At 70.7% G+C, this 43,433-nt stretch carries 35 protein-coding genes and 1 pseudogene; 21 read left to right on the top strand and 15 right to left on the bottom strand.

Features of this window, described 5'->3' with window-relative positions:
• Nucleotides 1–242: 242 nt before the first annotated feature.
• Genes ACFYPN_RS08110 through ACFYPN_RS08095 form a run of 4 tightly spaced genes read left to right on the top strand, consistent with a single transcriptional unit; the run spans nt 243 to nt 4,746 of the window.
• Nucleotides 243–1,505: a sugar ABC transporter substrate-binding protein gene (locus ACFYPN_RS08110; protein ID WP_358763378.1), complete on the top strand. Its 1,263-nt coding sequence runs from the start codon at nt 243–245 to the stop codon at nt 1,503–1,505.
• Nucleotides 1,506–1,516: 11 nt separating this feature from the next.
• A complete protein-coding gene (locus tag ACFYPN_RS08105; RefSeq protein ID WP_358763376.1) occupies nt 1,517–2,488 on the top strand; it encodes a sugar ABC transporter permease in 972 nt (323 codons plus the stop codon).
• Between the two features lie 5 nt (nt 2,489–2,493).
• Nucleotides 2,494–3,357, top strand: a complete 864-nt coding sequence (locus ACFYPN_RS08100; RefSeq protein ID WP_389297311.1) for a carbohydrate ABC transporter permease — start codon at nt 2,494–2,496, stop codon at nt 3,355–3,357.
• A gap of 9 nt (nt 3,358–3,366) precedes the next feature.
• Nucleotides 3,367–4,746, top strand: a complete 1,380-nt coding sequence (locus ACFYPN_RS08095; protein ID WP_389297309.1) for a GH1 family beta-glucosidase — start codon at nt 3,367–3,369, stop codon at nt 4,744–4,746.
• A 419-nt stretch (nt 4,747–5,165) separates the two neighbouring features.
• On the opposite strand, the gene ACFYPN_RS08090 is transcribed toward ACFYPN_RS08095, so the two are convergent.
• The 10 genes from ACFYPN_RS08090 to ACFYPN_RS08045 all read right to left on the bottom strand — a co-directional run bounded on the left by ACFYPN_RS08090 (nt 5,166) and on the right by ACFYPN_RS08045 (nt 20,030).
• Nucleotides 5,166–5,528, bottom strand: coding sequence for a helix-turn-helix domain-containing protein (locus ACFYPN_RS08090; protein ID WP_358763370.1), 363 nt, complete (start codon nt 5,526–5,528; stop codon nt 5,166–5,168).
• Nucleotides 5,529–5,565: 37 nt separating this feature from the next.
• Entirely contained in the window at nt 5,566–6,396 is an 831-nt protein-coding gene (locus ACFYPN_RS08085; RefSeq protein ID WP_389297307.1) for an alpha/beta fold hydrolase, read from the bottom strand.
• Nucleotides 6,397–6,496: 100 nt separating this feature from the next.
• Nucleotides 6,497–7,930, bottom strand: a complete 1,434-nt coding sequence (locus ACFYPN_RS08080; RefSeq protein WP_389297305.1) for an MFS transporter — start codon at nt 7,928–7,930, stop codon at nt 6,497–6,499.
• Between the two features lie 257 nt (nt 7,931–8,187).
• Nucleotides 8,188–9,396: a cytochrome P450 gene (locus tag ACFYPN_RS08075; RefSeq protein WP_358763364.1), complete on the bottom strand. Its 1,209-nt coding sequence runs from the start codon at nt 9,394–9,396 to the stop codon at nt 8,188–8,190.
• A 188-nt stretch (nt 9,397–9,584) separates the two neighbouring features.
• Nucleotides 9,585–10,274: a TetR-like C-terminal domain-containing protein gene (locus ACFYPN_RS08070; RefSeq protein WP_358763362.1), complete on the bottom strand. Its 690-nt coding sequence runs from the start codon at nt 10,272–10,274 to the stop codon at nt 9,585–9,587.
• Nucleotides 10,275–10,335: 61 nt separating this feature from the next.
• The gene (locus ACFYPN_RS08065; RefSeq protein WP_358763360.1) at nt 10,336–11,124 is read right to left on the bottom strand and encodes an alpha/beta fold hydrolase; all 789 of its coding nucleotides are present in this window, start codon (nt 11,122–11,124) and stop codon (nt 10,336–10,338) included.
• Nucleotides 11,125–11,203: 79 nt separating this feature from the next.
• Nucleotides 11,204–12,187 carry an LLM class flavin-dependent oxidoreductase gene (locus tag ACFYPN_RS08060; RefSeq protein WP_389297302.1) on the bottom strand — a complete coding sequence of 328 codons (984 nt, stop codon included), beginning with the start codon at nt 12,185–12,187 and terminating at the stop codon, nt 11,204–11,206.
• A gap of 32 nt (nt 12,188–12,219) precedes the next feature.
• Nucleotides 12,220–13,812, bottom strand: coding sequence for a long-chain-fatty-acid--CoA ligase (locus ACFYPN_RS08055; RefSeq protein ID WP_389297300.1), 1,593 nt, complete (start codon nt 13,810–13,812; stop codon nt 12,220–12,222).
• A gap of 15 nt (nt 13,813–13,827) precedes the next feature.
• On the bottom strand, nt 13,828–19,593 hold the full coding sequence (locus ACFYPN_RS08050; protein WP_389297298.1) for an SDR family NAD(P)-dependent oxidoreductase: 5,766 nt from the start codon (nt 19,591–19,593) through the stop codon (nt 13,828–13,830).
• 110 nt (nt 19,594–19,703) lie between these two features.
• A complete protein-coding gene (locus ACFYPN_RS08045; protein WP_389297296.1) occupies nt 19,704–20,030 on the bottom strand; it encodes an acyl carrier protein in 327 nt (108 codons plus the stop codon).
• A 295-nt stretch (nt 20,031–20,325) separates the two neighbouring features.
• Here ACFYPN_RS08045 and ACFYPN_RS08040 point away from each other — a divergent pair, with 295 nt between their 5' ends.
• The 3 genes from ACFYPN_RS08040 to ACFYPN_RS08030 all read left to right on the top strand — a co-directional run bounded on the left by ACFYPN_RS08040 (nt 20,326) and on the right by ACFYPN_RS08030 (nt 23,797).
• Nucleotides 20,326–21,285: a diacylglycerol kinase family protein gene (locus ACFYPN_RS08040; RefSeq protein WP_358763351.1), complete on the top strand. Its 960-nt coding sequence runs from the start codon at nt 20,326–20,328 to the stop codon at nt 21,283–21,285.
• A gap of 92 nt (nt 21,286–21,377) precedes the next feature.
• On the top strand, nt 21,378–22,853 hold the full coding sequence (locus ACFYPN_RS08035) for an MmgE/PrpD family protein (RefSeq protein WP_389297294.1): 1,476 nt from the start codon (nt 21,378–21,380) through the stop codon (nt 22,851–22,853).
• 125 nt (nt 22,854–22,978) lie between these two features.
• Nucleotides 22,979–23,797 (top strand): helix-turn-helix domain-containing protein, encoded by an 819-nt coding sequence (locus ACFYPN_RS08030; RefSeq protein WP_389297329.1) that lies wholly within the window; start codon nt 22,979–22,981, stop codon nt 23,795–23,797.
• Nucleotides 23,798–23,807: 10 nt separating this feature from the next.
• On the opposite strand, the gene ACFYPN_RS08025 is transcribed toward ACFYPN_RS08030, so the two are convergent.
• Both ACFYPN_RS08025 and ACFYPN_RS08020 read right to left on the bottom strand, forming a co-directional pair.
• On the bottom strand, nt 23,808–24,176 hold the full coding sequence (locus ACFYPN_RS08025) for a nuclear transport factor 2 family protein (protein ID WP_358763347.1): 369 nt from the start codon (nt 24,174–24,176) through the stop codon (nt 23,808–23,810).
• A gap of 271 nt (nt 24,177–24,447) precedes the next feature.
• On the bottom strand, nt 24,448–24,894 hold the full coding sequence (locus tag ACFYPN_RS08020) for a PaaI family thioesterase (protein WP_358763345.1): 447 nt from the start codon (nt 24,892–24,894) through the stop codon (nt 24,448–24,450).
• 261 nt (nt 24,895–25,155) lie between these two features.
• Here ACFYPN_RS08020 and ACFYPN_RS08015 point away from each other — a divergent pair, with 261 nt between their 5' ends.
• From ACFYPN_RS08015 to serS, 12 genes are all read left to right on the top strand, one after another.
• Entirely contained in the window at nt 25,156–26,841 is a 1,686-nt protein-coding gene (locus ACFYPN_RS08015; RefSeq protein ID WP_358763343.1) for an aldehyde dehydrogenase family protein, read from the top strand.
• 214 nt (nt 26,842–27,055) lie between these two features.
• Entirely contained in the window at nt 27,056–28,195 is a 1,140-nt protein-coding gene (locus ACFYPN_RS08010; protein ID WP_358763341.1) for an acyl-CoA dehydrogenase family protein, read from the top strand.
• Between the two features lie 55 nt (nt 28,196–28,250).
• Nucleotides 28,251–29,534 (top strand): aminotransferase class III-fold pyridoxal phosphate-dependent enzyme, encoded by a 1,284-nt coding sequence (locus tag ACFYPN_RS08005; RefSeq protein WP_358763339.1) that lies wholly within the window; start codon nt 28,251–28,253, stop codon nt 29,532–29,534.
• Between the two features lie 2 nt (nt 29,535–29,536).
• Nucleotides 29,537–30,025, top strand: coding sequence for an SRPBCC family protein (locus ACFYPN_RS08000; RefSeq protein ID WP_358763337.1), 489 nt, complete (start codon nt 29,537–29,539; stop codon nt 30,023–30,025).
• Between the two features lie 106 nt (nt 30,026–30,131).
• A complete protein-coding gene (locus tag ACFYPN_RS07995; protein ID WP_358763336.1) occupies nt 30,132–30,680 on the top strand; it encodes a hypothetical protein in 549 nt (182 codons plus the stop codon).
• Complete coding sequence (locus ACFYPN_RS07990; RefSeq protein ID WP_358763334.1) at nt 30,677–31,276, top strand: flavin reductase family protein; 600 nt, start codon at nt 30,677–30,679, stop codon at nt 31,274–31,276. Before ACFYPN_RS07995 ends, ACFYPN_RS07990 begins: the two co-directional genes overlap by 4 nt.
• On the top strand, nt 31,273–32,256 hold the full coding sequence (locus tag ACFYPN_RS07985; protein WP_358763332.1) for a VlmB-like protein: 984 nt from the start codon (nt 31,273–31,275) through the stop codon (nt 32,254–32,256). The genes ACFYPN_RS07990 and ACFYPN_RS07985 overlap by 4 nt, the downstream gene beginning before the upstream one ends.
• Nucleotides 32,253–33,266, top strand: a complete 1,014-nt coding sequence (locus ACFYPN_RS07980; protein WP_358763330.1) for a beta-ketoacyl-ACP synthase III — start codon at nt 32,253–32,255, stop codon at nt 33,264–33,266. Before ACFYPN_RS07985 ends, ACFYPN_RS07980 begins: the two co-directional genes overlap by 4 nt.
• Nucleotides 33,267–33,371: 105 nt before the next feature.
• The gene (locus ACFYPN_RS07975; RefSeq protein ID WP_358763329.1) at nt 33,372–33,602 is read left to right on the top strand and encodes a phosphopantetheine-binding protein; all 231 of its coding nucleotides are present in this window, start codon (nt 33,372–33,374) and stop codon (nt 33,600–33,602) included.
• A complete protein-coding gene (locus tag ACFYPN_RS07970) occupies nt 33,602–34,855 on the top strand; it encodes a beta-ketoacyl-[acyl-carrier-protein] synthase family protein (RefSeq protein ID WP_358763327.1) in 1,254 nt (417 codons plus the stop codon). Before ACFYPN_RS07975 ends, ACFYPN_RS07970 begins: the two co-directional genes overlap by 1 nt.
• Nucleotides 34,856–34,947: 92 nt before the next feature.
• The gene (locus ACFYPN_RS07965) at nt 34,948–36,489 is read left to right on the top strand and encodes an APC family permease (protein WP_358763325.1); all 1,542 of its coding nucleotides are present in this window, start codon (nt 34,948–34,950) and stop codon (nt 36,487–36,489) included.
• 17 nt (nt 36,490–36,506) lie between these two features.
• On the top strand, nt 36,507–37,799 hold the full coding sequence (serS, locus tag ACFYPN_RS07960; RefSeq protein ID WP_358763323.1) for a serine--tRNA ligase: 1,293 nt from the start codon (nt 36,507–36,509) through the stop codon (nt 37,797–37,799).
• Nucleotides 37,800–38,111: 312 nt separating this feature from the next.
• On the opposite strand, the gene ACFYPN_RS07955 is transcribed toward serS, so the two are convergent.
• Together ACFYPN_RS07955 and ACFYPN_RS07950 are read right to left on the bottom strand one after the other, a co-directional pair.
• On the bottom strand, nt 38,112–38,909 hold the full coding sequence (locus ACFYPN_RS07955) for an AfsR/SARP family transcriptional regulator (RefSeq protein ID WP_358763321.1): 798 nt from the start codon (nt 38,907–38,909) through the stop codon (nt 38,112–38,114).
• Between the two features lie 486 nt (nt 38,910–39,395).
• On the bottom strand, nt 39,396–39,773 hold the full coding sequence (locus ACFYPN_RS07950) for a hypothetical protein (protein ID WP_358763319.1): 378 nt from the start codon (nt 39,771–39,773) through the stop codon (nt 39,396–39,398).
• An 878-nt stretch (nt 39,774–40,651) separates the two neighbouring features.
• Here ACFYPN_RS07950 and ACFYPN_RS07945 point away from each other — a divergent pair.
• Nucleotides 40,652–41,227, top strand: a pseudogene (locus ACFYPN_RS07945) (hypothetical protein); the annotation flags it as partial.
• A gap of 26 nt (nt 41,228–41,253) precedes the next feature.
• On the opposite strand, the gene ACFYPN_RS07940 reads toward ACFYPN_RS07945, so the two are convergent.
• On the bottom strand, nt 41,254–41,493 hold the full coding sequence (locus ACFYPN_RS07940) for a hypothetical protein (RefSeq protein WP_358763317.1): 240 nt from the start codon (nt 41,491–41,493) through the stop codon (nt 41,254–41,256).
• Between the two features lie 1,149 nt (nt 41,494–42,642).
• On the opposite strand from ACFYPN_RS07940, the gene ACFYPN_RS07935 reads away from it, so the two are divergent.
• Nucleotides 42,643–43,320, top strand: coding sequence for a TetR/AcrR family transcriptional regulator (locus ACFYPN_RS07935; protein ID WP_358763315.1), 678 nt, complete (start codon nt 42,643–42,645; stop codon nt 43,318–43,320).
• Nucleotides 43,321–43,433: the final 113 nt, after the last annotated feature.

The raw sequence follows: 43,433 nt of genomic DNA, 5'->3' as shown, positions 1-43,433 counted from the left end.
CTTCGACGTCGACGCCGCCGCCCAGCGCTCCATGGCCTTCGAAGCCCTCGACCAGCTCGCCCTGGACCACCTCCTCGGCGTCCGCTGACCCCCAGCGGTCAGGGGTGCCCCCGCGCACGTTCGCGCGGGGGCACCCCCGCCGGGTACGGAACCAGCCGGACCCGTACCCGGGGCACGACCCCCACTCCGTGAGACACCGGTGTCTTCCGGAGCCCGGCCCACTCCCCACGCAAGGGCACCCCGTGACAGCACATATAACGGACGGATCGCGCCAGCGGCGCCGCCGTCTCGACCGGCGGGTCGTCGTCCCGCTCACCGTTGTCTCCGCGCTCGTCGGCGCCGTCGCCCTCTCGGGCTGCGGACAGCAGCGTGACGAGAGCGTGTTCACCGTCCTGAACTCCTCGACGGACGACTCGTACCACGGCTGGGACGCCGCGACGCTGAAGCGCTGCAGCAAGCAGCTGGGCGTCACCATCGAGCAGCAGTCCGTCCCGGCCGCGCAGGTCATGACGAAGTCGCTGCGGATGGCTTCCTCGAAGTCGCTGCCCGACATCATCCAGTTCGACGGCTCCGAGATGCCGACGTTCGCCGAGACCGGCGGTCTGCTGGACCTGAAGAAGCTGGGCGTCTCCACCGCGGACATCCCCGAGGGCATCCTCGACTACGGCTCGTACAAGGGCACGTACTACGGAGCCGCGCGCACGGTGAACACCCTCGCGCTCTTCTACAACAAGGACATCCTCGACAAGGCCGGGCTGCCGGTGCCCACCACCTGGGCCGAGATGCAGGCGACCGCCAAGAAGCTCACCAAGAGCGGGAGTTACGGCGTCGCGCTCAGCGCGGGCGGCGCGGAGGACGGTGTCTACCAGTTCACGCCGTTCATGTGGTCCAACGGCGGCGACGAGACCGATCTCGACTCGCCGAAGGTGGTCGAGGCGCTGGACTACTGGAAGTCGCTCATCAAAGACGGCTCCCTCTCCAAGTCCACGGTCAACTGGACGCAGGCCGACGTCAACGACCAGTTCATGGCGGGCAACGCGGCCATGATGATCAACGGTCCGTGGCAGGTCGAGACGCTCAACACGAAGAAGAACCTGCACTGGGGCATCGCGCAGATCCCGGTCCCGAAGGCCGGCGACGATTCGGTGGGCCCGCTGGGCGGTGGGATGCTGACCATCCCGGACGTCGACGACACCGCGCGGGAGAAGACCTCCGCGAAGATCGTCAACTGCATGACCAGCGAGCAGGAGGAGGTCACCTACGCGCTGAACAGCTGGATGATCCCCGCCAACCAGAAGGCCGCGGCCGTGTGGCGCGAGAAGGTCCCCTCGCTGAGCTCGCTCGCCGACCAGGTCGCCACCGCCCGCTCGCGCACCGCGCAGCTCGGCTCCGGCTGGACCTCCGTGTCGCTGGCCCTGCAGAGCGCCTTCCAGTCGGCCCTCACCGGGCAGTCCAGTGAGTCGGCCCTCAAGCACGCCCAGCAGCGTGTCGAGAGCGGGAACTGAGGTATCTGAACATGTCATCCACCGCTGCTTCCGCACCCGCCTCCTCCGCGCCCGCGACCACCGCCCCCGGGGCGGTCCCCGCGGCGAAGAGCCCGAGGCCGGGCTCCCTGAAGCGCCGCCGCACGCTGGCCCAGTGGGGTTTCATCGCCCCGGCCGTGCTCTTCATGCTGCTGTTCTTCGGCTACCCGCTCATCCGCAACATCGTGATGAGCTTCCAGCACTACACGCCGTCCACCTTCTTCACGGGTGAGGCGCCCTTCAACGGGTTGGACAACTGGAGGAACGTCTTCCAGGACGACCTCTTCGGCAAGGCGCTCTGGCAGACCATCCTCTTCACGATCGGTTCGCTGATCGGACAGTTCGGCATCGGTCTGGCCCTCGCGGTCTTCTTCAACCGCCGCTTCCCCCTCAACGGGGTCCTGCGGTCGCTGATCCTGCTGCCGTGGCTCGTCCCGATGGTCGTCTCCGGTGTCGTCTGGCGCCGCATCCTCGACCAGGACACCGGGGTGCTCAACTCCTTCCTGGGCCTGTTCGGCGCCGGGGACACTCCCTGGCTGAGCAGCACCGGCATGGCGCTGATCTCCGTCATCATGGTGAACATCTGGATCGGTATCCCGTTCAACATGGTGATCCTCTACGGCGGCCTCCAGGAGGTCCCCAAGGAGATGTACGAGGCGGCCTCGCTCGACGGCGCCTCGGGCTGGCGCACCTTCCGCTCCATCACCCTGCCGCTGCTGAAGCCGGTCATCACCGTGGTGCTGGTGCTGGGCTTCATGTCGACCGTCAAGATCCTGGACCTGGTCCTGGCCCTGACGGACGGCGGTCCCGCCGACTCCACCCAGACCCTGGGCACCCTGACGTACCAGAACTCCTTCGCCCAGCTGGACTTCGGCGCGGGCGCGGTGGTCGGCAACATCCTGATCCTGATCTCCGCGGTCTTCGCGGTGTTCTACCTGCGGGCCAACCGCAACGAGGGGAAGTGAACGGCATGGCGACCACCACTCCCGCCGTTTCGGCCCATGCCGCGGGCAGGCCGGCCGAGAACAAGCCGAAGCGCCGCTGGGGCGCGATGATCATCGGGATCGTCATCCTCTGTGTGATGCTCTTCCCGCTCTACTGGATGGTCAACACGGCTCTCCAGCCGGAGTCGGGCCTCCTGGAGGTCTCCCCGGTCCCGCACAGCCTGGACTTCTCGGGCTTCGGCGACGCGTTCAAGGAGCAGGGCGGCCATCTGCTGACCTCGCTCGGCGTCGCGCTCGGCGCCGTGGTCATCTGCCTCGCGTTCTCGGCGCCGGCCGCCTACGGGCTCGCCCAGTTCAAGCTGCGCGGCACGAAGACCGTCGTGTTCGGCACCCTGATCACGCAGATGGTCCCCGGCATCGTCATCGCCAACGCCCTGTACAGCGCCTACGTGGACCTGGGCCTGGTCAACTCCTACGCCGGCCTGATGCTGGCGGACGCCTCGCTGGGCATCCCGTTCGCGATCGTGCTGATGCGCTCGTTCATGGTGGCGATCCCGCGCGAGGTCATCGAGGCGGCGGAGGTCGACGGCGCCGGCCGGTTCCGCACCTTTGTCCAGGTTGTGCTGCCGATGAGCCGCAACTCGCTGATCACGGCGGGGCTGTTCTCGTTCCTGTACGCCTGGAGCGATTTCATGTTTGCCCTCACACTGAACACTACGGACGACGTGAAGCCGATCACCCTCGGCATCTACCAGTACATCGGTGCGCACGTCGGAGACTGGGGCTCGGTCATGTCCGCGGCGGTTCTGTCGGCGATCCCGGCTGCCGTGCTGCTCGTCCTGTCCCAGAAGTACATCGCCGCCGGGATTACCGGCGGCTCGGTCAAGTAAGGGCTTTTCATGAGTGAGTTCCCTGTCTTCCCTCCGGGTTTCGTCTTCGGTGCGGCCACCGCGTCGTACCAGATCGAGGGTGCGGTGGCCGAGGACGGCCGCGGCCCCTCCATCTGGGACACCTACAGCCACACGCCGGGACGTACGGACGGCGGCGACACGGGTGACGTGGCCTGCGACCACTACCACCGCTACCCCGAGGACGTGGCGCTCCTGCGCGACCTGGGCGTGGACTCGTACCGTTTCTCCATAGCCTGGCCGCGCATCCAGCCGACCGGCAGCGGCCCGGCCAACGCCAAGGGCCTGGACTTCTACTCGCGCCTGGTCGACAACCTGCTCGAAGCGGGCATCGAGCCGGCCGCCACCCTCTACCACTGGGACCTGCCGCAGGCCCTGGAGGACAAGGGCGGCTGGCGGGTCCGTGAGACGGCCGAGCGCTTCGGCGAGTTCACCTCGATCGTGGCCGAGCACCTGGCCGACCGGGTGCCGCGCTGGATCACCCTCAACGAGCCCTGGTGCAGCGCCTTCCTCGGTTACTCCGTCGGCCGGCACGCCCCGGGCGCCAAGGAGGGCACCGGCGCGCTGGCCGCCGCCCACCACCTGCTGGTCGGTCACGGCCTGGCCATGAAGGCGCTGCGCGCCGCGGGCGTCCGCGACGCGGGCATCACCCTCAACCTGGACCGCAACCTCCCGGCGACCGACACCGACGCGGACCGCGGTGCGGTGCTCCGCGCGGACACCCAGCACAACCTGGTGTGGACCGAGCCGATCCTCGCGGGCCGTTACCCCGCGAGCGACGAGGAGACCTGGGGCGAGCTGATCACGGCGCAGGACTTCCGCCTCGACGGCGACCTGGAGCTGATCTCCCAGCCGATCGACTTCCTGGGCATCAACTACTACCGCCCGATCGTCGTCGCCGACGCCCCGTACCGCGAGGCCGACCCGGCGCTGCGGGTGGCGACCGACAACCGGCTCCGCGAGACGGAGTACCCGGACGTCCGCCGCACCGCGATGGGCTGGCCGGTCGTCCCGGAGACCTTCACCGATCTGCTGACGGATCTGAAGAAGACCTACGGCGAGGCCCTGCCGCCCATCCACATCACGGAGAACGGCTCGGCCGAGTACGACACGGTCGACGCGGACGGCGCCGTGCACGACACGGACCGCGTCGAGTACCTGCGCGACCACCTGACGGCCCTCAAGGCCGCCATGGACGCCGGTGTGGAGGTCCAGGGCTACTACGTCTGGTCGCTGCTGGACAACTTCGAGTGGGCCCTCGGGTACGCGAAGCGGTTCGGGATCATCCGGGTCGACTACGACACCCAGGAGCGCACCCCGAAGGACAGCTACCGCTGGTACCAGCAGCTGATCAAGGCTCACCGGTCCTGATCGGTACGGCTCCGGGGCGGAGGCTGCCCGCGCAGGCGGTGACCGTCCTGCGAGGAGTGGGACCGGAGCGGGGTCGGAGCGGGGCCGTACGGCATGGGGTGACCATGCGGTACGGCCCCGCTCCGCGTTCTCCGTACCCCGGCACGCCTGCGGCCCCTTCGCGTACCTGCGGATCGGGCTGCGGAGCACGTACCGCCGCTCGACCCCGTACGCACTTGTCATCAGCTGCAGCAGCGCAACGCGGGCGCAGGCGGTGACGTCGGCCGCGGGCAGGTGCGGGTTGGTTTCCAGGGGGCGGCGACCAGGTCCACGCCCGCCGCGATCCAGTCCTCGCCCAGCACGACCGTGCGCGGGCCGAACGCGGTCCGGCCCAGCTCGTGGGCGGCCAGGAACGGGTCCGGGGCAGGAAGTCCAGCACGCTACGGCGTGACCGGGTCGGCGCCGGGGAGGTGATGGCGGTCGGCGGCCCGCAGGATCTGGGGGATGAGGCCGGGGAAGAGCAGGCTGAGGTCGTCGGTGCGCAGTCGGTTGAGGCGGGCGGACCCCCGGTAGGTCTGGTGGATGAGACCGGCTTCCCGCAGGACCCGGAAATGGTGGGTCAGGGTGGACTTGGAGACGGGAAGGTCGAAGTCGGTGCACGCGCGCTCGCCGTCGTCCACGGCGAGCGCGCGGACGACGGCGAGACGGTGCAGGTCGGACAACGCGCGCAGGACCGCCTCCAGGCGGATCGCCTCACGTGGGGGGTGGACGATCGCTCGCCCGGTCGAAGCGGCTGTCGACACGACTGCTCCCTCTCTGCTCGACGTCGCCCGTACACCGTCAGCTGTTGGCGAAGGCCAGCAGGTCCTGGTTGAGCCGGCCGGCGTGAGTGGCGAACAGACCGTGCGCCGCGCCCTCGTAGGTGACCAGTTCGCTGCCCCGGATCAGGTCGTGGGTCCGGGGTGCGCACAGGGCGTAGGGCGCTCCCATGTCGGCGTCCCCGTGGATGATCAGCGTCGGGACGCCGATCTTCGCGGTCTCGTCGCGCTGGTCGGTGGTGAAGAGGGTCCGGTAGATCTCGATTCCGGCCCGGGGGGAAGCGTCGAGCGAGGTACGCACGAGCCAGTCGGCCAGTTCGGGAGAGATCGGCATGTCGGCCGGATCGACCCCGGGGCCGACGAAGAACGGGCCGCTGAGTTGGCTGAGCCACTGGGGCCGGTCGTCCCTGATGGCCTGGGCCATCGCCTCGAACAGTGCGATGTCGAGGCCGTCCGGGTTGTCCTCCGTGCGCAGCAGGAAGGGAGTGGTCGAGGCCACCAGCGCGAGTTTGCCCACCCGGTCGTCCCCGTGACGGCTCAGGTAGCGCACCGCTTCGCCGCCGCCGACGGCGTATCCGACGAGAACCACGTCCCGCAGGTCGAGCCCGTCCAGGAGATCGGCCAGATCGTCGGCGAGGGTGTCGTAGTCGTAGCCGTTCCACGGGGCGTCCGAACGTCCGCAGCCGCGCCGGTCGTAGCTGATGCAGCGCAGACCGTTACCGGCGAGGAAGGGTGCCTGGAACTCCCACATTCGGGTGTCCATCATGGCCGTACCGAGCAGAACGACCGGACGGCCGTCGCCCCAGTCGTTGTAGTGGAGCCGCGTGCCGTCCCTGGTCGTGAGGTGGGGCATGGTGGTGGACCTCCTGGAACTCCTGGAGCGACGGGTGGAAGACCTGTCCCCGAGGTGCCGGTGGAGTTCCTCCCCGGCCGGGGAGGAACTCCTCGGGCACTCAACCGCGCGCTGTGGCGCGCGAGGACGTGAGTAGGACGAAGGCGGTGGCCGCGACGCAGAAGGCCGCCAGCAGCATCAGGGTGACGTCGAGCGCGTGGGCGTAGTCGCCGTTGCTTCCCACCGCGGGGAAGAACAGGGTGCCCGCCAGGGCCACGCCGATCGCTGCGCCACCCTCCTGGGCCGTGTTGAGCAGACCGGACGCGGAGGCGGCGTGCTCGGGTGCAGCCGATCCGAGCACCAGGTTGGAGAGCGGGCCCGTGGTCAGTCCCATGCCGATGCCCGCGACGACGAGCGGGGGCACCAGCCACAGCACCGAGCCGCCCATGCCGATGCGGGAGACCACCAGCGCGAGCAGCACGTAGCCGGCACCGAGGGTGACCGGGCCCAGGGCCACGCGGCGGGCGACCGCGTCGGTGAACCGGGACGAGTAGATCGAGGAGGCGAAGTAGCCTCCGCCGACGGCGAGGAAGACGGTGCCGGAGCCCAACGCGGACAGCCCCCGGCCGAACTGGAGGTAGAGGGCGAGGATGAAGAAGAACGACCCCATGGCGAGGAAATAGCTGCCGGTCGCGGTCAGGCCGAGGGTGAAGGTACGGGACCGGAAGAGGGCGGGCTCGATCAGCGGGCCCCGGTCGGCCGCGGCGAGCCGGCGCAGGTGCCACACGGTGATCGCGATGAGGACGGCCGAGCCGGCCAAGCACTCCCAGCTCCACACCGGCCAGTCCCGCTCGCCGCCTTCGACGAGCGCGAACACCAGGAGGCCCAGGGCCGCCGAGACGAGGAGGGCACCGACGAGGTCCAGCCGACCGCCCGCCGCGTTCTTGGACTCGGGGATGGCGCGGCGGACGAAGGCCAGGGCCACCGCGCACAGGGGGAGGTTGATGAGGAAGATGGTGCGCCAGCTCAGTCCGGCGATGTCCAGCGTGATCAGCGCACCGCCGACCAGTTGCCCGAAAACTCCCGCCATGCCGATGACCAGGCCGTACAGGGCGAACGCCTTGGCCCGGTGGGCTCCTTCGTAAACAGCCCCGATGATGCCCAGTACCTGCGGCACCATCAGCGAGGCGGCGATGCCCTGAACGACTCGGGCGACGATCAGCATTTCGGCGCCGGAGGCAAAGCCACAGGCGGCGGAGCTGAGTGCGAAGCCCACCATGCCGAGTACGAACATCCGCCTACGGCCGTAGAGGTCGCCGATGCGTCCGCCGGTGATGAGACCCGCGGTGAAGGCGACGCCGTAGCCGACGACCACCATCTGGCCCTGCGTCGGACCGGCGTTCAGGTCGGCCTGGATGGAGGGGACGGCCACGTTGCCGATGAAGAAGTCGAGAACGGTGATGAACGTGCCGACCAGTACGACGATCAGGGCGGTGGACGCCGGCTTCCGGGAGTCGTCCTCCATGACCAGATGGGGACTTGTTTCGGAGGTCATACGGTGTGCGCTCCTGTCATAGGTTCCCGCGCCCCGGGGCGCGGGAGGTCGTACCCTCAAGCCTGTCGACTCCGCCCACGGGTGGCAATTACGTCCGAGGTAACGCCAATCCATCGCGACGGAAACACAACGTCCGCGCGCGCGGCGCGTGTTCGCGTCGTCGGACGCCCGGAGGGCCCCCGCTCGCGCCGTCCGCCGCCCGGAGGCGCGGCCCTCGTCCGGGCGGGGTGGCCGCGGCGGTGATCAGCGGCCGGCGATCACCAGGTCACCGGCAGCCGGGTCACTCCGTGGAACACCGTCCCCCGGCGGAAGACCTTCTGCGCGTCCTCGGCGAGGGCCAGCCGGGGGAAGCGCGTCATCAGCGAGCGCAACGAGATCTCCATCTCCAGCCGGGCGAGCGGCGCCCCCTGGCAGTAGTGCGGGCCGTAGCCCCACTGCAGGTGGGATCCCGCGTCACGGTCGACATCGATCATGTGCGGGCAGCCGAAGACCTTTTCGTCGTGGTTGGCGGCCGGGATCGAGATCACCACCGCGTCCCCGGCGGCGATCGACACCCCGCCCAGCTCCATGTCCTCGGTGGCCTGGCGCAGGATGGCGTCCTGCGAGATCGACCAGTAACGCATCGACTCCTCGACGTAGCGGGGGATGGCCGCCCCGTCGTCCGCGACGACCTTGGCCCGCAGGCCGTCGTCGAGCAGCAGGCTGAGGATGTTCAGCGCGATCTGGTTGGTGGTGGTCTCGTGGCCCGCGACGAGAACCAGGCGGGCGACCCCCACGAGTTCGTCGAGGGTGATGGCGCCGGGAGCGAGGTACTTCTCCGCGAGCCTGCTGATGAGGTCGTCGTCGGGGTGCTGCAGCTTGAACTCCGCCAGCCGGGCGAGGTACTCGCTCATCTCGACGAAAGCCTCGTACGCCTTCGCCGGGTCTTCCTGACTGATCGTGGTCCTGGTCTTCTCCACGAAGAAGCCGGAGTCCTCCGACGGGACTCCCAGCAGCCGGGCGATGACCAGTGTCGGCAGTTTCCGGGAGAACGCGTCGTGCAGGTCGGCGGGTTGCGGCAGATCGGACAGCTCGTCGAGGAGCTCGTCGGTGAGCCGCTGGATCGGCTCCTCCAGCCGCCGTATCCGGCGCAGGGTGAACTCGTTCTGGATCATGCCGCGCAACCGGGCGTGTTCGGGGTCGTCCAGGCGGAGGTAGGAGCTCGGGTTGCTCCCCGGCGGCAGCTGGATGCGCACCGGTGCGCCCGGCCGACGTTCGTCGGCGCTGAGCCGGGGGTCGGCGAGCGCCTGCTTGACGTCGGGGTACCGGGTCACCAGCCAGGCGAGCCGGGACTGCTCGGCGCCCTCGGGAAGGCGTACCACACACGGGGGCTGCTTCCTCAGCTCTTCGAGGATGAGGGGAGGTGCACCGTCCTCGGTGCGCGTGAAGGGCCAGTCCAGTACTTCCGGGGCCGTTTCGAGGGGCATGGGGGTACCTCTTCTCTTTCGGGTGGGCAGGGCCGGAACGGGCGGGCTTCGCGTACGACGTGCGACGCCGGTCCGGCGGAGCGGGCCGGCGGTGGATCGGCCGGGTGACGTATGCGCGTACGTCACCCGGCACGCGTGAAGTTGCCGGACACGGGCGGGAGCCCACCGGGCGGCCCCGGCCGTGTCACTCAGCGCGGCAGACCCACGTACGCCCCCATCCCGGCCGCCGCGTAGGTGAAGAACGCTTCGGGATCGGCGGCGACGCCCGCGATGTGGCCGTACACGTCGAAGGCGACCATGCCGTGCAGTTGGGTCCAGGCGACCAGCATCCGGGCGATGACCGGCTCGGGAAGCCCGTTGAGCAGGCCCTCGGCCAGCGCCGAGACGTTGGCGCGCATCCCTGCGGACAGGGCGGGGTCGTCGTCGTGGCTGTTCAGTCGTCCGTCTTCGCGCGCTTTGTGCAACACCCCGAGCAGGGCCAGCACGGTACGGGCGCCCGCCGCCATCGTCTCGGGCGGGGCGCTGTAACCGGGCACGGGCTGCCCCCAGATCAGGGCGTACTCGTCCGGGTGGTCCAGCGCCCAGCGACGGACCCCCAGACAGATGGCCGTCCAGTGTTCGATCGGGCTCGCGCCCTCGGCGACGGCCGCTGCGGACGCCGCCTCGGCGCTGTCGCTCATCGCGGAGTAGGCGTCGAGGACCAGAGCGGTCAGCAGGTCCCACTCGCCCGGGAAGGACTTCCCGGCGAGCTCGGGGTCGGTGCCCGACGCCGCCGCGATGTCGGCGAGGTCGAGAGCGACCGCACGTCGTCCGGCCAGACGGCGAACGGCCTCTCGGGTGATACGGGTTCGGATTTCGTCGGTGCGCAGATCTGTCATTCCACCAGCATCGTCACCGGTGGCTCCGGCGTCGATTACCACCGAGGTAAGCAACCGCGTCTCAGCCCGCGGCCGGCACAGCGCGCTCCAGGTGCCGGTTGAAGTCCGAGGTGACCGCCAGTGCGTGCTGGTCGATGAAGAAGTGGCCGCCGGAGAACTCGCTGTGCCCCAGGTGACGGGGGCTGATGGGGACCCATGACTCGAAGGCACCCTCCTTCTCCATCAGAGCGTCGTTCCGGCCTCCGTAGGTGACCAGCGGGCAGTCGACGGTGGCCGCCCGGTCGACGCGCCGGGAGCAGACCGCCAAGTCCGAGCGGAGTGCCGGGATGACCATCCTCAGGACCTCGGGGTTGTCGTAGATCTCCGAGGGGAACGAGCCGAGCCGCTTCATCCAGTCGATCAGCTCCCTCTCCGGCATGTCCACGTCCTTCTCCGTGGGATTGAAGAACCCTTCGGGCGCCCAGCCGGAGACACCGAGCAGCACCGGACCGGTGACTCCGTCCTCCTTCAGCCGGACGGTCAGGTGGTAGGCGAGCTGCGCGCCGAGGCAGTGGCCGAAGAAAGCGAAGGGCCGGTGGTCCAGTTCGGCCGTCACCGCTTCGTACAGGGCGTCCAGCAGAGGTTCCCACTCGGTGAACGCCTCCTCCGCCGAGCGTTCCTGCCTGCCCGGCAGAGTGAGGGCCTGGATACCGATCTCGCTCGGCAGCAGTCCGGCCCAGTCGCGGTAGATGATGGCGCCGCTCCCGGCGTGCGGGAAGAGGAACAGGCGGACCCGCGCCTCCGGTTCCACCTCGGCGGGCTGGAACCACTGGCCCGCCGTGGCCGTCCGGCCGGTGACAGTGTCGCTCATGGGGGTGTACCTCCAACGGGTTCGGGAAGTCGGTGCGACGCGGGCCCCTGCGGGGAAGCCGGCACGACGCGGACTTGGTTCAGGAAAGTCGGCGCAGCGCGGGCGCGATGGCGCGGGCGATCTGCTCCAGGTGCGGAGCGGGGGTCAGCGAGCCGACACGGAGCACGATGTGCCGGGCGCCGGCCCGCACGTACCCGGCCAGCCACTCGGCCACCTCCTCGGCTTCGCCCCAGGCGTACGCCTGGATCGAGGCCATGAAGTCGAGGGAGCGCCCGTAGTAGTGCTCGATGTAGTGCTCCAGCTCGCGCCGGGCAGCCGCCCGGTCGGGGCCGAGGGTGACGGTGGCGTACAGCCCGGGAGTGATCGCGTCGGAGGGGCGGCCGTGCTCGGCCGCGAGCCGCTGGATCTCCTGCCATGCCGTGCCGTATGCCTCGGCCGACGGGAGGAAGGGCAACCAGCCGTCGTAACGCCGGGCGACCCGGGACAGCACCCTCGGGGTGTCGCTGCCGGCGAGCCAGAGCGGAGGACCGCCCGGCCGGTTCGGCGGCGGCAGCCGGTCCAGGCCCTCTGCCTGCCAGTACTTTCCCTTGAAGGACGTCGGCGCGTCGGGGAGGGTGGCCTGCCACGCGGTGCGCCACAGGTCGGCGTTCTCGTCCAGGCGGCCGACCCGGCCGGTGAACGGTACGCCGACGGCGGCGAACTCCTCCTCCGTCTCGGGCAGGGGGAAGCCGGAGCCGAGGCCCAGGACCAACCGCGATCCGCACACGTGGTCGAGGCTGGCGAGCATGTTGGCGCCGATCAGCGGGTGCCTCAGGGCCGGGGTCAGGGCGGCGGTACCCAGGGTGATGCGGCTGGTGGCCGCCCCCGCCGCGGCGAGTACCACCAGGGGGTCGAGCCGGGGACGGGCCGTGAGGGAATCCCCGGTCCACAGGGAGTCGAATCCGTAGGACTCGGCCGCGCGGGCGAACTCCAGCAGCGGATTGGCGCCGAAGTCACCCGTCATGGCCTGTTCTCGAGTCGGCAACAGGACACCGATGCGGGTGGTCACCGAACTCACCTCCATTCTCTGTCGTGAAACTGCGGTCGGGTGGGCGGTCAGACGGACGGGCTGGGCGTGGGCGAGGCGGTGGCCGCGCGGAGTTGTTCCCGCACCTCGCGCCGGAGGATCTTGCCCGCGGGGTTGCGGGCAAGATCGTCGAGGACGTGGAAGGCGACCGGGACCTTGTAGCCGGCCAGCCGTCCGTGGAGGAAGAGCAGCAGTTCGCGCGGGGTGGCCCGGAGACCGGGGAGGAAGGTGACGCAGGCGTGGACGGCCTCTCCCCACTCCTCGTGGGGGACGCCCACCACCGCGGACTCGGCGACCGCCGGGTGTTCGGCGAGTGCGCGCTCGACCTCCGCGGGGTAGACGTTCTGTCCGGCCACGATGATGGTGTCGCTGAGCCGGTCGCACAGGTAGAGGTACCCGTCCGGGGCCAGGTAGCCGATGTCGCCCATCCGCACCCAGTCGTCGACGATGGTGCTCGACGTCGCCTCCGGAAGGTTCCAGTAGCCGAGCATGCGGGCCGGGGTGCGGACGCACACCTCACCGAGGGTGCCCGCGGGCACCGGACGGCCCGCGTCGTCGACGACCTTCACCCCGGTGCCCGGGCATGCCAGGCCCGCCGACCGCATCCGGGGGTCACCCACGACGTGGGCGCTCGGCGGCAGGCAGACGACCACCGTGCCGGTCTCGGTGCTGGCGTAGATCTGGGCGAGATCGCAGCCGAGCATCTCCATGCATCTCCCCAGCAGGGACTCCGAGATGGGTGCTCCGCCGTAGGCGACCTTGCGCAGGGACGCGAACGTCTCCTTCGTCACGCCCTGTTCGTCCAGCATCATCTGCAACTGGGCAGGCGCGGCATAGGTGATGGTCACGCCGAGCTCCGCGGTCAGCCGGACGGCCTCCTGCGCGATGTACACGCGCATCACGACGTTGGTGGCACCGGCGTTGATGCCGTGCATGAACCAGGCGAGCCCGGCGATGCCGAAACCCGGCAGGGAGATGAGGCTGACGTCCTCGGGCAGCCAGTCGATCCAGTCCACGCCCGCGTCCCTGGACGCGGCCGGCAGCGTGAAGAAGCTCCGGTGCGCCAGCACGACTCCCTTGGGGCGACCGGTCGTTCCGCTGGTGTAGATCTGCACCACGGCGTCGTCGGGCCGGGCGGCCGGGCCGGGCGGCTCCGTGCCGGGCGACCCGGCCCACCACGCCCGCATCCCGGCACCGGGGTCCGGATCACCCGGCCGGTCGGTGACCACCACGTGCCGCAGATCCGGCAGCCCGATGCCGACGCGATCGACGATGTGGCGGAACTCGGACTCCACGAAGAGGACTTCGGCGCCCGAGTCACCCAGGATGTGATCCACCTCGGCCGCCGTCAGGCGCCAGTTGACGGGGATGAGGACGGCTCCCACCTTGGCGCAGGCGAGGATCGCCGTGTAGAAGTACTCCGATTCGCGGCCGAGGAAGGCGACCCGGCTGCCCGGCCGGATGCCCACCGAACGCAGGGCGTGGGCGGCCCGGTTGGTGTCGCGGTGCAGGTCGGCGTAGCTCGTCCTGCGGTCCTCGCAGATGATCGCCGGGTGGTCCGGACGGTGGTGGGCCTGGGTGGCGGAGGTGGCGGTCAGTGTCCAGTGGCTGGGTGCTTCCACGGTTTCTCCCGGGTCTCAGGCGCTCTGCGCCGCGGTGAGCCGCGCGTGGAGGAATTCCGCCACGTGCTGCGGCGAAGGGTGGTCGAAGGTGAGGCTTGCGGGCAAGGGCACCCTCAGCAACTTCTCCAGGGCGGACCTGAGTTCCAGTGCCATCAGTGAATCGAGGCCGAGGCCCAGGAAGGGTGTGGCGAGGTCCAGTTGACCGGGGTCCTCGGCGTGCAGCACCGACGCGACACTGGTGAGCACCAGTGCGCCGATCTCGGCAAGCTGCTCCGGGGCCGGTTTCGCCAGCAGGGCCGCCAGGTCGTACCGGGACGGGGCGCCGTCCTCCTCACGGCGCACGACGCGCGAGTACAGGGCGTTGTCGAGCAGCTCCGGCGCCAGCGCGGACCAGTCCAATTCGCCGCCGATCCACTGTTCGTCGGCCGGGGAGGTGAGCAGCACGGTGAGTTCGCGAAGGGCCCGTGCGGGCGAGAAGAGGCGGATGCCGCTGCGCCGCAGTTCCTTGCCGAGGTTCTCGTCCAGCCGGGCGGACATGCCGACTCTCCCCCACGCGCCCCAGTTCACCGACAGGCCCGGCAGTCCCTGTCCGCGGCGCCAGGCCGTCAGGGTGTCGAGGAAGGCGAAGGACGCGGCGTAGTGCGCCTGGGTGGCTCCGCCGATGACGGCGGACAGGGAGGAGTGGACCACGAAGAAGTCCAGGTCGGGCAGGCCGAGGCTCGCCTCGTGCAGCAGCCAGCCGCCGTACGCCTGTGCGCCGAGCTGCGCGTCGATGTCCTCCCAGGTCATCTCGGATATCAGCGAGGTACCGTCGGTCCCTGCCGCGTGGACGATCCCGCCCACCGGAACGGGAGCCTCCCGGAGCCGGCGCGCGACCTCGGCCATGCCGTCGGGCGACGCGACGTCCGCCCGCACGACGGTCACCTCGGCCCGGGCCGACAGTCCGGCCAGGGCGTCTTCGGCCGCTCCGGGGGCGGGGTGCCCGCTGCGGCTGAGCAGGATCAGGTGCCGGGCGCCGAGGTCGGCGAGCTTCTGGGCGGTGACGAGCCCCAGTCCGCCGAGCCCGCCGCTGACCAGGTAGGTGCGGTCGGGGCGTACGGGGACGGGTGACGGGTCGGGGGCGGGGGCCGGCAGCCGTACCGCCACCGTGCGCCCGCCGTCGGCCTGTCGCAGCGCCTCGTCGAGTTCGTCCAGCGTGTACGTGTCGTGCGGCGGTGCCAGGCTCTCGCCGGTCGCGGCGGAGGTCACCTCCGAGGAGGACACGGTGACGGTGGTGCGCAGGGTGCCCGGCCCGGACACCCGGACCGTCGCGCCGACCCGGCAGGAGGTGCCGGGGCCGACGGCTTCGACCGTACCGACGGCCTCGGTGCCGCGCGGGGCCCCCGGTTCACCGGCGGCCAGGCGTACCGTCTCGATCCGTATCCGCGCCTCGCCGGCCCCGGGCGACGGGGCGTCGGTCCGGACCGCCCCGCCCGGACCGGTCGGCTCCTCGAACCCGTCGGGCAGCGGGCCGGCGGAACCGCTCAGGACGCGGCGTACGTACCGCCGGTCGCCCCGGTAGGCGATCTGGTACTCCCCCGTGTCGGGCGCCCGCAGTTCGGCGGCGAGCACGCCCGGGTCGGTGTCGGAGCCGAGGTCCACCAGGGTGGCCCGGTGCTGGGGCTGCTCGTTGAGCAGGGCGTGGACGAAGCCGGAGAGGGTGGCAGCCGCGAGGCGCCCGCCGGTGCCGGGTCGGTCGCCGGGCACCCACTGGGCCGCTTCCGAGACCACCCACAGCCGGGGCGGGCGGCCCGTCCCTGCGTTGGCCAACGCCTGCGTCACTGCCAGCAGTTCACGGTAGTTGTGCTCGCACTCGGCACGGAGCCGGGCGGCCGTCATCGGGGTGTCGGACGAGGTCCAGAACCAGCACACGTCGGTGGCCCCGGATCCGGCGAGCGCGGCGGTGAGTCCGTCCGCGCCGGACACCGGTACGACCTGTACGCCTTCGGCCGCCAGTCGCGCGGCGGCCGGCCCGGTGAGGCGACCGGCGTCGGACACGGCCAGCAGGATGCGCTCGGCGGCGTCCTGCCCCGGCTCCGGGCTCTGCCGCAGCCACCGTTGGCGGTGCAGGAACGCGGAACCCCGCCCGCTGACGGGCGGCATCAGTTCGACTCCGGTCAGCTCGATCACCGGTGATCCGTCCGCCAGCAGAAGCAGATCGGCGCGGCTGCCCCCGCCGTCCACCGGCAGGACACGGGCCACGAGCCGGAGCACGGAGCTGCGCGGCTTCTTGAACAGCCGGACCCGTCCGATGCGGGTGACGGTCAACGCCGGACCCCCCGGTTCGAAGGCCGCGACCGCGTGCAGCGCGCTCTCCAGCGTCTCGGGCGGCAGCTGCTCGACGGCAGAGGCGGGGCGGCAGATCAGCTCGGCCGTCACGAGGCCGTCGGCGTGCCGCGCCACCCAGGACAACTGCCGCATCCGGGGACCGAGGTCACGGTCCACCGAGGCGAGGTCGGTGTGGACGTCGAAGCCGTCGGCCCGGTCCTCGACGACCGGCTCGCGGTCTGCGAGCGCCAGCAGTTCCGCGATGCCGTCCCCGGGGCCGTCGCCCCCGGCCGGGGCGCGTCGGTCCAGCACGGCGGTGCAGAGCAGCCGTTCCTCTCCGCCGTCACCGGCGCCTCGGCCGACGACCTCCACCGACGCGGAGCCGCCGGTGTCCTCGACGGCACGGGTGCGCAGCACGGTCGCGGTGCCGGCGGGAAAGGCCGACGGTGCTGCCAGGACGATGTCGCGGAGGTCGCTGCGGGTGTGGCCGTCGACCGCGTCCGCCAGGGCGAGGAGCAGTTCCACGTACGAGGCGGCGGGCAGCACCGGCGTGCCGTCCGGCCCGGGGTTGCCGGCCGGCCACGCGGGCGAGCCGGGGGACAGCTCGGTGACGAACTCGTGGGGTACGGGTCGGGCGGCGCCGTCCGGTCCGGGGCCGTCCGCGGCCTCCCGGGGCATCGTCGCGGCACGGCCGAGCAGCGGGTGGACGGCGGGGCCGGAGCCGGTCGCGGCGGAGGGGCCGGTCGCCGGGAGCCAGTAGCGGCGGCGCTGGAACGCGTAGCCGGGCAGGGTGAGTTTGGGCCTTTCGCGCCCCAGGTGCACGCCGGGCCAGTGCACCGCGAGTCCGGTGGTGTAGAGGCTCGCGAGACCGTGCAGAAGGGTGGTCGCACCCGTGCCCGCGTCGCGGCGGCGGAGGCTGGTGAGCCAGACGTGATCCTCGGCGGCCAGGCACTGGCGGGCCAGGGCCGTCAGCGCGCCGGAGGGGCCTATCTCGACCATGACGTGCCGGCCGCGCTTGCCGACCGCCCGGATGCCGTCGAGGAACCGCACCGGTTCGCCGATGTGCCGCACCCAGTAGTCGGGGGTGGCGATCTCCTCGTAGCGGGCCGTCGCACCGGTGGTGTTGGACACCAGCGCGATGGTCGGGCGGTGGAAGGTGATACCGGCGACGGCCTCGCGGAACTCGTCGAAGACCTCACTCATCAGCGGGGAGTGGAACGCGTGGGACACGGCCAGCGCGTCCGCCCGCAAGCCGTCCTCGCGCAACCGCGCGGCCAGCTTCTCCAGCGGTTCGCGGGCACCGGACACCACGCACTGGGCCGGGGCGTTGACGGCCGCCAACGCCAGATCCTCGTACGCCGCCAGCAGCGGGACCACGTCCTCCGCCGCCGCGTTCACCGCGATCATGCCCCCGGGCCGGGTCACCGACTGCATCAGCCGGCCGCGTACGGCCACCAGGGTGACGGCGTCCTCGACGCTGAACAGCCCCGCGACCGCGGCGGCCGTCACCTCTCCGATGCTGTGCCCGATCAGCACGTTGGGCCGCACACCCCAGGACATCCAGAGCCGCGCGAGGGCGTACTCCAGCGTGAAGAGAACCGGTTGGGTGAACTCGGTCCGGTCGACGAGCGCGCGGCCGTCGGGGTCGCCGCCGGAGTGCGGCTCCGAGTCCAGCAGCAGGCTCTTCACGGAGACCTTCAGGTGGGCGGCGAACAGCCGGTCGCACTCGTCCACGTGCTCACGGAACACCGGGAAGGTGCGGTAGAGGTCCGCGCCCATCCCCGGGTATTGGCTGCCCTGGCCACTGAACAGAAAACTCACCTTGCGTACGCGGGAGTTCGCGCCCGCCTCCCGGCCCTGCCCGGCGTCCAGCAGCCGCAGCAGCGCCTTCCGGTCCGCCACCGGGCCGGCCAGACGGTGCGCGAAGTGGGACCGTCCGACGTTGGTGGTGTAGCAGAGCCGGCCGATGTCGGCGTCGGGGTGTTCGTCCAGATAGCTGCGGAACGACTCGATCTGGGCGTTCAGGGCCTGCTCGCTCTTGCCGGAGAGGGTGAACACGTTGATCTCCGGACCGTGTTCTCTCTCCTCGGGAGCCACCTGCGGCTCGGCTGCCTGCTCCAGCACTGCGGCCGAAATCGTCCCGGCGAAGCCGAAGCTGTTCACCACCGCGCGGCGCGTTCCCTCCGGCCAGGCCATGGCGCTGGTGGGCACGGAGACGGGGAACGTATCCCAGGGGATGCGGGTGGAGGGAACGTGGAAGTTGAGGTGGGGGAAGACGGTGCCGGAGCGCAGCTGCAGGACTGACTTGATCACTCCGACGATCCCGGAGGCCGGCTCCATGTGTCCGAGGTTGGTCTTGACCGAACCGACGAGGAGGGGGCGCTCCTTGGTGTGCGAATCGGCGAACACGTCCTTGATGGCGCCGAGTTCGATCGGGTCGCCGAGAGGAGTGCCGGTGCCGTGCGCCTCCACGTACTGGATGTCGGAGGGGGTGAGACGGCTCGCCGCGAGCGCGTTGCGGATGGTCAGTTCCTGGGCGGGGCCGTTGGGCACGGTCAGGCCCGCGCTGTCGCCGTCCTGGCCGATCGCTGTGCCCCGGACCAGGGCCAGCACGGTGTCGCCGTCACGCTCGGCGTCGGACAGCCGTTTGAGGACCACCAGACCGCAGCCCTCGGCCCGGACATAGCCGTCGGCCGAGTCGTCGAAGGTCTTGCACTGGCCGTCCGGGGCGAGCATCTGGCCGTGCGAGAACATCACCATGATGCGCGGGCTGTGCAGGGCGTTGACCCCGCCGGCGAGAGCGATGTCGCACTCGCCCCGCCGCAGCCCCTGCACGGCCATGTGGAGGGCGCACAGCGAGGAGGAGCAGGCGGTGTCGACGCTGACGCTCGGTCCGCGCCACCCGAGGAAGTAGGAGAGCCGTCCGGCGAGCGGGAAGAGCGTGATGCCGGAAGCGAGGTGTCCGTCCAGCTCCTCGTACGGCAGGGTGTCGAGTTCCAGCGCGTAGTCGATGGAACTCGCGCCGATGTAGACGCCGCCGTTGGAGCGGCGCAGTCCCGCCGGGTCGATGTTGGCGTTCTCCAGGGCGTGCCACGCGGTCTCCAGCAGCATCCGCTGCTGGGGATCGATGTACTGCGCCTCCTTGGGCGAGATGTTGAAGAACGGCGCGTCGAACAGGTCGATCCGGTCGAGGAATCCGCCACCGGTGGTGTGGATTTTCCCCTTCTCGCCGGCCTCGTCGGGGACGAACCGTGACGCGTCCCAGCGGTCCTGCGGCAGCGGCCGGATGCCGGAGCGTCCCTCGCGCAGGAACTCCTCGAATTCCTCCGGGGTGCCGCAGTCCCCGGGGAAGCGGAGACCCATGCCGACGACGGCTATCGGCTCGTACTTCTCCAGCAGCAGCTGCTCGACAGTCTCCTGCCCGGCGCCCACTTCCTCGGCGGGGCGAGGCGGGTTTGCGGTCTCGCGCGGCATTCCGTGTCTCCTGTTCTGCTCGGGACCGGTCGGGACGGGGTCGACGATCTTGGGACGGCGGTCGCGTGGACCGCGGGGTGCGGGGCGGACGCTGACGTGGAGGGGACCGGTCAGCCGGAGGCGGGTACCGGCGCGGCAGCGGGTGCGGGTACCGGTGCAGCGGTGGAGTCGGCCGCGAGGACGGTCTCCGTCAGGTGGTCGAGCAACTGCTCGACCGTGGGACGGTTGAAGAGCAGCGTCGCGTCGATGTCGATGCCGAGCCGCTGCTCCAGCGCCTTCTTGACCTCCATCAGGCGCAGCGAGGTCATTCCGAGGTCGAAGTAACTGAGTTCCTGGTCCAGTTCGTCGTCGTGCTCCATCAGGAGCTGCCTTCTGAAGAGAGCCACTACCAGCTCCTCCAGCTCTTCACGCAGCTCCAGGGGCGGCAGTCCGCGCATTCGGGCTCCGACATCCACAGTGGGTCGCCTCTCTGTCGTGCGTCCGTCGCGGCACGAGGGGGTCTGACGGGAGCCGATGGAACCAGCAGTGCCTGACACCGCACTGATCCGGCGCCCGTGGGGGCCCTCCCGTCAGCGGCGGGTCAGCGTCACGTCATCCGCGGAGGCCACATTCACGGGGTGGCCCGGTGGTGAGCCCCGTCGTGAGCGGCGCGCGGTACCGCTCCGTGCCGCCCGCGCCGGCCGGGAGCGCCGTGCATCTCCCCGCCGACCGAACCGAGACGGAGTTGGGCCCATGACCGCACCACGTGCCGCCCTACCGCGCCGAGCACTGATCGTCGCCAATCCCACCGCGGGAACCACTGGTGAGCCGCTGATCGAGGAGGTGACCGAAGTGTGCGGGAAGTGGCTTCCCGAGGTACGGCTGCACCGCACGACCCGGCGGGGTGACGCCACCCGGGAGGTGACGGAGGCGTGCGCGGGGACGGCGCCGCCCGATCTGGTGGTGGCGGTCGGGGGTGACGGCACGGTCCACGAGGTGGTCGAAGCGCTGGCGGGCGGTCCGGCCGCCCTGTTCATCGTCCCGGCCGGTACCGGCAACTCCGGTTACCGGATGCTCTGGGGCGACCTGCCCTGGCGCACGGCGCTGCTCGCGGTGCTGGGCGCCACGGACGGCCCTTCCCCCGAGGCCCAGGTGCGCCGCGTCGATCTCGCGGAGCTGGCCGAGAGCGGCGAGAAGGTCTTCCTCGGGGCGTGCTCGGGGGTCATCGCCGAGGCTCTGGTCACCGCGCGCGGTATCGCGCTGACCGGCCGCAGGCGCTACGCGGAGGCGTTCCAGCGCACCGCCGAGGCCTTCATTCCGTACCCGGGCCGGGTCACCGTCGACGGAGTGGTGCTGCACGAGGGTCCGACCGTGCTGGCGAACGTCGGCGGCGGCCGGTACCGCGGTGGCGACTTCCTGGTCCTGCCCTGGTCCGAACCGGACGACGGCCTGCTGGACGTCTGCGTGGTGGGCGGCGAGGTGGCACCCACCCGGGTGCCCGAACTCACCAGGACGGCGGCCCACCTGAACCTGCCGGGAGTGTTCTACGGACGCGGACGGCGGATCCTCGTCGAGCGCCTGGACGGCGCACCGCTGGTGTACGAGCACGACGGCGAACTCCAGCCCGCCTCGACCTCGGGCATGACCCTCGACGTGCTGCCCGGCGCGCTCCTGGCCTGGAGCGCCGGGGCGAGCGTGGGCGGACCCCGCTGAGGCGGCCGGGCCGCACCGGCGCCCGCGGCACCACGGGCGCACGGCGGCACGGCAGAGACCTCGCCGAGACCGTCCACCGAAGGGACAAGAGGATGACCCCCCTGGAAGAGCTGGCCGACTGGGCCTCCGGGCTGACGTACGACGACATCCCCTCACCGGTGCGCTCGCTGGCGACCAGCCAGGTGCTCTCGCAGCTCGGTTCGATCCGGGCGGGCCTCCACCATCCGCTGGGCCGGCGCATCGTCGCCGCGTTCGGCGATCCCTGGCAGGACGATCCCCGGACGGGTGCCTGCGTACTGGCGGGGCTCGGCTCCTGGCTGAACCTCGACGACACCGCTTATGCCGGTCATCTCTCCAACTCGACGGTGGCGGTTCCCCTCGCACACGCCCTCGCCCGTGGACTGGACGGTGCGGCGCTGATCACCGCCGTGGTGGCGGCCAACGAGTGCGCGGCCAGGATCACCGCGGCGGCGACACTCGGACCGCTGCGCGGCCAGAGCGCGGTGCACACCCACCTGGCGGGCGGCGTCGCGGGGCGACTGCACTGCGAGGGCGCGTCGGCCGCCCGCTGGACGGACGCCCTGGGGCTCGCCTTCGCGATGCCCAACTGGCCACTGCACCGGGCCTTCCTGGCCAGCGACGCACGCCTGTTCAACGCCTTCACCCCGGTGCGCTCCGCCATGGACGCCTGCGACGCGGCGGCAGCGGGTCTGCGGGGCGCACCGGACATCCTGGAGCATCCGGACGGCTTCCTGGCCCGCTTCGCCTCCGTCCCGCTGCCCGGCGAGGTCCACGAGGGCCTCGGTACGCGCTGGTACACCCACACGCTCTCCTTCAAGGCCCGTCCGGGCGGCCCCGGCATCGACGCCGCGGTGGACTGCGCGATCGAACTGCACGACGTGCTGGGTCCGTTGCGCGAGGAGGACGTGGAGGAGGTGGTCGTGGAGGCGTCGCTCTACACCCTCTTCGCGGGGCGCACCGCCGAACGGTACGTGACCGGGCCCGACGCCCCGCTGGGCGCGCTGGTCCTGCACACCCCCTACCCGGTGGCCACCGCGCTGCTCCAGGGCGGTCTCACGGTGGACGACTTCGCCGCGCCCCGTCTCGCCCTCCCGGAACGCTGGAAGCTGGCCGAACGGGTCGTCCTGCGGCACGACGAGGACTTCACCCGGGCGCTGTTCGGTTCGGTGGCACCCTTCGGGGAGGCGGTACGCCGGGCCGGTGCAGCCGCCGGACCGTGGCTGAAGGCGTTCGGTGGGTCGGCGACGGAGAGGCTCGCGCTCACCGCGTGCGGACCGGGCGCGGACCGGGCCGACGACTTCTCCGACGCCACGAAGGCGACCCCAGCCCGGGTGACCGTACGGATGCGGGACGGCCGTACCGAGAGCCGCGAGCGCCTGGTGCCGATCGGTGCGGCCGGCCCGCACACCCGGGCCGGGCACGCGCGTCTGATGAGGGAGAAGTTCGTCTCGCTCGGCGGTGCGCCGGACGTGGCGCGGGCGGCCTCCGAGCTGGATGGCATGGACGGCGCCCGGCTCGCGGACTGGCTCCGCGCGAGCCTCGACTGACGTCGGCGCCGACCTCCGTACGGAGGTCGGCGGCAGCGCGATTGCACACATGCGGTGGCCGAAGACGGCTCGTGGTGGATCTCCGGACGGCCATATCGGATAACGTCCTTGGCATGACGACTGCCATGACCAGGACGGTCGATGACGTGAATGTCGGGAGCTTGCTGCGGGGCTGGCGCAAACTGCGGCGCATCACCCAGCTCGAGTTGGCTCTGAAGGCCGACAGCTCCACACGCCACATCAGCTTCATCGAGACCGGCCGTTCCACGCCCAGCAGATCCATGGTGCTGCATCTGGCCGAGCAGCTCGACGTTCCCGTACGGGAGCGCAACTCGCTTCTGGTGGCGGCGGGATACGCCCCCTCGTTCCCGGAGACGCCGATGACCGCCCCGGCGATGACACCGCTGCGGGCCGGTCTGGAACAGCTGTTGACCGCCTACGAGCCCCACCCCGCCCTGGTGATGGACGGGATGTACGACGTGGTGGCGGCGAACAGGGGCGTGCAGATGCTGCTCGAAGGGGTGGCCGGCCACCTGCTCCGGCCACCCATGAACGCCATGCGTCTGACCCTGCACCCGCAGGGCCTGGCCCCGCGGATCCGCAATCTGGCCGAGTGGCGAGGCCATCTGCTGGAGCGGATGGAACGACAGGCCGCGCTGCGCTCGTCCGACGCGCTGCACAGCCTGTACGAGGAGGTCGCCGCCTATCCGTCGCCGGCGGGCGGCGCCCCCCCGGCCGAGGCCTGGCGCGGGGAGGGGCACTCCGCCGCACCGCATCCGTACGCGCTGCCGCTCCGGATCGAGGCGGGGGGCCGCGTGCTGTCGTTCATCTCGACCGCGACCACCTTCAACACGCCGATGGACGTGACCGTCTCCGAGCTGGCGGTCGAGACGTTCCTGCCCGCCGACGCGGAGACGGCCGCCGTCCTTCAAGCGGCACGCTGAAGGGTGCGGGTCACGCTCCCGGCAGGCGGTCCAGGAAGCCGGCGACGCTGGTGATGCGGCCGTCGTCGGCGAGCGTGATCACGTCGAAGCCCGCCGCGGGAGCGGAGCCGTCCGCGGTGGAGACCAGGTCCCACGTGAAGCGCACCAGGTTGTGGTGGGCGTCCGGCGTGCCGGTCAGCTTGAACTCGAAGCCGGGGAACTGCTGGTGGGCGCCGTCAATGGCCGCGGCGATCCCGTCGTGGCCCTTCACCTCGGCGAGCGGGTCGGTGTAGGTGCCGTCCTCGGTGAACGCGGAGGCGACCGCCTTGGCCAGCTCCTCGGGGGTGGCGGCGTTCCAGGCGGTGAAGTAGCGCTCGACAGCGTCCTCGTGCGTGGTCACAACGGTGTCCTCTCGTCTGTACGGGTGCACCCGGGGGGCGCGGTTTCGACACGCCGACCGCCTCGTCGGCGGTGGCGGGTGGCGGGAGGGGAGATGAGGTGCCCGCGCCGTGACCGGCGTTCTCCGCCCCGACGCGACGCGGCGGGACAGAGCATGCCGGGGGCACGGAATGCTCTGTCCCGCCCTGCCTGCGCCCTCAGTCTGGCGCGCACTTTCCGAGCGGTCGATTACCGCTGGGGTAATGCTCCGGAGCCGACCGGATCACCGGGCGTTACCGCGCCGCCGGAGGCCGCGGCACGATGACGGCCTGGGTCTGGGTGGTCTGGCTGACCCGGCGCCCGCGATCGTCGTAGACGTCCGTCTGGACGACGATGAGGGTGCCCCCGACGTGCAGTGGCCGGGCTTCCGCCCGTACCGTGCCCTGTCCCGCCCCCCGGAAGAAGTTGGTCTTCGACTCGATCGTGGCCGTGCCCGCGCCCTCCGGCAGGTTGAGGTAGCCGCAGACCGCTCCGACAGTGTCGGCGAGCGTCATCAGCGCTCCCCCGTGCAGCATGCCGCCGGCCGTGCAACGCCCGGCCGACCATTCGAGCAGGCCGCGCGCGATTTCCGGGCGGGCCTCCGTCAGCACCACCCCCGACTCGACGGCGTAGGGCATCTCGGCGAGCAGACGGGCGGCCAGGTCTGACGTGGGGGAGGCGGAGACGTCGGGGTCGGACATCTGGAACACCTTTCGCACGGTGGTACCGGTGGGGTGGACGGGAGGCACCCTACTCCGGCACCCGGGCGGCCGAACATCAGTTGGGTGTCAGTGACGGGTCAGGGGCCCTTGCGACGATCGGTGCGATTCGGCGGCCGACCGTGCCGGTGAGGGCGCCCCGTGCCCTCGCGGAGACCCGTGCGTGCTCCCGGCGTCACGGAGGCCGATCCCCTCCGGCGCGGCGCGCCGGAACATCACCGGACCCTCTTCGAAAGGCTCATCATGCTGCTCGACGGAACCAGTGAGGGCAGCCCGCCCGCCCGCTCCGCCCCCTCCGACGCGGCGTCGAAGAGCACGTCCAGTGCTGCCCCCGGAGGCGCGGGTCCTCGGAGTTACCCGCTCTACATCGCCGGGAAGGACGTGGACGGCGACGGCTGGGTCTACACGATCAGCGGGCGGGCGCTCCTGGAAGATGTCTTCACCAGCGTCTCCCTCAAGCGCTCGCTCGAACGACAGCCCGACTCCCCCGAGGCCAACCACCCGTACGTGGTCGGCCGGTGTGCCATCGCGAACGGGGACATGATCGACCTGGCCAGCGAGTCGGCGGCCGCCGCGGCACCGGGATGGGCCGCCCTGCCGCTGGACCACCGGATGCGGCTGGGAACCCGGTTCCGGGAGGAACTGGTAAGCCGCCAGGACGAGTTCATCGACATGCTGACCGCCGAGGCGCACCCGGCCAAGCTGGCCCGCTGGGAGCTGAGCTGCCTCCTCCAGATCTACAGCGAGGAGAGTCTGGGGTGGTACCGGCAACAGATGCACAGCGAGTTCCAGCACGCCGGCCGGCGGTTGATCGTACGGCGGCAGCCGGACGGTGTGGTGGCCTTCAACCCCCCGCAGAACGCGCCTCTGCCCAGCGCGGCCCTCGGTGTCCTCTGCCTCATGGCCGGGAACGCGGTCGTGATGCGGGCTCCGCGGAGCATCGCCCTCAGCACCATGTGGCTGATGCGCGACGTGGTGGCCCCTCTGCTGGATGAGCTCGGTGCTCCGCCCGGCACCCTCAACGCGGTCTGCAGCAACCCGAAGCAGACCATGGACAAGTGGGTGGACAGCCCTCTGATCGACGACATCTTCTACATCGGCGACAGCGAACAGGGGCTGCTCCTGGAACAGAAGTGCGTCGCGAACGGCAAGAAGCCCATTCTCGAACTGGCCGGCAACGACGGCATCGTGGTGTGGCACGACGCCGATGTGCAGCTCGCCGCCCAGGCGGTCACCGAGGCGTTCTACGGCTCGGGGCAGATCTGCATGGTGCCCAACTACGTGCTGGTCCACCCGCGGGTCGCGGACGAGCTGCTGGCCGCGGTCAAGGAGCAGGTGGCCCTGATCCGGCCCGGCTACCCCGAGGACGAGGACGTGCTGCTCTCCCCGGTCCGCCGCAGCGAACGCTTCTTCCGGCTGCTGCGCCAGGCGACCGAGAACGGCGCCGAGGTGGTGACCGGTGGCCGGCGCATCGAGATCGACGGAACCCCCTCGGAGACGGGCGTCTTCCTCGAACCCACCGTGGTCAAGGTGTCGGGCCTGTCCCGCGCGCGCACCTACGACCTGGTGCGTACGGAGACTTTCTTCCCACTCATTCCGGTGATCGTGCCCGAGGAGGGCTCCGACGAACACCTGCTCGACGCCTTCCTCGACTTCGTGAACAGCAACGAGTTCGGCCTGCGCAACTCGCTCTGGTCCAGCTCGGACGCGGTGATCGACTTCTTCGTGGGCCGTGTCGTCAACGGCGGTCTGCTGAAGGTCAACGACTCGCACATCGGCTTCCTGCCCTATCTGCCCAGTCACGGTGGAACGGGCCTGACGGGCGGGGCCTTCGGCGAGGCCAACTACCCGATGGTCAAGACCTCGCACGTCCAGGGCGTGAGCATCGGGCGGGGCATCAGCCCGCACGAGGCGGTCTTCGGTACCTGAGCGTCCGCGGGTGCCGGGGCGCGCGCCCCCGGCACCCCCTCCGCCGCGGCTCTCCGCCCCCCTCCGTTCTCCGTCCTCCGTCCCGCGCGGCACCGCGCCGCACCGCATCCCTGTGCGCCCCGCACCACCCCGTGCGTACGCCCGTCCCGGCTCGTGTCCGGGCCCGGCGCGTCCGGAACCCGTTCCCGTGCTCCGCCGATCCAGGAGGTCTCCCGTGCGCTCCCTCGACCAAGCCCGCGCCGTGTGCGAGCGGTACCACCCCGGGCTGCTGCAAGAGCTCGCCGCGATCCCCTACCCGGAGCGGGAGCAGCCCGGCAGCCCGACGATCGACCTGTTCCGCAAGCACGGCGGCGGAGGGTTGCTGGTGCCGCGGGAGTACGGCGGACACGGAGCCGACCCGCTCGATGCCCTCCGGGTCCAGCAGGCCGTCGGTGCCCTCTCACCCTCGCTGGCCGCCGCCACCTCCATGCACCACTTCACCGCCGCGATGCTCTACTCGCTCGCCGGCGAACGGGACCGGCTCACCCCGGAGCAGCGGGAGCTGCTCGGCCGGATCGCTCCCGACGGACTCCTGATGGCCTCCGGCTGGGCCGAGGGCCGCACCCAGCAGAACGTCCTGGTGCCGTCGGTGACGGCCCGCCCGACCGACGGCGGCTACCTGCTGACCGGGGTCAAGAAGCCGTGCAGCCTGTCCGGTTCGATGGACCTGCTGACCGCCAGCATCGCGGTGCCCGGCGCCGGCGGCGCGGCCGAGCTCGCGCTGGCGGTGATCCCGGTGCCGTCGAAGGGGCTCTCCGTCCACCCGTTCTGGGGCAGTGACCTGCTGGCCGGGGCGGAGAGCGACGAGGTGCGGCTGACGGACGTGTTCGTCCCCCGGGAGATGGTCGTCCTGACCTCCGCCGAGGACCCGCACCGGCTGGCCGATCTGCAGACGGCGGGCTTCATCTGGTTCGAGACGCTCATCTCCGCCGGCTACGTCGGCGCCGCGGGCGCCCTCGTCGAGGCGGTCGTCGACGGCGAGCGCGGCGTCCCCGCCGAGCGGGCCGCCCTCGCGCTGGATTCGGAGGCCGCCCTGGCCCTGCTGGAGGGCGCGGCCCGCGCCCTCCAGCAGGGGCTGTCGGGCGACGACGCGGTGGCCGGTGTCCTGGTGGCCCGTTACGCGGTGCAGGACGCCCTGCCCCGGATCGCGGCCCGCGCCCTGGAGCTGCTCGGCGGGCTCGACTTCATCCGCTCGGGCGACCACGCGCAGCTCGCGGCGTCCGTACGGGCCCTCGCCTTCCACCCGCCGTCCCGCCCCGCCTCGGCCGAGGCGCTGCTCGGCTACTTCGGCGGATCGCCCCTCGAACTCGCCTGATCCGTCGCGCGGAACGTATCCGCTCCCCATCCGACCAGTCTGGAGTGAGACAGCCGTGACCGTGATCCAAGACAACCGGGCGGACACCGAGGCGGAGATCCTCGGCCTGTACCGAGCCCACCTCAGCAAGGGAAGGGCCACCCTGGCCGAACTCTTCGGCAGCCACATGGAAGTGGAGTCGTCCGGGGCCTGGCTGACCACCAGCGACGGCGAGCGCTTCCTGAACGCCGGTGGGTACGGCGTGTTCATCATGGGCGCCCGGCATCCGATCGTCATGGAGGAGGTGGAGCGGCAACTGCGCACCCACCCCACCGCGACGCGGATCCTGCTGGAGCCCACGGTGGCCCGTGCCGCCGAAGCGCTGGTGTCCGTGATGCCGCCGGGCCTGGACCGGGTCCACTTCTCGCTCTCCGGTGCCGAGGCGGTGGAGACCGGTCTGAAACTGGCCCGGGCAGCCGGGTTCCGGCGGACCGTGTCCATGGCGGGCGGCTACCACGGCAAGACGCTGGGAGCGCTGTCCGCCACCGCGAAGGAGGTCTACCAGAAGCCCTTCCGGCCGCTGGTGCCCGGCTTCACCCATCTGCCGTTCGGTGACGCCGCAGCCCTGGAGGAGGAGCTGTCCGCCCACCCGGGCGAAGTCTGCGTGATCATCGAGCCGATCCAGGGAGAGGGCGGGGTGATCATCCCCGCCCCGGGCTACCTGAAGCAGGTCGAGGCCCTGGTCCGCGAGCACGGGGGTTTCCTGATCCTCGACGAGGTGCAGACGGGCTTCGGCCGGCTCGGCGAATGGTGGGGAGCGGACACCGAGGGCGTGGTCCCCGACGTCCTGCTGACCGGCAAGGCGCTGGGCGGCGGTGTGCTGCCGGTGTCCGCCGCGGTGGCCACCCGGGCGGCGTTCCGCCCCTTCGACAAGGACCCGTACGTCCACACCTCGACCTTCTCCGGCCAGCCGCTGCTGATGGCGGCGGTGCAGGGCGCCATCCGGGCGGTGAAGGAGGAGAGGCTGGTGTCCCGGGCCATGGACCTGGGCGCCCGGCTGCTCCCCCGGATCAGCGAGATCGCGTTCCGCAACATCCCGGAGCTGGTGGTCGACGTACGCGGCCGGGGCCTGCTGATCGGCGTGGAACTGGTCGAAGCCGGTCTCGCCGGTGAGCTGCTGATCGAACTGTTCAACCACGGGGTCGTGGCGAACCACTCGATGAACGGGAGCTCGGTGGTGCGGTTCACGCCGCCGGCCATCCTGACCGACTCCGAGATCGAGTACCTCTGCGACTCCTTCGACAAGGCCACGCGCGATCTCGTCCGTGGCTCGGCCAGGATGCCGGAAGGCGGCAAGTGATCATGCGACACGTCGAGCTGGAGTCCCGTATACCGTCCGAGCGGGCCGGGACCGTGTACGAGGCGATGGGCCACTGGGAGAAGTACCCGGACCTCGCCCCGCACGTCAACAAGACCGAGGTGCACGCGGCACCGCCGTCGGCGGAGTGCAGCTCCAGTTGGGAACTGCACTTCCGCAGCGGCCTGCTGCGGTGGACCGAGCGGGACGACTTCCGCCCGGACGCGCTGGAGATCGGCTTCGAGCAGACCGACGGGGACTTCGACAGCTTCACCGGAACCTGGACGATGCGTCAGGACGGCGACGAGGTGGTGCTCACGTTCGAGGCCGACTTCGACTTCGGCATCCCCAGCCTCGAAGGCATCCTCGACCCGATCGCCGAGCGCGTCATCCGCGAAACGGTGGCCTGGGCGGTCCTGGGGCTGTTCCCTGCGGCCCGGCTGATCGGCGAGAACACCGCGGACATCGCTCCGCCGGACGCCCTCACGGTCTGACACCCCTCCTCCGCACGGGAACGACGCGCCCGCTCCCCGGCTCCGCGCTCCGGCGAGCCCCGCGGGCCCCTCCCAGTCGATCAACGTCCCTTCACAGGAGCAACCCATGGACCAGGCCAACCCGTTCGAGACGCCACGAACGTACTCCCTGCACCGTGCCGAGTACCTCGTCGCCCTGGCCGTCACCACCGGCCTGATCGTCGCCCACGCGGACGACATCCGCTGGCTCCCCGCAGTCGGGCTCTTCCTCTACATCGACCTGCTCGGCTACATCCCCGGTGCCCTCGCCTTCCGGCGCAGCGGGGGGAAACCGATCTCCAAGGTGTACTACGTGATGTACAACGTCATGCACAGCCTGATCACCCAGGGCGCCGTGGCGGCGCTGTGGTGCTGGCTGGTGGGGCCGGAGTGGGCCCTCCTCCTGCTGCCGTTCCACCTGTTCGGCGACCGGGGTCTGTTCGGCAACTTCCTGAAGCCGTTCTCACTGCCCTTCGAACCGGTGCGGCAGCAGGGCTACCTCAGGCTGCTGGACGACCTGGGCGTCGCCCACCCCAAGCCGGTCGGCCACGCGGCCGACCCGGTTCCGGTGGGTCACATACCCGCGGCGAAGCGTCCGGACGCGTCCGCCCGCCCGCACCAGGACGCGGTGCGGTGAACGCCGCGGACCGGTCCGACGACGGCCGGCGCACGCCCCGCGACCCGCAACCGCCGCGGGGCGACCGCCAGCACCGCCGGGCCCTGCGCAAGCTGGCCGCTCCGGTGTCGGTCCTCACCGTCTGCCACGACGGACAGCCGCACGGCACCACGGTCAGTACGGTCACCACGTGCTCGCACGAGCCGTTGCTGCTGGGGACCTACCTGCGAGGCGGTTCCGCCTTCGCGGGTCTGGCCTCCGGGGCGGGCCGCTTCGTCGTCAACGTGCTGAATGCGTCACAGGCGGACCTGGCCCGCTACTTCGCGGACCGGTCGCGGCCGCTGGGATACCCCCAGTTCGCCGGTCTGTCCTGGTCGGACGACCCGTACTCCGGCGCGCCCCTGCTGGAGGGCGCACTCGCCGCGTACAGCTGCCGGCTCTTCGGCCGCTCGGAGGTCGGCGACCACGAACTGCTGCTCGGCCATGTCACCCACGTCTCGGTGGGTGAGGGCGAGCCGCTGCTCAGCTACACCGGCGGCCTGTTCGCCGGCCCCCTCAGCCCGGCCCCGATCAGCGGGCCGGGCCCCCGGACCAGCATGGAGAAGGTGGCACCATGACCGACCGCGTGGCTCCCGAGGCCGACTGGGACAAGGCTCCCGGACTGCTCGACGGTGCGAAGGAACTCACTCTCGGCCCCGACGAATGCAATCTGGCCTACTGGTTCACGTCGGTCGCGCAGGGCACCCTGCGTGACCGGGGCGAGACGGGTCATCACCGTGACGCGCTCGTCCCCGACTTCTTGAAGGAACCGGGACCGCTGCGGGAGGCGCTGATCCTGGAGTTCGGCTTCCGCGCACTGTCCGAGGAGATCGCGACCCGGCTCCTGGGACACTACGTCTCGCTCGCGCCGGGCCTGCCGGAGATGGAGTTCTACGCCACCCAGCTCATCGACGAGGCCCGTCACGCCAGGGTCTTCCGCAACCACCTCACCGAACTGGGCCGTCCCGCGGCGACGCTGGCGCGCGACATCGACGACATGGCCGCCGACTACCGCGCCCGGGTGCTGGAGCCGGTGGTCGACTTCACCCTGGACATCGTGCGCGACAAGGCCGACTTCGCCGGCGGAGTCGCCGTGTTCGCGATCGTCATCGAGGGCGTGCTGGCTCCGGCCGCCGAACTCAGCGAACGCAAGTGGACTCCGCTGTCCCCGGCCACGGGTGAGATCTCGCGCGGCACCGCGATCGACGAGATCCGCCACCTGACCGTGGCGAGCACCATCCTGCGCGATCACGTGGTCGCCCATCCCGAGTACACGCCCCGGCTGCTGGAGATCCTGCGGGCCGGAGTGCAGCTCTGGGACGAGGTGCCCGACCGCGAATTCGTGATCCACCGCGAGGAGTTGTTCCAGAAGGGGATGGCCGAGCACGCGGGACTCATCGGCGACTACGAGATCTGGCCCGGCGTCCGGATGCTCGACACCACCGCCGACCAGCGCTACGACATGGCCGACCAGTGGACCGACGAGATGGCCGCGGTCCGCATGGAGTACATGGGGCTGCCGCTGGAGGCCCTCTCCTCTCCGGCGGACCGGTCGTGACCAGGGCCTCGGCCCCGTCCGCCGTACTGGCCGGCATCGGCTGCCACGTACCGCCCAACCGGGTCACCAACGAGGAGCTGACGACGCGCCTCGACACGACCGACGAGTGGATACGCACCCGGACCGGCATCGCGGCCCGGCATGTCGTCGGACGCGGCACCGCGACGTCCGACCTCGCGGTCGAGGCCGGGGTGCGGGCGCTCAAGTCGGCGGGCCGTGACGACGCCGATGCCGTGGTCCTGGCCACGACCACCCCGGACCGCCCGTGCCCGGCGACCGCGCCCGACGTCGCGGCGCGGCTCGGCCTCCGCGGAGTCGCGGCCTTCGACGTGGCGGCGGTCTGCTCCGGCTTCCTGTACGGGCTGGCCACCTCGTGCGGGCTCATCGCCGCCGGAGTGGCCGAACGGGTGCTGCTCGTGGCCGCCGACGCCTTCACCACGCTGATCGACCCCGAGGACCGCTCCACCGCGGTCATCTTCGCGGACGGCGCGGGCGCGGTGGTGCTGCGGGCGGGCGACCCGGACGAACCCGGGGCGATCGGCCCCATGGTGCTGGGCAGCGACGGCGCGCTGAGCGACCTGATCGAGGTGCCCGGCGGGGGGTCGCGGGAACGCACCTCGGGGCGGCCCGCCGCAGAACGGGACCGCTTCTTCAGGATGGCCGGCCGCGAGACCTACCGGCACGCGGTCGAGCACATGACCAGCGCCTCACTGCGGGCCACCGAACTGGCCGGCTGGGGGATCGACTCCGTCGACCGCTTCGCCGCCCACCAGGCCAACGCCCGCATCCTGACGGCGGTGGCCGACCGTCTGGAGATCCCCGCCGACCGCAGGCTCTCCAACATCGAGCAGTACGGCAACACGGGTGCCGCGTCCCTCCCGCTGCTGCTCGCCCAGGAGGCCCAGGAAGGCCGTCTCGCGGCGGGCCACCGGGTGCTGCTCACGGCCTTCGGCGGCGGGCTGGCCTGGGGCGCGACCACCCTGCGCTGGCCTGACATCAAGGCTTTCTGACCGCCGGGAGCCGCTCCCGGCCCACCCCCCCCCGACCGCTCTCCGCCCTCTGCCCCGGCGCTCTCCGCCCCACCCACTCCCCCCGACTCACGAAGGAGCTGGACCATGTTCGAACACCTGAAGGAACTGCTGGTGGCCAAGTTGAAGGTCACTCCCGAATCGGTCGTCCCGGAGGCGACCCGCGAGGACATCGAACTCGACTCGCTGGCCGTGGTCGAGCTGTCGATGATCCTCGACACCGAACTGGGGCTCTCCATCAGCGACGACGAGTTGCTGGAAGCGGAGAACGTCGGCGACATCGCCCGTCTGATGGAAGAGCGGAGCGCGAAGATCTGATGGCCACTCCCCTCGCCCACCGTCCCGCCGCTCCGGCGGGCGCCGAGGTCGCGGTCACCGGCATCGGCCTGGTCACTCCCGGCGGCATCGGGGTCGAGGCGAGCTGGGCGGCGGTCCGCTCGGGCCGGTCCGCGTGCGCGATCGACCCGCTGCTCTCCGACAGCCCCGTACGAATCTCCTGCAGGGTGCCGGCGTTCGACGCCGGCGCCCTGCTCGGGGAGCGGCGCGCCCTGCGGCTCGACCGTTTTACGCAGTTCGCCCTGGTCGCCGCCGCCGAAGCGGTCGCCGACGCCGGTCTGGACCCGTTGACCTGGGACGGCGCCCGGGTCGGGGTGGTCCTGGGATGCGCCGACGGCGGCCCGGGAACCGTGGAGAGCCAGCACGACCGTCTGCGGGACCACGGCCCCGCCCAGGTCTCCCCCCTGCTTCTCCCGATGCAGTTGCCGAACATGCTGGCCGGCCAGACCGCGATCCAGTTCGGTGCCCGCGGGCCCAACCTGGTGGTCTCCACCGCCTGTGCCTCCGGCGCCACGGCCATCGGTACCGCCCGGGACCTCCTCACCCTCGACCGCTGCGACATCGTGATCACGGGCGGCAGCGAGGCGATGATCACCCCGCTGGTCATGGCCGGTTTCGCGCGGATGGGAGCGTTGTCCCGCCGCGAGGACGACCCGGCGACGGCCTCGCGGCCCTTCGACGCGGACCGCGACGGATTCGTGGCCGGCGAGGGCGCCGGCGTGCTGGTGCTGGAACGGCTCCCGGACGCGCGCGCCCGAGGCGCCCGGGTCCGTGGCCGGGTGGTGGGGTACGGCGCCTCGGCCGACGCCCACCACATGACCTCGCCCGCCCCGGACGGCGCCGGGGTGGAGGCCGCGGTCCGCGCGGCGCTGCGGGACGCGGGCGCCGGCACCGACGACGTCCAGCACGTCAACGCGCACGGGACCAGTACCCCGCTGAACGACCTCGCCGAGGCGTCCATGCTGCACCGCGCCTTCGGCGGGCGGCCCCTGGTCACCTCGACCAAGGGGGTGACCGGCCATCTGCTGGGCGCGGCAGGGGCCGTGGAAGCCGCCTTCACCGTGCTGGCGGTGGAACTCGGCGTCGTGCCGCCCACCGCCAACCTGCGCGACCTCGACCCGCGCGTGGAGATCGAGGTCGCCACATCGGCGGTGGAGGCCAAGATCGGGCTTGCGTTGAGCAACTCCTGCGGTTTCGGCGGCCAGAACGCCGTGCTGGCGATAGCCGGCGCCTGACCCACCGGGTTCCACTCCCTCGCGTGCGCGGCGATCCGCCCGCGCCGTCTCCCCCGCTCCCCACCCGCTTCACCTCACCCTAGGAAGCAGCCATGTCCGCCGTTCCTCCCGCAGCCCCGGGCCCGAGCGCGAAACCGGCTCCGGCCAAGCATCTGGGTACCCGACACATCCTGGTCCTGATCGTCGCCGCGGCGGCACCGCTGTCCGCGATGGTAGGCACCGTCCCGCTGGCCATCGCCTTCGGTACGGGCGCCGGTGCCCCCGCCGCGTTCGTCTTCGTAGGGGTGACGCTGCTCTGCTTCTCCGTCGGCTTCGCGGTCAGCGCACGCCGCACCGGTGGCGTCGGCGGCTTCTACGCGTCCGCGGCCGACGGTCTGGGCAGGCCGCCCGCCGCAGCGACCGGATACCTGGCCCTTCTCTCGTACAACTGCGCCACGTTCGGGCTGGTCGGGGCCCTGGGGTACTTCACTCACCTCGTGCTCGCCGACCACGGCGTGGACGTGCCCTGGCTGTGGTGCGCGGCGGCGGGCCTGGCGCTCGTCGCGGTGCTCGGATACCGGGAGATCGGGCTCAGCGCGGGGCTCCTCATGCTGCTGATGCTCGGTGAGGTGGGAATCCTGCTGGCCCTGGACGTCGCCATCCTGGTCCGGGACGGCGGCGACGCCCTGCCGACCGCTTCCTTCAGCCCTTCGATCGCTGTCGGCCCCGGACTCGGCGTCACGCTCGCCTTCGCCTTCGTCTCGTTCATCGGCTTCGAGTCAGCCGCCCTGTACGGGAAGGAGGCCAAGGACCCGCGTCGCAGCGTTCCGCACGCGACCTACGCCGCGGTGGTGGTGATCGCCGGTTTCTACGCCCTCACCAGCTGGATCGCGGTGGGTGCCGTTGGCAGCGGCAAGGTACGCGGCGTGGCCACCGAGCAACTGGGCGACTTCTTCTTCCACCTGGGCGACAGGTACCTGGGCTCCGTGGGCGCCACCGCACTGCAGATCCTGCTCTGCACCAGTCTTCTCGCTGCCTGCCTGGCCCTGCACTGCGCGGCCAACCGCTACATCCAGACCCTCGCCGCCGACGGCCTGCTGCCCGCTCGGTTGAGTACGCTGCACCCCCGTCACGGGTCCCCGCACCGGGCGAGCGTCGTCCAGAACGTGATGACCGCAGTGATCGTGTGCGCCTTCGCGGTGGCGGGACTCGATCCGTACGTCGATCTGACCACCAGCATGCTGGGCCTCGGCACGGTGGGCATCATCGCGCTCCAAGCCGTCGCCGCCGCCTCCGTGCTCGGGCTGCGCCTGCGGGGCGGCGGCACCCACTGGTGGCGGGAGGGTCTCGCTCCGCTGCTGGGCTTCGCCGGCCTGCTGGTCTCGGTGTGGCTGGTGATCAGGAACTTCGACATGATCACCGGCAAGCCGGGGACCCTGGTCGCCCAACTCCCCTGGCTGGTACCCGTGGTCGCGTTGGCGGGCCTCGCCCACGCGGCCTGGCTCAAGTCGGCCCGCCCGGACCGCTACCGGACCCTGGGGCTGCCGAAACAGGCTCCGGAGCCGGCCTCCCGTGTGGTCACCGCCCACCTCGCTCCCACCCCCGGAGCGATCGATCCGACACCCGGCCCTTCCGGCTCGTCGGTCCGCAGCTGAGCTCTCGGAGGACACCCGTGCACGACATACGAGAACTGATCGCGCCGGAGACCGAAGCGGTGCGCCGGCTGAAGCGACGCGGCTACGACCTCGACCTGGACGCGATCTCCGCGATGCACGAGCGCAGGCGCGTTGCCCAGCAGGAGGTCTCCCTCCTCAGGGCCGAGCTGAACCGCGCCTCCCGCAAACGGCCCCGGACCGGTGACGGGGCGAACCCGGTGGACCGGGAGTCGGTACGCGCGCTCCGAACCGAGGTGCAGGCCGCCGAGAGCAGGGCGCGCACCGCGGACGAGGAGGCCACGGCCTTTCTGCTGGCGATTCCCAACCTTCCGGCGGACAGCGTGCCCGACGGGAACACCGAACAGGACGCCGTTGAGATCCGGCGGGGCGGTCCGCCGATCCGTGAGATCCCGGGCGGGGCTCTCCACCACGCCGAGATCGGCCGGAGGCTCGGCATCCTGGACACCACCCGCGCGGCCCGGCTCTCCGGCGCTCGGTTCAATGTCGCCCGGGGTGCCGGGGCACGGCTGGAGCGGGCGCTGGCGTCCTACCTGCTCGATCTCCACACGGGCGAGCACGGTTACACGGAGTACTCCGTGCCCTTCCTGGTGACCCGGGAGACCATGACCGGCACCGGGCAACTGCCCAAATTCGCGGAGGACTTGTTCGCCACCCGGGTGGGGGATCGCGAGCTCTACCTCATCCCCACCGCCGAGGTACCGCTGACCAACCTGGTGGCCCAGGAGATGCTCGACGCGAAGGACCTTCCACTGGCCTTCACGGCCCACACGCCCTGCTTCCGGGCCGAGGCGGGAAGCCACGGCAGGGACACCCGCGGGCTGCTGCGGCTGCACCAGTTCGAGAAGGTGGAGCTGGTACGGATCTGCGCCACGCCGGAGGACGCCGAGCGCGAGATCGAAGTGATGATGGGTCACGCGGAGGAGTGCCTTCGCCGACTCGGCCTGTCGTACCGGGTGGTGCTCCTGCCGGCCGGTGACATGGGATTCTCCGCCAGGAAGACGTACGACATCGAGGTGTGGCTGCCAGGCAGCTCGGCGTACCGGGAGATCTCCTCGGTCTCGGACTGCGGAACCTTCCAGGCCCGGCGGGCGGGGATACGTCAGCGGTCCGCGCAGAACCGCAAGGGCCCGGCGTCGACGCTCAACGGGTCGGCCCTGCCCATCGGAAGGACCGTGGCCGCACTGCTGGAGACCGGGCTCCAAGCGGACGGGAGCGTCGAACTCCCCGACGTCCTGGTGCCGTACACCGGGTTCCGGACGATCCTGCCGGACGGCCGCACCGCACTCTGAACCATGAATTCCGACGGCGGCGGCGGTACCGCCCGGGTGGCGCCCGCACGGCGCGGAGCGGAGATGCGCGCCACGCGCCGTGCGGTGCCGGTGCCCCATCCCGGTGCGGCCCGTCGACCGGTTCCGTACGCCGCCCTTTCCCGTACGGCGACGGACGCGGCATCCGTGCGCACGCCGTGCGATCGGCCGCACGCCCGCGGCGTGACCCGTCAGGCGGCGGTCGGGGCGCCGTCGGGCGCCGGCGCCTCGCCGGCGGGCCGACCCGGAACCAGTCGGCAGGAGCACGCCGCGGGTTTTCCTGCTGCACCTCGCTCAGCGCGACCGCGCCGCACCCGCCAGGCCGTCGGAGGCCGTCAGGGCGGTGTCGTGCGAGAGGATCGCGTTCTCCAGCCCGCGCAGTTCGCGGGAGGGCTGGACTCCGAGCTCCTCGGACAGCCGTCGCCACATGCTCCGGTAGGTCTCCAGTGCCTCCGCCTGACGCCCCGCTCGGTAGAGCGCGACCATGAGGTGCTGGCAGAAACGTTCCCGCAGCGGATTGGCCATGTGGGCCTCGGCCAGCTCCACGAGGATCGCGTCGTGCCTGCCGATGGCCAGCTCCGCGTCGAAGAGGAGTTCCATGCCCCGAAGGCGGATGGCCTCGTAACGGGCGGCCGCGAGACGGCAGATCGACCCCGCGGGGAGATCGCCGAAGACTCCGCCACGCCACAGCTCCATCGACCGGCGGAGGATGTCCGCAGCCGCAGCCGGATTGCGGCCGATCATAGCCTCGGCGGACTTGACACTGTCGGTGAATTCGACGGCGTCCAACTCGCCCTTCTGCACGCACAACTGGTAACCGGACGGACGGAGAACCAAGCGCTGCGGATTCCGGTCCGGCTCCAGAGAGCGGAGCCGCCGCCGGAACCGGCTGATGTGCGCCTGGAGTGCGTTGGCCTGGTTGTCCGGGGCCGACTCGCCCCACATCTCTTCGGCCAGCGCCTCCGCGGGGATGGGCCGGCCCTCACTGACCAACAGGGTTTGGATCAGAACACGTTGAAGATCACCGGGTATCTCCACGGCCTCGTCGTCCGATGAGATCTGTAACGCCCCGAGTACCGAGAAGTACAGCACGCAGTTCTCCTTGCATCGTGGGGGTGCGATGGGGGACTGAGCCGCCCGCAAGAGGGGCAGATGGATCCTGGAGCTGCTGGACCACGCTCACAGCGCGTCACTCAGGAAAAGCGCCTGCGGATCACCCGTGAAAGAAATCCGACAGGAGTGGAAGGAGGTCAATCAACCTCGATCAATAGTGCCATATCAAATTGGGGATGGAGTAGACCCTCTTGATCGTGGCCGTAAAAGCTCTCTGCCGGATCCGGGCCCAAGAGCTGGTTTCTTCCCACTTCACACCCATCGGCCCACCCGTGCCCCCGCCGATTCCTGGCGCAAATCTTTCCACCACTTCCGGCCAGCCCCCGGTGGGCAGGACGCGGATCGGCGCTACCGGAACGTCACCCCCGCGTCCACGGTCCCGCCCGACGCCCATCGACCTCGCCCCTGCGAACAGGTCACGCCCACACCCTGGCCCTCGGGATGCCTCCCTTCACACTCCGCCCTTCACCCGGTGAGGTCGGCACCGAGCTCCTGGACCAGGAGTTCGGCGAGAAGGCGCGCGTGGCTCACGAGCTGCTCCTCGGCCCTGAGTTCGATCAGGTCGCCCCAGCGCAGTCCCTCCTCGAAGATTCGATTTCCGTCACGGTCCACCAGCCGCACCGTGACGGCGACGGCGGCGAGCTCGTCCGGGATCGACCTCAACAGCCTTAACAGTGTTCCCATCTCCTGTCGCACCGTGGTCAGTCGCTCGGCGTGACTGGTACTGGCGATCAGGTCCCCGAGCACCGTCTTCGACATGGCATCGCTGTTGTCCAGGCTGGCCATGGCCCCGTCCAGGATCTGGCGGGCGACGAGAATCAACGCCCGATCAGCAAGGAACACGTGCGCCACCGTCAAGTCGTACCGCGCCTGAACGCGAGGACTGAGGGGCGCCAACGCCGCGAGAACTTCAGCGACGGAAAGGAACTCTTCGTACCTGTCGGCGAGCTGTGTGGTGTCCACATGAACCTCCGGGAACAAGATGCCGATTACGGAAGAACGGACCCGGGACGCCCGCTTCGTTACGGAGAGACGCGAACGAGCCGGAGGGGCGATCGCCCCTCTCGGCCGATGGACCCTCCACTCCCACGTGGGCCCTCACCGGGTCGGCTCCGATCACCCGATTTCTGTCGAGTGCGGCCGGAACGAACACCTTAGTGAAGAAGAAGGTCACAGATCCTATCCTCGGGGGAAGATAAGTGACTGACCGCCAGTCAGTCAATCAGAATACCTGCCACTCGCGTCAACAAACATACGGATCTCGGATACGGAAATGGCGTGAAAGGAGATGCACCGTCGCCTTACGGCGTCCGCCGCCGGAGTCCGTCCTCATCCACTCCTCCTTCCGACCTCGACGGAATCGGCTCGACGTGCCGCGCGAGGTCGCACTGCGGCCACCGCCATCCGCCGGACCGGGCCCACCCGTCGGTGGTTTGGCGGCCAGGTGGGCTTCATGTCCGTCGGGTGGGTTCGGAGCTCCTCCGCCGGTGCTGACGGATCGTCAGGGCAGATCTGCCTGCGGCAGGGAGTTGCCCGTGTCGCACGCTGTCGCGCCGAGGGTCGAGCTCCGTCGGTCGACCGGTGGGCGTCGGGGGGAGAGACTCGCCTCCACGTTCGTGGTCGGGGCGGTCGGATGTGAGGCGACGTTCGTCCGTACGACCGTCTGGGGGCCCGGCGAACAGATGCGGCCGGAGCACTGAGTTCGCACCGAGGTTGGTGTGGTGGCCGAGCCTGTGCGGGTACGCGGACTGACCGACCAGGAGGGGCAGAAGCCGCAGCAGATCGTGCGCCGGGGCAGCACCAATTGAGTGCGGTTACGGCGCGCGATGATGCTGCCGGCTTCGGCCGGCGGAAACCGGGTAACGGTGATCGCGCAATTGGCACAAGCCGATGAGGACACCGTTCGCGAGGTCATCCAGCGGTTCAACGGCGCGCGACGCCAAGCTCGACCGGATCGAGGAGGTCCTGGATCTCTTCCCGGACCGGGTGTTCGCGTCTGACGAGTTCAGCCCCCTCGGCATCCGGCCCACCACCGGGACCGGTTGGGCTCCCGCCGGTCATCCCGAGCGGCACCCCACGGCCTGCCACCGCACCCACGGCGTCCGTTACTTCCACGGCCGCTACTCGATCGGCGACGACACCCACTGGGGCGTCAACCGCCGCAACCACACCGTCCAGACCCGAGCGCTGCACGCCTAAGGGCTGTCCCGGCGCAACGCCAACGCCCGCCACCGTGACGTCCTGGCAGCAGAGCATCGTGAATGCGCGGGGTCCGCAGCGAAAAGGGCATGCGCTGGGCGGAAGAACGCGAATCGCGACCTGATCACTCACTGACGTTCAAGGTCGCACACTCCGAGACCCCCAGCTCGGACAGCACCGCCCGAAGCCGCTCCATGGCCGCAGCAGGGTCCGAGTCCTCCGCGACTTCGAAGTCAAGATGGCAGCGACCCATGCCGCTGCCCGCGCCGGTGACCTCGCCGTCGAGCTCCAACGCCACCTCCATAGCCTCCTCGACCGCGTCACGATCGATCGGCAGCCCCACGAACACGATCTCGACGAACACCCCGCCCCCCCTCAACCCGGCGAACCATAGCGGTCACAGCTCTTGGCCAGTGAACTCGGTTGCCCGGGCGGGATCGGGTTCCCGGGATGGTTGCGTGTGGGTGATGCCCAAGAGCGGGAGGGCTCTTTCGGGGGTTGTCACGGGAGACTCGGAAGGGTCTGGCCGGATGGGATGCTTTCGCTGTTCGGCCGGCCGGCCGGCCCGTCTGGTGGGTGTCGGGCTGAGGGCTGCCCCGCGATTCGCGGTGGATCAGTGCGCGGCGTCGGATGCGGTGCATCGCAAGGCGAAGAGGCGTCCGCACACTGGATGCTCATGGACGTTCCGACACCGCGGCGAGGTGCCGTAGCTGCGTCGCGCATCCGCCAGGAGGTGCGTCGCGCATCCGCCAGGGAGGTGCGGGACTCTCCTTGGTGACCGCGTGGGTGGTCTCCCTCTCTCCGCCTTTCCTGCGGCGGGGTTGACGCGCAGGGCGAGTTTCGCGTGAGGGCGGGCGATGCCGCCGAACCTCTCCCGAGCGGGGAGGGGACGTGCCGCCACCGCATCAGCCCCGAGCGGCCCAGCTTGGTCAGCACGACAGGGGACAGGGGACAGGGGACAGGGGACAGGGGAGATGGCACAGCGGACACGGGAACTCTCATGATGATGTGGCTTCGACGCCACAATGCTCACGAACTCCATGTCCGCACTGTTGTCCGCCGAACCCGGCCACCCACGCTCCCTCGGAACTTTTAACGAGCCGAACTCGGTTACTGAACAGGCGAGTTGGGGGAAGACGGTCATCGAGGCCAACAACCGGGACCCTGTCGGGCGGTCGTTTCTCCGCCGAACCGGCGGGTCCGGCCGGACTATTCAGTGATCCGATGAGGCGCCTGACCGTCGCCGCACCCCACCCGGGAGCCCCTCCACCGGAACTCGCCCCGCCGAAAGGCGGGCGCCGATTCCCGTCACCCCCTCACCGGACCTCGGCACAACGAGCCCGGAGACGCCGGGCGGATTCGGGTCATCGGAGCTCTCGGGCCGAGCAGGTATACACCAACTGGCCATCTGTCCAGATCCTCTTCACCGTATATCCTCAATCGGGGATTCCGTATTGACGCGGCGCGCGACACCGGCCGGCAGCCACCGAGCCCACGACAGGCGGGAGACAGCGTGACACCAGGACGACGCAAGCGGATCAGCAAGACTCCTGCGGCCAGACGGTCAGAAATCCTGCAGGCAGCCCGCCGGGTCTTCAGCGAGATCGGGTTCGCCGAGACCAAAGTCGCGGACATCACCGATGCGGCCGGTATCGGGAAGGGGACGTTCTACCTTCACTTCGACACGAAGGAGCACGCGATGGGCGTGCTGTGGAGTGAGTATCTCGACGAGTTCTACGACAGTGCCGAGCGGATCACGGCCCAGGAACAGGAGTGGTGGTCCACCGTGGACGAGCTACTGGCCACGCTCGTCGGACATGTGATCAGCCACGCGAGTTTACGCCGGCTCGTCTACGGAGCGAGGAACGCGCAGGTCACGGAGTACTGTTCGGAATCGAACGAGCGGCTGATGGATGTCCTGGCCTCATTCGCGATGAAAGGCGCAGCCAGTGGGGCTCTGACGGTGGACAAGCCCGTGTGGGCATTCTCCATGGTCTACCACGGCGCGGAGTGGCTGCTCGACAACCTGCTCTCGACCGACGACCTCGTCGACACCGATCAGGTCATCCACAGCGTCCTGGGGCTGGCGCACCGCGCGTTGGGTGGTCCGCCGCTCGCGCGGGAATACGGGGCGGACCCCCTCGGCAGCACTCCTGGCCAGACGGGAACCACAGCCCCGGAGGGCTTTTGATCCCGCCACTCCGAGCACTCACTCACGGCGGAGAGGGCAGGATTCGAACCTGCGCAGACCCAAAAGAGCCCGACCCAAGAAACCTCAGGCCCCCGATAAACCACTCCGGGCAC

The organism is Streptomyces sp. NPDC005576 (assembly GCF_042871745.1).
In the GTDB taxonomy this organism is placed as follows: domain Bacteria; phylum Actinomycetota; class Actinomycetes; order Streptomycetales; family Streptomycetaceae; genus Streptomyces.
This window is presented reverse-complemented; position numbering and strand designations above follow the sequence as displayed.

Coding starts and splice junctions, on each gene's coding strand:
- ACFYPN_RS07975 (WP_358763329.1), top strand. CDS start 33,372: ATGTTCGAACACCTGAAGGAACTGCTGGTGGCCAAGTTGAAGGTCACT.
- ACFYPN_RS07985 (WP_358763332.1), top strand. CDS start 31,273: ATGACCGACCGCGTGGCTCCCGAGGCCGACTGGGACAAGGCTCCCGGA.
- ACFYPN_RS08100 (WP_389297311.1), top strand. CDS start 2,494: ATGGCGACCACCACTCCCGCCGTTTCGGCCCATGCCGCGGGCAGGCCG.
- ACFYPN_RS07970 (WP_358763327.1), top strand. CDS start 33,602: ATGGCCACTCCCCTCGCCCACCGTCCCGCCGCTCCGGCGGGCGCCGAG.
- ACFYPN_RS08030 (WP_389297329.1), top strand. CDS start 22,979: ATGACCAGGACGGTCGATGACGTGAATGTCGGGAGCTTGCTGCGGGGC.
- ACFYPN_RS08015 (WP_358763343.1), top strand. CDS start 25,156: ATGCTGCTCGACGGAACCAGTGAGGGCAGCCCGCCCGCCCGCTCCGCC.
- ACFYPN_RS07995 (WP_358763336.1), top strand. CDS start 30,132: ATGGACCAGGCCAACCCGTTCGAGACGCCACGAACGTACTCCCTGCAC.
- ACFYPN_RS08045 (WP_389297296.1), bottom strand. CDS start 20,030: ATGCGCGGACTGCCGCCCCTGGAGCTGCGTGAAGAGCTGGAGGAGCTG.
- ACFYPN_RS08065 (WP_358763360.1), bottom strand. CDS start 11,124: ATGAGCGACACTGTCACCGGCCGGACGGCCACGGCGGGCCAGTGGTTC.
- ACFYPN_RS08040 (WP_358763351.1), top strand. CDS start 20,326: ATGACCGCACCACGTGCCGCCCTACCGCGCCGAGCACTGATCGTCGCC.
- ACFYPN_RS08020 (WP_358763345.1), bottom strand. CDS start 24,894: ATGTCCGACCCCGACGTCTCCGCCTCCCCCACGTCAGACCTGGCCGCC.
- ACFYPN_RS08075 (WP_358763364.1), bottom strand. CDS start 9,396: ATGCCCCTCGAAACGGCCCCGGAAGTACTGGACTGGCCCTTCACGCGC.
- ACFYPN_RS08000 (WP_358763337.1), top strand. CDS start 29,537: ATGCGACACGTCGAGCTGGAGTCCCGTATACCGTCCGAGCGGGCCGGG.
- ACFYPN_RS08095 (WP_389297309.1), top strand. CDS start 3,367: ATGAGTGAGTTCCCTGTCTTCCCTCCGGGTTTCGTCTTCGGTGCGGCC.
- ACFYPN_RS08105 (WP_358763376.1), top strand. CDS start 1,517: ATGTCATCCACCGCTGCTTCCGCACCCGCCTCCTCCGCGCCCGCGACC.
- ACFYPN_RS08080 (WP_389297305.1), bottom strand. CDS start 7,930: ATGACCTCCGAAACAAGTCCCCATCTGGTCATGGAGGACGACTCCCGG.
- ACFYPN_RS08070 (WP_358763362.1), bottom strand. CDS start 10,274: ATGACAGATCTGCGCACCGACGAAATCCGAACCCGTATCACCCGAGAG.
- ACFYPN_RS08035 (WP_389297294.1), top strand. CDS start 21,378: ATGACCCCCCTGGAAGAGCTGGCCGACTGGGCCTCCGGGCTGACGTAC.
- ACFYPN_RS08085 (WP_389297307.1), bottom strand. CDS start 6,396: ATGCCCCACCTCACGACCAGGGACGGCACGCGGCTCCACTACAACGAC.
- ACFYPN_RS07965 (WP_358763325.1), top strand. CDS start 34,948: ATGTCCGCCGTTCCTCCCGCAGCCCCGGGCCCGAGCGCGAAACCGGCT.
- ACFYPN_RS08050 (WP_389297298.1), bottom strand. CDS start 19,593: ATGCCGCGCGAGACCGCAAACCCGCCTCGCCCCGCCGAGGAAGTGGGC.
- ACFYPN_RS08060 (WP_389297302.1), bottom strand. CDS start 12,187: ATGGAGGTGAGTTCGGTGACCACCCGCATCGGTGTCCTGTTGCCGACT.